Below are 57,671 nucleotides of genomic sequence, written 5' to 3'. Positions count from 1 at the left end.
GACAACAAGTACAAGGCCCGCATCAAGATCCTGGTCAAGGCCCTGGGCCCGGAAGAGTTCGGCCGCCGCGTGGAGCGGGAATGGGAGCAGATCAGGGACGGCGCCGACCGCCTGACGCCCGAGGCCCTCGACTGGGCGCGCGCATTCTTCGACGCCCCGGATTACGCCCGGTTTGATGCCGCCGCGACGGAGTCCGACCTGCAGGCGCAGGCGGATGGCGACAAGGCATTTGCACGCTGGCTGGAACGCAACACCTTCCCGCACCGGGTTCCCGGTTACCGGGCCGTGCGGCTGTCCACCAAGCCCACCGGCGTGCCGCCGGGTGACGTAACGGATTCCCAGCTGGAGGCCATTGCCGACCTGGCTGACCGGTTCAGCTTTGGTGAGGCACGGGTCACCCACGACCAGAACGTAGTGCTCGCAGACGTGCAGCAGGACGAGCTCCAGGCCCTGTGGCAGGCCGCCCGCAAGCATGGTTTTGCCACACCCAATATCGGTACCCTGACCGACATGATCTGCTGCCCCGGCGGCGATTTCTGCTCACTGGCCAACGCCAAGTCGATCCCTGTGGCAGAGGCGATCCAGCGCCGCTTCGACGATATGGATTACCTCTACGACCTGGGTGACCTGAACCTGAACATCTCCGGCTGTATGAATGCCTGTGGCCACCACCATGTGGGCCATATCGGCATCCTCGGCGTGGACAAGAAGGGAGAGGAGTTCTACCAGGTGCAGCTGGGGGGCAGCTCGTCGGAGAATGCCAGCCTGGGCAAAGTGCTGGGTCCCAGTTTCTCCCGGGCCGAGGTCCCCGACGTGATCGGCACAATCCTCAATATCTACGTGGAGCAGCGCCGCCCGGACGAGCTGTTCCTGGATACCTACCAGCGCATTGGCCTGCAGCCATTCAAGGAGAGAGTCTATGCCAAAGCCTAAAGCCGGACCGCAACCCCAGAACCCGGCCCAGCTGATCCGCGGTGGCGCTGTCGCCAGTAATGAATGGCGACTGCTGCCTGCCAGCGATGAGGCCCCGGAGATCACCGCCGATACGCTGGCTCCGGGCAAGGTCATATTGCCTTTCCCGGTCTGGCAACGACTGCGCGAGGACCTGTCCGACCGCAGCGGGGAGATCGGCGTATGGCTCGACAGCAACGAGACCGCCGACCTGCTCGGTGAGGCGGCCCGCGAGCTGCCCCTGGTTGCCGTGCATTTCCCGGCGTTCGCCGATGGCCGCGGCTTTACCACTGGCAGGCTCCTGCGCGAGCGCTTTGGCTTTACCGGCGAGCTGCGTGCTGTGGGCGCCTTTATCCGCGACCAGCTGACATACCTGCGCCGCTGCGGTTTTGACGCTTATGCCTACGAGGGCGAGGAGTCCCTGGAAGACCTGCTCCCGTCCCTGCATGACTTCAGCGACAGCTACCAGGCCGCCGTGGACGAATCCCGGCCCATCTTTCGCCGCCGCCCCCTGGCGGGATAACACCCTGCCCGTCGGCGACGACGGGCCCCTCCCTCCCCCTGGTCGTCCGCAGGGCGCGTCCCAGGTTCCACCACCCCCCTGGGACCCGCCCGGGGGCTGGATTTCCGCTCGCCAACAGTCCAATATGCCCGCCGTAATTGACCCGCGCGGTACTGTGCAAAATTCAGGCACCGCCGATGACTAGCCAATACAGAGCGAGAACAATGCAAGTCGAGTCTGTAGATACTCTTTTGAAATCCAGCGGTCGCGAGGGCGAACAGGCCCGGCTGCAGGGCTGGATCCGTACCCGCCGCGACTCCAAGGCCGGGCTGTCCTTCCTGGCGGTCCACGATGGCAGCTGCTTCGATCCCCTGCAGGTGGTGGTCGAGTCATCCATCAGCAACTACCAGTCCGAGGTTTTGCGCCTTACCACCGGCTGTGCCGTCGATATTGTCGGCACCATCAAGCCGTCCGAGGGCAAGGGCCAGGCAATCGAGCTGCTGGCGAGCGAAGTCCATGTGGTGGGCTGGGTCGAGGACCCGGACACCTATCCCATGTCCCCCAAGCGCCATACCATGGAGCACCTGCGCGAACACGCGCACCTGCGCCCGCGCACCAACGTGGGCGGCGCCGTGGCCCGCGTGCGCAACTGCATCGCCCAGGCGATCCACCGCTTCTTCCACGAGCAGGGATTCAACTGGATACACACCCCGATCATCACCGCATCCGACTGCGAGGGCGCCGGCGAGCTGTTCCGCGTCAGCACCCTGGACCTGGAGAACCTGCCGCGCACCGACAAGGGTGCGGTGGATTTCAATGAGGATTTCTTTGGCGAGGAGACTTTCCTCACCGTGTCCGGCCAGCTGAATGTGGAGAGCTACTGCCTGGCACTGTCGAAGGTTTACACCTTCGGCCCGACCTTCCGCGCGGAAAACTCCAACACCACCCGCCACCTGGCGGAATTCTGGATGGTGGAGCCCGAGATCGCCTTCGCCGAACTGGCTGATATCGCAGCGCTGTCAGAGAAGATGCTGAAATACGTGTGCAAGGCAGTACTGGAAGAGCGTGCCGATGACATGGCGTTCTTTGCCCAGCGCATCGACAAGGAAGCCATCAGCCGGCTGGAAAACATCGTCGAGAACGACTTTGCACGTATCAATTACTCCGAGGCCATCGAGATCCTGGAGAACTGCAAGGAGAAGTTCGAGTTCCCGGTTTCCTGGGGTATCGACCTGGCTTCCGAGCACGAACGCTACCTGGCCGAGAAGCATTTCAAAAAGCCCGTTGTGGTAATGAACTACCCCAAGGACATCAAGGCGTTTTACATGCGCATGAATGACGACGGCAAGACCGTCGCGGCGATGGATGTCCTCGCCCCGGGTATTGGTGAAATCATCGGTGGTTCACAGCGTGAGGAGCGACTGGACAAGCTTGACGCGCGCATGGACGAAATGGAAATCCCCAAAGAGCACCTGGACTGGTACCGGGACCTGCGTCGTTACGGCACCGTACCCCACGCGGGCTTCGGCCTGGGCTTCGACCGGATCGTGTCTTACGTCACCGGCATGGGCAATATCCGCGACGTGATCCCCTTCCCGCGCACACCGCGCAACGCAGCGTTCTGATCGCTATCAACTGACCGATAGCGCACCGCCAGAGCCCCGGCCCGAAGCCGGGGCTTTTTGTTTCTGGCGCGACCAGAAAACTGGTGACCGCCCTGACCTAGGGCCGGTCCCCGCATTGGGCGAACGCGCTGCGGTGCTGTTGCTGGCCTGCATACCAGCGACTGTCAACGCATCTCAGGGGGGCGTCCGCGCTGCCGGCAGGCTGCAACAGCAGCTCGCCATCGCCCAGCTCCAGGGTCAGGGATGCCCCCGCATAGCGCCTGCCCGGGACACCCCCGGGGGGCACCATAAAGATATCCCGGCCGCGGAACGCTGCTGTCAGTGAGGGGACGCTGGTATCGTAAAATCGCAGGGTCAGGGCTTCGCCACGACAGTCATACCGGGTTACCCGCGCGGGGCCAGCCAGCGCCAGCTCAACCTGCAATTCGGCGATGCGGCGACGATAGTGGCGCAATGCACAGGTGCGAGGGTTTTCCGCCTGCCAGCAGCCATTGCGCGATTCCAGCCAGTCGCGCTGGGAGGCCTGCAGGCGCTTGCGCGCCGCCCCACCGAGATCCCGCAAGGTCGCGACGCCGTCCATCACCTCCCGCAGCACGCGATCCAGGGCGCCCAGCTCCGCGTCCTGGCACACCAGGTTTTCTATTGCCAGGCCTGAAAGGTCTCCGCAACTGACCCGGCTCGCCGCCCCCTGGGCATCCATGGCCAGTAACGAAAGAACCCATAGCGCGAGGAAACAACCGACCAGGGGCATTGCCCTGCGCCGAAAACCTGAGACAGACATCACTTCTCACCGTCTTGGAATTCGTCTTTTACCAATCTAGCACTGGCGCAGGAATCTTTCCTGTTGACCCGGAAGTTCACCGACTGAAAGCCGCTATGGAAATACAGGAATTCAACACCGGCATGCAGCACTCGGCCAGATCTGGGCTGCTATGCTGCAAAAACCTGATGTTTATATACCTGCCCACGGGGAGTGACATGGCCAGGCAGTTTTTTGTTTTTGGGCTCGCGCCCCTGCACCGCGAGTACCTGAATGCGGTGCGCGGTGCAGAACAGTTCCACTGGCATAAACTCTTTACCGACGACGAGATCGTCTGGTTTCCCGAACGGCCCATGGCGCAACTGCTCGACGACGCCGAACAGCAGGTCAGCGCCTACAACGGCGAGCTCGCCGGCATCATCAACCACTGGGACTTCCCCTCCAGCACACTGCACCCCATCCTCTGCCGGCAACACGGCCTGCGCTCGGCAGACCTGCTGGCGGTGCTGAAATGCGAGCACAAGTACTGGAGCCGGCTGGAACAGCGTGCCGCCCTGCCCGACTGGATACCGGACTTCTGCCCGGTGAACCCGTTTGCGGACGATCCCCTGGGCCAACTCCAGTTCGGCTTCCCGTTCTGGCTCAAGCCAGTGGTCAGCCACTCCTCCCAGCTCGGCTTCCGGGTCGAGGACGAAGCGGGCTTCCACCGTGCAATCGGCATTATTCGCGGCGAGATCCGCCAGCTGGGGGAGCTGCTCAATTACGCCCTCGACCGGGTCGACATTCCCCCCGAGGTCGGTTCAGTGGATGGCAACTGGTGCCTGGCGGAAAAGCTCCTGAGCGGCAAGCAATGCGGTATCGAGGGCACCATGATCAATGGGCGCTACCGGGTTCACGGGATTGTCGATACCGTCAAGGACAGCCGCAACCAGAGTTTCACCCGCTACGAATACCCGTCGGTGTGGCCGGATTATGCGCAGGAAAAGATCTGTGCCGCCGGCGAGCGCCTGTTGCGCCAGATCGGCTTCGACAACTCCGCCTTCGGGATCGAGTTCTTCTGGGACCCGGCCACCGACAGTTTCCGGGTGCTGGAAATCAATACCCGGATTTCCCAGTCCCACAGTGACCAGTTCGTCAAGGTCCACGGCGTCTCGAACCACGAAGCGGCCCTGGACGTCGCGCTCGACCGCGTCACGGACTTTTCCATACTCCAGGGCCCGTTCAGGTGTGCCGCAAAATTCATGTTGCGCCGCTATCACGACACCGTCGTCACCCGCGTCCCCCCGGAGGCGGAAATACGGGCCCTGGAAGCGTCAATCCCCGGTTGCCGCATCCACCCGATCGTAGAAGAGGGCCAGCAACTGAGCGACCTGCCAGGCCAGGACAGCTACAGTTATGAGATAGCCGATATCTGCCTGGGCGCCCAGGACCAGGATGAACTCCTGGAAACCTACCGGAAACTGGCCGGCCAGCTGAGATTCGAATTTGCAGACGGGCGCAGTTTCGAGCCGTTCCAGTTCGAGAGCGTTCGCTTCTGAAATCAGCGTTCACGCAAGCCTTCGCCTGGGGAGTGTCGATGCGGGTAGTGACCGAATTCCCGTGCAAGATCACCGCGATCGAACATATCGAAATCCCGCTGGCGGACGGCGGCTGGCTGGCGGCGCGTATCTGGATGCCGGAGGATGCCCCCCAGCGGCCGGTACCGGCCATCATGGAATATATTCCCTACCGCAAGCGGGATAAAACGCGCCTGCGTGACTCCATCATGCACCCCTACTATGCCGGGCATGGTTACGCCTGTGTGCGCGTGGACCTCCGTGGCAGCGGCGAGTCCAGCGGCGTCATGATCGACCAGTATCGGGAGCAGGAGCTCAGCGACGCGGTGGAGGCCATTGACTGGATTGCGCGGCAACCCTGGTGTGACGGCAGTGTCGGCATGCAGGGTATTTCCTGGGGCGGGTTCAATGCCCTGCAGGTGGCCGCGCGGCGCCCCGGACCGCTCAGGGCCATCGTGTCCTGCTGCTCCACCGACGACCTTTACGTCGACAACATGCATTACATGGGCGGCTGCCTGCTCACCGACAACCTGTCGGAGGCCACCACCATGTTCTCCATCAATACCTGCCCACCGGACCCCGAACTGGTGGGCGACCGGTGGCGCGATATGTGGCTGGAGCGACTGCGCGGCAGTGGCCTGTGGCTGGATATCTGGCTGCGCCACCAGTACCGGGATGGCTACTGGGAACACGGTTCCGTCAGCGAGAACTACCACGCCATCCAGGTCCCGACGATGCTGGTGGGCGGCTGGGCCGATGGTTATACCAACGCCATCTTCCGACTGCTGCAGCACCTGCAGGGGCCCCGCATGGCCCTGATCGGCCCCTGGGGCCACAAGTATCCCCACCAGGGAATACCGGGCCCGGCCATCGACTTCCTCGGCGAGGCATTGCGCTGGTGGGACCAGTGGCTCAAGGGAGAAGAAACCGGTATTACCCGCGAACCCACCCTGCGGGCGTGGATGCAGGACAGTGTTCCCCCCACCACATACTACTGGCAGCGGCCGGGGCGCTGGGTCGGCGAGGACAGCTGGCCCTCGGACAATATCATCGAGCGTGTCTACGATCTCTCCGCCTACCGGATACTGTTCGGCAACGAGCCACCCTGTGTGATGGAGAATGTGCTCAGCGTACAGTCCCCCCTCAGCGTTGGCCTGTTCGCCGGTAAATGGTGCTCGTACACCGCCGCCCCCGACCTGCCCCACGACCAGCGCCAGGAGGATGGCGGAGCGCTGGTATTCCAGAGCGCACCCCTGCAGGACGATATCGAGATCCTTGGCGCACCGCGCATGGAGATTGAACTCTCCTCTTCGCAACCGATGGCGATGGTCGCGGTGCGGCTCTCGGATGTAAATCCCAACGGGGCCGCGACCCGGGTTACCTACGGCCTGTTCAACCTGGCCCACAGGCACGGGCACGACAAACCCGCAGAGCTGGTGCCGGGAATGAAATACCGCATCAACGTGGCAATGAACCATGTCGCCCAGGTATTCCCGAAGGGCCACCGACTGCGGGTGAGCGTATCGACTTCCTACTGGGCCCTGGCCTGGCCGCCACCACGGCCGGTCAGGCTGGATATTTACTGCTCCTCCAGCAACCTGGTGCTGCCATTGCGCAAGCCCCGCGCCAGCGATGCGGATATCCAGTTCGACGAACCGGTGGGAGCAAAGCCGGAACAATCTGAATATATCAAGTCCCCACACAATAACTGGCTGGTGCATTCAGACCTGGCCGAGGATATCTGGACCCTGGAGGTGATCAAGGATGACGGCCTGATCCGCATCGATGAGATCGACCTGGAGTTCGCCAGCCGCATCTGGAACTGGTACACGTTCCAGGAAAACGACTTCAACTCCCTGAAGGGCGAGACCCGTACCGAACGCACTTTTTCCCGTGGCGACTGGTCTGTGCGCACCACCACACGCACAGTGCTCACTGCGGATGCGGACTTTTTCTATATCCACGCACAACTGGATGCCTGGGAGGGCGATGGCCGGGTGTACGCGGAAAACTGGCAACGGAAGATCCCCCGGGATTTCCTCTGACCAGTTTACTGGCCGGTGCCTGCAGGCTGTTCCTTTCTGCTTTCTTCATTTCCCGATCCGGCAAGCAATGCTATGTTGTCTGCCCGGACGCCGGCGCGGGCAAACCCCGCCCGCAGCAAGTGGAAAATACAGGGATGGAATAACAGGGATGCCACAGGAGATTTCCGCCACAGAGCCCGACTGGACGCGCGAACAGCCCAGGGGCTTCTGGGACCCATCGCGCAAGCTGTTGAAAAGCATACGCGAGTACCAGTCTGCCGGCAGCGGCCCACTGGACAGGCTCCGCCGCAAGCTGGCGGTAGTGCGCCACCGCTTCTGGAGCATCGTTTCCGGGGCGGATATCCCCCTGAACTGTCGCATTGGCGGCGGCCTGCAGATGCCCCACCCCAACGGGGTTGTCATTCACCCCGGTGCCAGTGTGGGAGTCAACTGCCTGCTGTTGCAGCAGGTCACCCTGGTGAACGGGGTCACCCTGGGGGGCAATGTCGACATCGGGGCCGGGGCTAAAATTATCCGGCCTGTCACCATCGGTGACTATGCGCGTATTGGCGCCAACGCGGTGGTTCTGGAGAATATTCCCGCCGGTGCCGTCGCTGTCGGCATTCCCGCACAGGTCGCCAGGACCAGCACATTGAGCGATAGGCGGGAAAGTTCCGGGCCAATTCCAGGTGAGTCCCCAACGGACCGGGCTGCAACACTGGCGGAGTGAACACCGGCAGTACAACCCGGGGCAGCCTCTCTGCTCCCCCCGGGTCAGCCCCCGTAATCAGACAATTTTCTGCTTGCGCAACTCTTCGATCTCGCCGGCGCCCTTGCCCAGCAGGTCCCGCAGGATCTCCTCGGTATGCTGGCCGAGCACCGGCGGGGCCTGGTCGTATTGCAGCGGCGATGCAGAAAACAGCACCGGGTTGCGCACGGTACGCACAGTGCCCGCGGTCGGGTGCTCCTGCTCCACCACCATTTCCCGCGCCTGCACCTGGGGGTCCCCGAATACCTGCTGCAGGTTATTGATCGGCCCACAGGGTACGTGGGCTTCACTGAGTTTCTCCAGCCACCAGTCCGAATCCCGCTCCCGGGTCGCCTGCTCGATCAGCGGAACCAGCTTCTCCCGCGCCAGCACCCGCGCCGCGTTGGTAGCGTACGCGGGCTGCTCCGCCACTTCTGGCAGGCCGGCAATCTGGCAAAAGCGCTTGAACTGGTCATCGTTGCCCACCGCCAGCATAAAATAACCGTCCCGGGAGGGAACCGCCTGGTAAGGAACGATATTGGGATGGGCAGTGCCCTGGCGTTCGGGACTGCGACCGGAAGTAAGGAAATTCTGCGCCTGGTTGGCGAGCCAGGCCACCTGGGTGTCCAGCAGTGCCAGGTCGATATACTGGCCCTCGCCGGTCTGCTGCCGGTGGATCACCGCTGCCAGCACCGCCGACACCGCGTACATCCCGGTCATCAGGTCGGCAACCGCGACACCCACTTTCTGCGGGCCCGCGCCCGGCTGGCCCTCGGGCACCCCGGTAAGGCTCATCAGGCCTCCCATGCCCTGGATCATGGCGTCGTAGCCGGCGCGGTTGGCATAGGGGCCAGTCTGGCCGAAGCCGGTAATGGAGCAATAGATGATGCCGGGATTGATCTCGCGGATGGACGCGTAATCCAGCCCGTATTTCTCCAGGCCACCCACCTTGTAATTCTCCAGCAGCACGTCGCAGCGCGCCGCAAGGTCACGCACAATCTGCTGTCCCTGTTCCGTGGTGATATCCAGGGTCAGTGATTTCTTGCCCCGGTTGGCGCTCAGGTAGTAAGCCGCCTCACTGGTGTCGGCACCCTGGCCGTCTTTCAGGTAGGGAGGGCCCCAGTGGCGTGTGTCGTCGCCGCGCTCGGGGCGTTCAACCTTGATTACCTCGGCACCGAAATCGGCAAAGACCTGCCCCGCCCAGGGGCCGGCGAGAATCCGGCTCAGGTCGAGAACCTTCAGGTGGGAAAGCGGACCCGGCATAACTGTGTACTCCTTTATTCTTCACACCCGTGACCTACTGCAATGGTGGCACAGGCCCGGCGGGCTCAAATCCGGAACGCAGACTACCAGATTCTCCGGCGCGCTGTTGCCAGAAGCTTCGCCGGTGCCCGGGGAGAGGCCCCACCACAGGGAATGGCGCCGGGGTTTACCGCCGGCGACCGGCTTGGAGCCGGCCGCGTACGGGCGTACACTCTTGGCGAGAATAAAAATACCCACACTGCCCAGCACAGGAGGGCCCAGTGATGACGACAGAATCCCGGCAAGAGTCCCACACTTCAACACCTGGAGAGGAAGGCCAACCGGAAGCATTCCGCTCATTCGCCGACTTCTATCCCTATTACCTGGGTGAGCACGCCGATATCACCTGCCGGCGCCTGCATTTTGTCGGCACTTCACTGGTGATCGCGCTGCTGCTGCTCACGCTGGTTACCGGCAACCTGCTCTGGCTCCTGGCCATGCCATTGGCGGGATACGGGTTTGCCTGGGCCGGCCACTTCTTCTTTGAGCACAATCGCCCCGCCACGTTCAGGCACCCCCTCTACAGCCTGCTGGGCGACTTTGTGATGTTCCGGGATATGCTGCTGGGGCGGATCCAGCGCTGAACCGCGGACAACAGCCGAGGAGCCGCCCGGCCTCAGCGGGCCAGGCCGTGGCGGCGCAACTTGTTGGCTACTGACGTATGGGAAATCCCCAGCCTGCGGGCCATTTCGCGGGTCGACAGGCGCTGCTCCAGCAGCGCCTGCAGCAGCCCCAGCTCCACCTTGTCCATCACCTCGCGGTAACCCAGGCCCCGCGCCCAGTCAAGCGGCAGTCCATCTCCCGCCCGTGCCGGCTGTGGCAGGTCCCCAGCGCTGATCTCCGTTGCCCCTCGGGCGCGACAGCGGCGCACGGCCGCGGCGAGACAATCATGCAGGCCGGCAAAGTTACCGGGCCAGTCAAACCCATGCAGGCACTCCGCAGCCTGCTCGCCCAGGGCCAGCCCTTCCCGCTGACCCGCCGCCCCGGGTTTACCCAGCTCTCGCAATGTCGCACTGGCAAAACGGCCGATCGCGGGACGCATACTGCGCAGGGGTGGCAGCTCCAGTACCAGTTCAGAGAAAAACTGGGCCAGGGCCGGCTGCAGGAGCGCGGGTTGCTGGCTCGTGGCCACTGCCCGGACGGTTCGGGGCAGCGCCCGCAGCTGCCGCAGGAGTGACTGCTGCGCGGCCGGGGCCAGCCGCTCCGGCTCCTCGATCACCAGGGTTCCGGCATCCGGCCAGGCACCGGAAGGCAAGCCAGCCTCGAATCCCGGGGAAGGATCCAGGCGCATACAGTCCCCCCGGGAAGCCAGCGGCGACAGGTAATGAACCGCGCCGGCAAAGGTGCTCTTGCCGCTTCCAGCCTCTCCGGTTATCAAGAGCGGCGACGCCAACGCCGCCATTTCCTGCAGGTCCAGGCAGGCCTGCCGGCGAAGATCGAAATCCCACAACGCTACCGGTGATGGCAGTCGCGACAGGGCCGCTGTATCTGCGTCTGGCTGCAGGGTCAACACTGCGCCAGCGAGGGATTCCACCGCGCTGTCGTCCCCCAGTGCAATGGGTACCCACTCCAGCCGGAAATCCTGCCCGCGCACGGTAACCGGCACCCCATAGCGTGGCACGGCAAAATCCCGCAGTAACTCCGCCACCTGCAGCAGCGGCAGGAAGCGCTGCAGTTGCATGCCCGGCACCCGGTCCATACTGACGCCGAAGGCCCGTGCTGCGGCCAGGTTGGCCGCGACCACCCGCCCCTCGCGGTCGACCGAGAGTACCGGCTCCGAGACATGGCGCAGGAGTGTGTCCAGCTCGAAGTGGCGGCGTTCGGAGGGAATCAGGGAAATACGGCGTACCCGTTTCAGGCCGGGCACCTGCAACAGGGATTTCTCGATCGCGCTGAACTGGGTATTGAGCATCCCCGGCGCCGACAGGTAGACCTTGTCACCACTGTCGCCACCGAGCTCACCGGAAGTCACGTTAACGCGAAAATCGGCAAATATGGCCGTAATTTCCTGCAATATACCTACACGATTTTCACATGTTATTTCTATTCGCATAAGAATCTGTAAACAATTATTTACAGAAATCTTAGTCCCGGCGCACCCCAGGGCGCAACTATGGGCCCCGGGGACTGCCGTTCGGGCCTGCGCCTGTCTAAGAATGTACGGGTGATAACAACAAAGAGTTAACGCGCCCGCGGGACCCTGCGGCCATCGGCACGCAGGGACGTCAAAAGCGGAGCGACGGGAGAACAGAGCCATGAAGAAAGAATCACAAGCCAACGGCAAGAAACCGAGCAAGTATGTGGCCCGGGAGCCGGACGCGCAGGGCTATATCCACTACACCGATGTGGAGCACCAGACCTGGCAGCGCCTGATCGAACGCCAGCTGGAAGTGGTGCCCGGACGGGCCTGCGACGAATACCTGCGCGGCCTCGAGCTCCTGGACCTGCCCCGGGACCGCATCCCGCAACTGGAAGAAGTCAGCAGCGTCCTGCGTCGGGAGACCGGCTGGGAAGTTGCACGGGTGCCCGCCCTGATCGGCTTCGAGACCTTTTTCGGGCTGTTGGCGGACCGCAAATTCCCGGTCGCCACCTTTATCCGCACCCCGGAGGAGTTCGATTACCTGCAGGAACCGGATATTTTCCATGAGATTTTCGGTCACTGCGCCATGCTGACCAACCCGGCTTTTGCCAACTTCACACAGAAATACGGCCAGCTGGGCCTGGCGGCATCCCCCAAGGAGCGTGCGTACCTGGCCCGCCTGTACTGGTTTACGGTGGAATTTGGCCTGCTGCAGACCAGTGACGGCCTGCGCATCTACGGCGGCGGTATCCTGTCTTCTCCCAAGGAGACCCTGTATGCACTGGGCGATGAACCGGCCCGCTACGACTTTGACGTGCTCGATGCGCTGCGCACCCCCTACCGCATCGATATCGTACAGCCGATTTATTACGTGCTGAACGACCTGCAGCAATTGCAGGAGCTCACCGAAATAGACCTGATGAGCCATGTGCGCGAGGCCATCGACCGGGGCCTGTTCGAGCCCCGCTTCCCGCCCAAGAACGCAGCCTGACCCGGTACGCGCCACAGGCCCCCTGTGGCGCGCATTCGGCAATGCCCACCTCCCGCTTCCCCACTCCCCAGCCCCGGGGAGAAATCCGGGCTACCGACTCGCCTCACCGGAGATTAACGTTACCGGTGTGAGTGCAGTGAGAGGCCAACGATTCCCAATGTCGGATCCCCGCACTGCATACAAATTAGCCGGGGTATTTTGTTGCCATTGACGGCCCCCAGTTTACGGTTCAGGGATACACACCCCGCGTTATAGGGAGCCTTGTAGAACAATGTCCTCACTTGACGCGATTGACAGACAACTTCTTGCTATCCTGCAATCAGATGTTAGCCTCTCCATTGAAGAGCTGGCCGAGCGTGTGGGGCTGACCAAGACCCCATGCTGGCGGCGGATCCAGAAGTTGGAAAAAAGCGGCATCATCCGCCGCAAGGTGGCCCTCCTGAATGCGGAGGTGCTGGGGTTGCCGGTATCGGTTTTCGCCCAGGTGAAAACCGACCAGCACACAGCCGAGTGGGCCGAATCATTTGCGGCCCTGGTGACAAAACTGCCCGAGGTGGTCGACTGCTACCGCATGGCCGGTGAGTACGATTACCTGCTACGCATCGTAGTCAGTGATATCGCCGCGTATGACCGCTTCTACAAGGAACTGATCCGCCAAGTGGGCATCAGCGATATTGTCTCCAACTTTGCCATGGAGCAGATCAAGAGCACCACCGAACTGCCGATCCCCTCCGGAGAGTGACACCGGCCGCTCGAGTACCGTACCCGATAATTTTAACAACGATCGACGGCGGGCCACGCACCACCCCACGCAGCGGAAGCACTGCCGGCGTGGGGCCCGGGGCGCGTCCCGGGCCGTCAGGCAGTAGAGGTAGACATGCAAGACCTTGCCCCCCTTCTCGAGCGTATCCGTACCAGCGTCATCGGTGAGCGCCTGCCGCTCAGCACCCCCTTCGGCACCCGGCCACTGGTCTACGCCGACTACACCGCATCCGGTCGCGGCCTGACATTTATCGAGGATGCCATTCGTAACCAGGTCCTGCCCTGGTATGCCAACACCCATACCGAGACATCGGCGACGGGCCGCCAGACCACAGCTTTCCGGGAGCAGGCACGGGCGGCGGTGCGCAAATCCGTCAATGCCGGAGAAGAGCACGCGGTAATTTTCTGCGGTGCCGGTGCCACCGCCGCGGTCAACCGGCTGGTGGATTGCCTGGGACTGCGCGCCGACCATTACCAGCGCTTCGGCGCCGCCTCTGCGGAAATCCCCGCGGCACAACGGCCAGTGGTGTTTATCGGCCCCTATGAGCATCACTCCAACGACCTGCCCTGGCGCGAGTCAGTCGCGGAGGTGGTGACCATTCCACAGGGCGACAATGGCAGCGTGGACCTCGAGGCGCTGGAACAGGCACTGCGCCAGTACGCGGACCGCCCCCTACGCATCGGCAGCTTCTCCGCCGCCTCCAACGTCACCGGTATCCGCACTGACGTGGATGCCGTGACCGCACTGCTGCATCGCCACGGCGCCCTGTCGTTCTGGGATTACGCCGCCGCCGGGCCCTATGTCCAGATCGACATGCAGGGGGATGGCAACAGCACCTGCAAGGATGCGCTGTTCCTGTCACCGCACAAGTTCGTCGGTGGCCCCGGCACGCCGGGCCTGTTGGTGGTGCGCAAATCCCTGCTGCCGGCGGAACAGCCGGCGGTACCCGGAGGCGGCACCGTCTCCTGGGTGGGCCCCGAGAGCCACACCTACCTCCCCGCCGGTGAGCGTCGCGAGGAAGCCGGCACCCCGGCCATCGTGGAATCCGTGCGCGCCGGTATGGTCTTTGCACTGAAAGACCGGGTAGGCGCGGCTGAGATCGAGGCGCGGGAGGCCCAGTGGCTGGACCGCGCCTTCAGCCGCTGGGGACAGAACCCCAATATCGAGATCCTCGGTGGTACCGGGGCACCGCGGGTGAGCATCGTATCGATGCACATTCTTCGCGACGGCAAGCCCCTGCACCACGGGTTTGTGGTGGCCCTGCTGAACGACCTGTTTGGCATCCAGGTCCGCGGTGGCTGCTCCTGTGCCGGCCCCTACGGCCACCAGCTGCTGCACCTGACCCCGGAACAGAGCGCCGCGCTGGAACAACTGGTCAGTGAGGGCGAGAGTATCCTCAAGCCAGGCTGGGTGCGCCTCAACTTCAATTACTTCCTCGACCAGGAGACTGCCGATTACCTGATCGAGGCCATCGAGATCATCGCCGCAGAGGGCTACCGGCTTCTACCCTATTACCAGTATGACGCCGCCGGCGGGGTGTGGCGCTACCAGGGCGAGGCGGCCAAACCGCCACTGCAGCTGGAGATCGACAGTGCCGGCACCGACATCCCGGCCCCGGTGACCGGCGCACTGGACGGTTTCCTGGCGGAAGCACGGGAGATCCTGCGCGCACCACAGGGCAAGACCTGCGCCCAACCGATCCTGTCGGAGCGGGCCGAGAACCTGCGCTGGTTCAACCTCTGAATGTTCGCCCCTGCCGGGGCGACATTGCCTCGGTGGTTTCCGCTGCGCCGGCTTCCGTGGATAATGGATGCGGGGACCAGCCCCGGACGGGACAGCGACACAAGGAGCGACAGTGGCGGAAACCTCCCTCTTCCAGTCTTTTTTCCTGATCTTCAGCGGCGCCGCGCTGATTGCCACCCTGGCGCTGTATGGCCGGCAGCCTTTGCTGGTAGCGTATATCGCGCTGGGGGTGCTGCTGGGCCCGTCCGGCGTGGGCGTGGTCAACAATGTCCAGCTGCTGGCCGACATGTCCACCATCGGCATCATCTTCCTGCTGTTCCTGCTGGGACTGGACATGCAGCCCCGGGCACTGGTTTCGGTAATGCGCAAGGCCACGTTTGTGGGCCTGATCAGCTGTGCGCTGTTCCTGGGAATGGGCTATGCCATCGGCCAGCTGTTCGGTTTCACCAACGCCGAATCCTGGGTGATCGGCATGGCGATGATGTTTTCCAGCACCATCATCGGCATCAAGCTGCTGCCCACGACCGTACTGCACCACAAGCACCTGGGCGAGATCATGGTGGGACTGTTGCTGTTCCAGGATTTCGTCGCCATTGCCTGCCTGATGATCCTCCTGAGTGGCAGTACCGGCGAGGTCGATTTCGTCCGCCTGGGCATGTCGTTTGCCGCCCTGCCCCTGCTGGTGGTCGCCGCCTGGGCGGTGGTGAAATACGTCCTGCTGCCCCTGCTGACGCGCTTCGACCGGTTCCACGAATACGTCTTCCTGGTGGCACTGGGATGGTGTATGGGTATGGCGGAAGTGGCCGAGATAGCGGGCCTGTCGCGGGAAATCGGCGCCTTTATTGGTGGCATCACCCTCGCCACCAGTCCCATCTCCCAGTACATTGCCCTGAGCCTGAAACCGCTGCGGGACTTCTTCCTGATCCTGTTTTTCTTCAGCCTGGGGGCCCAGTTCAACCTGGCCATGGTGCCGGAGATCGCCCTGCCCGCACTGGTGACGGCGGCGGCTGTGCTGGCGGTAAAGCCGGTGGTGTTCCGTTACCTGCTGGGAAACCAGAGCGAGCAGAATGTGCTGTCCTGGGATGTGGGGTTTCGCCTCGGGCAGATCAGTGAATTCTCGCTGCTGATTGCCTTCCTCGCCGCAGGGCAGCAGTTGATCGGCAGTGCCGCTTCGCACCTGATCCAGGCCACCGCCATTATCACCTTCCTGGTGTCGTCCTATATTGTGGTGCTGAATTTCCCCAACCCGATCGCCATCAAGGATCACCTGCGTCGGGACTGAGCGGGGAACGCCGGCCGGTGCGCAGCAACCCGAACCGGGCCGGAATGTCCCGCGCAAACATCAGGTACAGGCAGGGCACCAGCAACAGGGAAATGGTGGTTGCGGCGAGGATGCCGTAGCCCAGCGAGATGGCCATGGGAATCATAAAGCGCGCCTGCACCGAGGTTTCGAAAATCATCGGCATCAGGCCGCAGAAAGTGGTGACAGTGGTGAGAATGATCGGTCGGAAGCGGCGCGCCGCGGCCCGCTTGATCGCCTCGGTGATCTCGACACCTTCTTCCCGCAAGCGGTTGCCGTACTCGATCATGACCAGGGTATCGTTGATCACCACCCCAGCCAGCGCCACCATCCCCAGCAGGCTGACCATACTGAGCCCGTAACCCATTACCAGGTGCCCGAGCACCGCGCCGATGACACCAAAGGGAATCGCCACCATCACCGTCAGCGGCTGGATATAACTCTTCAGCGGAATCGCCAGCAGCAGGTAGAGCGCCGCCATGGTCAGGGAAAAGGTGAGCCCCAGGGACGACAGCCCCTCGCGCTCCTCGGCCTGGCGCCCCTCATAGGAAATGCCCAGCCCTGCGTACTCTGCACGCAACTGTGGCACCACGGAGGCGTTCAGTTCGTTGATTACCAGGGTGGCCTGGTCCGAGGGTTCGACGTTGGCAGTCACCGTCATTACCCGGCGCCCCTCGCGCCGGTTGATACCGGCGTAGGCACGCCCCTTGTCCACCTCGACCAGGTCCGGCAGCGGCAACCAGAGGTTGTTGCCGGCACGGATCATGATACTGGACACGTCTTCAAGGGTGCCCCGCTGTGCTTCCGGCAGCCGCACCATCACCTTGACCTGGTCGCGCCCGCGCTGCTGGCGCATGGCCTCGGCGCCGTAGATCGATGAGCGCAACTGCCGGCCGATTTCCTCCGCGGTAAGCCCCAGGCTCTTCGCGGTTTCCGTCAGGGTGAGGTCCAGCTGCTGCTTGCCCAGCGAAATACCCGGATCGATATCGCTGACATTGGGGAAATCCTCCAGCGCCGACGCCAGCCGCAGCGCCACCTCTTCCAGGATCCGGGTATCCGTGTGGCGCAGCTCAACCGTCAGCGCCGGACCGGCACCGGGACCGCCGCGGTCCGCGGCAAAACGGGAACTCAGGGCCCCGGCCACCGGCCCCACCGCGCGCCGCCAGTCACGGACAAATTCCCCGGTGGTAAAAGTGCGCTGGTCGGAAGGCACAAAATAAACATCCACCTGCACCTCATTGCCCTGGATCAACCCCCGCATTCCCAGGAACACATCCTCCCGCCCCCTTTCATCCAGGACACGGTTTGCGGCGTCGATAATCTGGGCGCGGGCACGCTCGAGTTGCTGTTCCGCGGTGCCCGCCGGAAAAGTGATCTGCACCCGGCCCGAGTCCCGCTCAACCCTGGGCATCAGGGTGAACCCCATACGCCCGCTGGCGGCATAGCCGGTTACCACCATCAGTGTCGCCAGTGCCACCGCAATGGTCGTATATCGATGGCGGATGCACAGGTCCAGGAATGGCCTGAAGCGCTTTTCCACGAAGCGATCAAGACTGCGGGCAACGATTTTCTGGCGCGCGGCGAAACGTCGCGCCTGGTTGTTACGGTAACCGCGCCGGGAATATGCCAGGTGCGACGGCAGGATAAACAGCGCCTCCACCCAGGAGATTACGAATACCGAACCCACCACCAGCGGGATAATGCCGAAAATCTTGCCCATGAATCCCGGCAGGTGCATCAGCGGTATAAAGGCAACGATATTGGTGAGGATGGCAAATGTGAGAGGCACCGACACCTGCCGCGCACCGGCAATCGCCGCCTCCAGGTTGCTGTAACCCAGCCGCCGCCACTCGTAGATATTTTCCCCGGCGATGATCGCATCATCCACCACGATACCCAGCGCAATGATGAACGCGAACATGCTCACCATATTGATGGAGAGATCCATCGCCGGCAGGAACAGCAGTGCACCGAGGAAACTGGTGGGAATACCAAGCGTCACCCAGAAAGCCAGGCGCAACTCCAGGAAAGCCCCCAGGACCAGGAATACCAGCATCAGCCCGATAAACCCGTTTTTCAGCAGCAACGACAGGCGCTCGCGAAAAATCTTTGAGTCGTCATCGCGCACGCTGATCTGTACACCCTCCGGCAGGGTGCGACGCACTTCGGCCAACACCTCGTGCGTGGCCTCGCTGACACTCATGGGGGTCTGGGTACCGATACGGAACACGTCGATGCCCATTGCCGGCTCGCCGTTAAAGGTCATGTTGCGCGGCTCTTCCACCAGCGCGTCGCGCACCGTGGCGATATCCCTGAGCCGCACCGTGCCCCCACCGGTGCCCTGCACCACCACGATATCACCGAACTCCCGCGCCCAGTCGCGGCGCTCGGTAACCCGCACCAGCACCTCGCCGGCCCCGGTCTTGACGCCCCCGGCGGGCACATCCACCGCCGCATCGCGCACCAGTGCCGCCACATCTGGCAACGACAAGCCGTAGCGACGCAGGTCCTCACGCCGGACTTCCACCGCCACCTCGAAATCCCGCACACCATAGGTTTCCAGCGAGGTGATACCCGGGTGAGCTTCCAGCTCCTCGTAAATCTGCATGGTGATGGCGCGCAGCGCGCGCACGTCGATATCGCCGTGCACCACCAGGTCGAGTACATCCCGCTGGCGGTCGGCAAGACTCACCTGCGGGCGCTCGATATCACCGGGGAAGGTGGTTACACGGTCGATCGCCTGCTGGATATCCTGGTAGACCTTACTGCCGTCAGCGTCCTCGTCCAGCTCCAGGGTCAGCGAAGCACTGCCCTCGCCCGCACTGCCACGCATCTCGCGGATTCCGGGAATGCCCTGCACCGCCTGTTCGGCCGCCACCAGCACGCCGCGCTCCACTTCCTCGGGACTGGCGCCGGGATAGGAGATCTGCACCGTCACCATGTCCAGGCTGAAATCCGGGAATACTTCTTTCTTCACGATCATCGAAAATGCCAGCCCACCAACGATCAGCACCAGCATCAACAGGTTGGCAGTGACATGGTTGTGGGCCATCCAGGCAATGGCGCCACCGCGGGTCTCCACCACCGGGCGGCGTGCGGTTTTTTCCGCAGACGGGTCACTCATTTGTGCACTCCCCGGTCCTTCACTGGTGCGGCCGGATCATCGGCCGGCCTTTCCGCGGGACCAGCCTGCCCGGACCCGGGCGGACGACTAGTGGGGCGCCTGCCGGCGCGGTTCGGGTCCCCGGCGGGCCGCTCGCTGCCACGCATCGTGGCCGGGGCAGCGACGCTGACCTTCATTCCATCGATCACCGTATTCAGGCGCGTGGTAACCAGGATCTCACCACCGGTAAGGCCCTCATCCAGCAGCGCAAAATCGCCACTCAGGTAGGCCACCTCGACCGGTTGTATACGGATCCTGCCGTCTGCCACGACCCAGACCACATCGCCGTCCTGCACCGCCGACAACGGCACCCGCACGCGGTCCCGTGACGCCGGGCTGACAATACGGACCCGTGCCAGGTCATTCAGCAACAGCTGCGGCTCGCCGGGATTGGCGATCGCCAGCGGGTCCTCCAGCTCCACCAGTACCCGCGCGAGCCGGCCCTGCTCTTCCAGCACCGGGATCAGCCGCACGAAACGGCCCGCCCGAAAACGGTTGGCCGGCCACTGGCTCCCCTGCACATTCACCTCCACGCCCTTGCTACGCAGGCGCGCGAGCTGGTTTGCCGGCACCTCCACCTCGATATGGAAGCGATCAGCCCCGGCCAGTTCGTAGAGCACAGTACCGGGCCCCACCCTGTCCCCCACATCGACAGTGCGGCTGACCAGCAATGCCTTGAAAGGCGCGCGGATCTCAGTCAGGCGCAGGTCCCGTTGCGCCAGCCGCAGCTGGGCCTCGGCCGCATCTACCCGGGCACGAGCCGCCGCCAGCTGGGGCTCACGCAGTACCAGGGCGCGGTCGGCATCAGGCAGTGAGCTGCCCAGCAACTCGTACTCCTCCTGCGCCACCTGTCGCTGGCCCTGCTCCTGCTGTAACTCGGCACGTCGCTCGGCCAGGGTGCTGCGCGCGGTCTGCAGGGCCAGTTGATAGGGCTCGGTTTCGATACGGGCCAGCAGCTGGTCTTCCTCCAGTGTCGATCCCTGCCCCAGGTCGTAATCGAGCCAGTCCACCCGACCTTCCACCTGTGGCTGCAATTCCACCATTTCCCGGGCCTGCACCCGGCCCAGCGCCTCCACGGTCACCGGGAAGCGCCCTCGCTCAGCCACGGCGACATCCACGGTCGGAGCAGGCGGTGCCCGGTCGGCGCGGCTCATGGTGGGTCTCTCCCGCAGGAACCAACTGGCAAGCAACACGGCACCAACCAGCAACCCAATGGGCAATACGAAATTCCAGTTGAGGCGTCTCGCCATCAGGATTCCCCCGCCCGGTACAACTCCAGCTCCACCGGCAGCGCCGGGGGCAGGTCCTCTCCGGGTATCCCACCGGACAGCGCCCGGTAGAGGGTTACACGGTTCTCGATCAGCTCTCGCCTGGCGGTGAGTAGTTGCCGCTCCAGGCTCTGCTGGTCATTGGTGGCAGCCAGGACATTGAGAAAATCCACGGTGCCGCGGCTATAGGCGCGCCGCTGGCGCTCCACAATCAGGTCAGACAGCGCCGCCCGCTCTCGCAGGTGTTCCAGGCGCACGCGCACCGCCTGTTCCTGCACCAGCGCCTGCTCCACCTCAGACAGGGCCTCGAGTACCGTGGCCCGGTAGAGCTGCCACTGCTCCTGCTCCGCGGCTTGCTGCCGCTGTTGCTCTGACGACAGCTGCCCGCCGTCGAAAATCACTCCCTCGGCGGCGGCGGTCAGGGTCAGCAACCAGTCCCTGGCGATATCACTGATGGCCGGACCGCCCCCGCTATAGATCGCCGACAGGCTGATCACCGGCAACCGCTCGGCCCAGGCCTGTTTGGCCAGGTAGTGGCCCTGCAGCAGGTTCCGCTGCGCCTCGCGCACATCGGGACGGCGCAGCAGTAACCGGGAGGGGACCCCCGTGTCGGGCAGTGCCGGCAGCGCCGGGAGACCGGCCGCCGGTTGCACCATGGTTTCGAGCTCACCGGTATTCACGCCCACCAGGGTGGCGAGCTGTACTTTCAATATCTCGATATTGAACCCGGCCGCATCCAGCTCCTGCTGTGACTGCTCCACCAGCTGGCGCTGCTGCAGGACATCTGCGGCAGCGCTGGTACCGCCACCAAACCGCAGTTCCAGCACCCGCAATGTTTTGCGGTTGGTATCCAGCTGCCTGGCCAGCAGCTCCCGCTGGCCCCACTGCTCGCGCAGTTGCAGCCAGGTGGCTGCCACCTCCGCTGCCAGGCTGAGTGCGGCCGCCTGCAGGCTCTCTTCCTGCGCCAGCTTCGCTGCCTCCGCGGCGAGTGCACCGGAGCGCACCCGCCCCCACAGGTCCACCTCGTAACTGGCCGCCAGGCGGCCACTCCAGCTGCCGCCCTCGTTCTCACCACCGGAAAAGTCGAAATCACTGTTACTGGAGCGGCGCTGCTCGGTGTGGTCGAGGCCACCGGTCAGCCGTGGCCACAGGCCCGACCGGGCCCCGCGCGCTGTGGCCTCGGCCTGTTGCAGGCGCCACAGCGCCCCCCGCAGGTCCGGGCTGTCGGCGAGCGCTCGGGTGACCAGCAGGTCCATCTGCGGATCCCGGAAATTGTCCCACCAGCGCAATCCCGGCTCCGCCTCACCCGACAGGGAAAAGGCGTCCGGCAACCCCAGGGCCTGCTGCGGCAGTCCCGGTGGCAATGGCTGGGTGGCACAGGCCGTCAACAGGGGTAACAGCAGTGCCAGTATTCGCGAAATAGACAAAAAACGTCCGCCAGTTGTGTTATTCAATCGAAAGCCGGGAAATTATTGCGCAGCCAGGCGCCCGGACAAGCGTATTTACGCTTGTTTACCCTTCCGCTCTCGCTCCTCTCTACGTTCTTCGGGTGGTAATGGCCTTTCCATCCGGAACTGGGGAGTGCCCTCTGCCGCGGACTCCGGTATCATGGCCACCACTGGAAAGTGATCACAAATTCCAGCAAGGATGACCATAGCCATACTAGCGGCCGCCCAGTCAGGCGCCGGTCGCGGACCTACCCGTGGCAATTATGGTGCAACTGATTACCATGCAAGCAGCAATGCCCGGGGCCGGCCCCGGAAGCAACCGACAGCGAAGGTAGACGAGACAAATAATGAGCAAACAGCAACCACTCGCCCATTGGGACGATATCCTGCTCCTGGACCGCCAGCTCACCGACGAGGAGCGCATGGTGCGCGACACGGCGCGCGAATACTGCCAGACGCGGCTGATGCCGCGGGTGCTCGAGGCCAACCGCCACGAGGAGTTTGACCGCCAGATCATGAACGAGATGGGCGAGCTGGGCCTGCTGGGCTCCACCATCGAGGGCTATGGTTGCGCGGGACTCAACTACGTTTCCTACGGCCTGGTGGCGCGTGAGGTGGAGCGCGTGGATTCCGGCTACCGCTCCGCCATGAGCGTGCAGTCGAGCCTGGTGATGTACCCCATCTCCGCCTACGGCAGCGAGGCGCAGAAAGAGAAGTACCTGCCGAAGCTGGCCACCGGTGAGTGGGTCGGCTGTTTCGGCCTCACCGAGCCCGACGCCGGCTCCGACCCGGGTGGCATGAAGACCCGCGCCCGCAAGGTCGACGGCGGCTACCGCCTGAGCGGTTCCAAGATGTGGATTACCAACAGCCCCATCGCCGATGTATTCGTGGTCTGGGCCAAGGATGACGACGATGTAATCCGTGGCTTTGTACTGGACAAGGGCATGGAAGGGCTGAGCGCCCCCAAGATCGAGGGCAAGTTCTCCCTGCGCGCCTCCATCACCGGTGAAATCGTGATGGACAATGTGTTCGTGCCGGAAGAGAACAAATTCCCCGATATCGGCGGGCTGCGCGGCCCGTTCGGCTGCCTCAACCGGGCCCGCTACGGCATTTCCTGGGGCGCCATCGGTGCGGCGGAATTCTGCTGGCACGCGGCGCGCCAGTACGGCCTGGACCGCAAGCAGTTCAACCGCCCGCTGGCCCAGACCCAGCTGTTCCAGAAGAAGCTGGCCGACATGCAGACCGAAATCACCCTGGGCCTGCAGGCTTCCCTGCGGGTGGGTCGCCTTATGGATGAAGGCAAGGATTTCGACCCCACCATGATCTCGCTGGTCAAACGCAACAACTGCGGCAAGGCGCTGGATATTGCCCGCGTCTCCCGTGACATGCACGGTGGTAACGGTATCTCGGACGAGTTTCATGTGATCCGCCACGTCATGAACCTCGAGGCGGTCAACACCTACGAGGGTACCCACGATGTGCATGCCCTGATCCTGGGCCGGGCACAGACCGGGCTGCAAGCCTTCTTCTGATGCCTGTATGATGCGCCTGTAGCCGCCCCCGGGCGGCCTGCAGGCGCACTCTCAACACGGGCACCTCCCAATGGAACAACTGCTGTACTGGTTCGATCTTATCGGCATTGTGGTCTTTGCCTTTACCGGTGTCCTCGCCGCCGGCCACAAGCAGATGGACCTGTTCGGCGCAGTGGTGCTCGCCTGTGTCACCGCTACCGGCGGTGGCACCACCCGCGACATGATCCTCAATATCCCGGTCTTCTGGCTGCAGGAGAGCCACTACCTGTGGCTGGCGGCGGGTACGGGAGTGGTCAGCTTTTACCTGATCCGCTACCTGCAGGTGCCGATGCGGCTGCTGAAAATTGCCGACGCCATGGGCCTGGCAGTGTTTGTGGTGATCGGCACCCAGAAGGGCCTGGACCTTGGCCATAGCCCCGCCATCGCCATTGTCATGGGCGTCATGACCGGCACCTTTGGCGGACTGATCCGGGACATCCTGGCAGGTGACATCCCCCTGCTGTTGCGCCGTGAAATCTATGCCACCGCTGCGCTCTCCGGTGCCGCAACACTGGTGTTACTCGACGCCAGCGGTAAACTTCCCGGTGAGGCGGTGGTGGCCATCGCAGTACTGGTTACCCTGGGTATCCGCCTGGCCGCCCTGCGCTGGAACCTGAGCGCGCCTATTGCGCGGTTCGGCAACCATTGAAAGCAACCGGCCGAAATCCCCGGTCCGTAGATTACAGGTGACTACGCTTGACTGAACTCCGTATTGCCAGGGCAGCCCTGGCGCTGCTGATGTGCGCTACGCTCTGGGCCTGCGAACGCGACCCACGCACGGCCGCCGTGGGCGAAGAGCCCACTCGACTGGTCCCCAAGCCCTGCTGGTTCGAGACCGATGGCGACTGGCCCCTGGCACAGTGCTTCATGATGGAAGTACCGGAGGACTACGCTGAGCCGGCCGGTCGACGGATCCAGTTCCCGGTGGTGCGGTTTGTCGCTTTCGAGCCGGATCCCGACAAGGTTCCACTACTCCACCTCGGCGCGGGGGGCCCCGGTGCGGCACTGGGGCTGGAACCTGAAAACGCCTCCGAGTGGTTGTGGATCAACTATGCCGAGATGACGGTCGACGATGGCCGCGACCTGATCGTGATGGACCCCCGCGGCACGGGCATGGCCCGGCCCCGGCTGACCTGTGACGAGTTTATCCGGGATGCGGAGACCGCTTTCCAGCGCCACCTGTCGCGGGATGAGGAGGCCCGGGTCTTCACCTTCAGCATGGAGCGCTGCTACAGCCGGCTCAGCGAGCAGGCTGACCTGGCCCAGTACCACAGCGCCAATGTGGCCCGCGATGTGGATGCCCTGCGCCAACAGCTGGATCTCGACAAGCTCAACCTGTACGGGGTCTCCTACGCCTCCCGCTACGCCCTTACCGTGGCCCGGGACTTCCCCCAGTCGGTGCGTGCGCTGGTGCTGAACAGCGCCGTATTCCCGGAAATCAAGTACACCCAGCAGTTGCCTGCAGACACCCTGGAAGCGTACCAGCGGGGCCTGGATTTCTGCCGCGAGGACAAGCAGTGCAACAGCCGCTATCCGGACCTGCAACGCCGCCTGGAAAGCCTGGTGCAGACCCTGGACGAGAATCCACGCAAGATTGATATCCGGCATCTCTACTCCGAGGAGGAATACCCGTTCGTACTGACCGGCCAGCGGCTGCTGCGGGTCCTGTTCCAGGCCCTGTACGACGAGAGCTTCTACCCGGAACTGCCGCGAGTGATCGAGGGGCTGGAAAACGGCAACAATGCCCCGGTAAAAGAGGCGATCGGCAAATTCATGAACATCCTGCTGGACCCCTATTTCGGGGATGCCGCCGGGGTGAGCCATTTCTGCCACGAGGAGGCGCCGTTCGTTAATTTCGACCGGGCACGGACAGAAGCGGCAGAATCGGGCATCCTCGGTGGCGCTGTGCGCGCCGATGTCGACCTCCTGCAGGTACAGTGCCGGATCTGGGCCATTCCCTCGGCACCACTGGACGAGTCCAGGCCGATCCGCACACCGTTACCGGCCCTGGTACTGCACGGCGCCCTGGACCCGGTGCTGGATGCCGCGGATGCGGACGAGGCCCGGCAGGAACTGCCCAATCACCAGTGGCTGCTGTTCCCGAAACTCGCCCATGATGTGATCTCCGCCAGTAACTGCGCCGAGAGCGCCGCCGCCCGCTTCCTCGACAACCCAGGCAACGACGCCACAGAGGGGGTTGCCCAGTGCCGCCAGGAGGAACTCGCAGCGGAAAAGGCTCCCGTGCAACCCGAGGAGCACCCGGGCGACAACGGGGAAAATCCGCTCGCAGAGCCGCCGGAACAGGCAACCGGCCAGGCTGCCGACGGGACCTCTCCGGCGGATCCCGGCAGCCGTAGCGACGCGGTGTCGCAGGAAACACCTGCTGCGCAGTAATTGTCCCGGGGCGGCGCACCAGAGGTGTCGCCGCTATCTTTCCGCCCCTACCTTTCCCCGTTCTTTCCCTTCGCCCCCACGGGGAAACGATATCGAAGTTGTCGGCCCCTGCCACGCCCATGCGCCCCAGCCTTCTAGACTAAACGGGGTTTCCTGTCAGGACTCTCTGCCCGGTTACCGTTACCAGTCGCCTCGACGAGCATTGGAGAATTTCATATGGCGCGCGTTTCAAGTGGCAACCTTGGCACCTTCCTCCGGACAATCCACAGGCAGGGACCGGCTCCCTGTGTAGCCCTCTGTCTCGCGACACTGCTCGCCAGTGGAGCCACAGGGCAGGACAATAGTGTTCCCGAAGATGCCCTCTTCCACGATTCCCATTTCCACCTGACCAACTACGTTCAGGAAGGCACCGATATTGACGATTACCTGGACATAATGGGTGACACTGTCGGGCGCTCTACGCTGTTCGGGATTCCGCTGCAGCAAACCTGGTCTTACGAGAATACCGGCGAGACAGCACCAACCTATTACCTCGAGTCGGACTCACCCCTGTATTACTACTCCTTCACCGACGCCCACATTGCCGAGGCCTATAACAGCCTCTCGGACGAGCAGAAGGCCCGGCTCGACCCCATGATCACCGGCTTCAACCCGGCTGACATGTACGCTGCCGACCACATCCGCCGCGTGCTGGAAACCTACCCGGGCGTATTTTCCGGGATCGGGGAATTCACCATCCACAAGGAGTTTGTATCGTCCAAGGTCGCGGGCGATACCGCCAGCCTCACGGACCCCGCGCTCGACAAAATTTTCGACTTTGCCGGGGAGACCGGCCTAGTGGTCATCCTCCACAACGATATCAATACGCCATTTCCCAAGCCGGGCAAGGAACCCTTTGCCCTGAAGCAGTTAAAGGCCCTTTTTGAGCGCCACCCGGAGACAACCATTATCTGGGCCCATATGGGACTGGGGCGTGTGGTGAGGCCAATCAAGGACCAGCTTGCGATCGCGGAAAAGATTGTTACCAATCCCAAGATGAAGCACGTGAATATCGATATTTCCTGGGATGAAGTGGCCAAGTACGCCACGGAGACTCCAGAGGCTGTACAGAAAACAGCAGACCTTCTCAACAAGTATCCCGACCGGTTCCTGTTCGGTTCCGATGTGGTTGCCCCCGACTCCATCGAAGCGCAGAAAGCGGTCTATGAAAAGTACAATCCGGTCTGGGACAAGCTTACACCGGAAGCGAAAGAGAAGATTACCAAGGGCAACTACGAGCGTATTTTCAATGAAGGCCGGCGCAAGGTGCGCGCCTGGGAAGAGAAAAACGTAAAGCAGTGAAACGCCCTGTTACCTGCGTACGCACCTGCAACTGCTGACTGTCCCGCTTCCGGGGCAGCTTCCACCCGACAGGGGCCGGGAATGGCCCCGGTCCACACCCGGCAATGATCACGGAAGATTCATGAGAGCTTTACAACCTGACGCTGCCTTCCCCCGGCAAGGACTGCGACTGCGGCCGGCAATATTCCTGGCACTTGCATGGTTAACAGCACCGGTCTCTGCCGCACAGGACGGCGGTGAGCTGTTCGGCAAGCCACACCTCAACCTCTACACCACTATCCAGCTGGATATGGGATACGAAAAGAACCAGACAGCAGACGACTGGTTTGATGTCATGCGGCCTACCAAATTGCCAGCGTTCGAGGATGAATTCCCACCGGATGGAAATTTCTATGCCAGCGTGCGGCAGACACGCATGGGCTTCAAGGGAAACTGGCAAACCCGTTGTGGCGAGGTAAAGACCTGGTTTGAATACGAACTTTTTGGTTCCGGCAGCAATGTCGGGGAGACCACCTTCCGTTTTCGCCATGGCTGGGCGGAATTCTGCCAGGTGGGCGCAGGCCAGACCTGGACCCTGTTCATGGACTCCTCGATATTCCCCAATGTGGTAGAGAAGTGGGGCCCCAACGGCATTCCTTTCTTCCGCAATGTCCAGCTTCGCTGGACTCCCTGGAGGGACGGTGATTCGCATTTTGCAGTGGCGCTGGAACGCCCCGGGGCAACCCGGGACGAGAGCGACTACGACGAATTTATCCAGCTAGAGGGCGTTGTGGGGCATTTCCGCCTTCCGGACGTTACCGCCCAGTACCGACAATCGACCCACTGGGGCCACTTCCAGATGGCCGCCCTCGCCCGCCGGATCGAATGGCAGAATTCACCGAATAGTGAGTTTGACCTGGACGGCGATGTGACCGGCTGGGGCATCAACTTCTCCGGCAGTATCAAGATGGATTATACCGAGCTAAACCTGAGTGCAACTTACGGGGAAGGCATACAGAGCTATATGAATGATGCGCCCGCGGACATCGGCGTGGTGGAAAACTTCAACAACCCGGTAACCCCTCTCACCGGTGAGCCACTGCCGATGCTGGGACTCATGGCATACCTGGACATTGACTGGAACGACAACTGGACGACTAGCGTCGGCTGGTCGGGTCTCGACATCAACAATACCGATGGCCAGCTGGAACGGGCCTATGAACAGGGTGAGTATGCGTCCATCAACCTGCTGTACCACCCGGTGAAGAGTGTAATCCTGGGCCCGGAACTGATCTGGGCCGACCGCGAGGCCCGGGACGATTTTCGCTCGGAGGACTGGCGCCTGCAGTTTTCCTTCAAGTACAAATTCAATATGGACCTCGTTGGAGACTGACTTGCCCCGCGAGCACCAGCCAGGACCCGGCGCAGCCCGGCTGCCTCGCGGGATGCCCCCCGCATCACCCAGCTGGCTCCATTCCGCGGCAACTGGAGCCGCTTGGCTCAGCGCCGTCTTTACCCCGCCAACTGTCATCCGCTAGAGGCTGGACACGGCCACCGTTTGTCCGTAATTTCTACCTCATAACAATACAAAGACGTTACGGAAGATGAATACCCAGGCCGTTATCGAAGTTGCCGAACTGTCGGATCTCCTCAAGGATCCCGAACTCGTTATCCTTGACTGCCGTTACGACCTCGCCCAACCGGATGCCGGCCAGGGCTGGTTTGCGCAGTCCCATATCCCGCGGGCCCAGTATGCGAGCCTGCACGGGGACCTCTCCGGGCCGCACGAGCGCTATGGTGGCCGTCACCCCCTGCCCTCGGTAGAGCAATTTGCCGAGGTTGCGCGCCGGCTCGGGATCAGTGCCGATTCCCGTGTGGTGGTCTACGACGACCAGCGCCTGGCTTTTGCCGCGCGCGCCTGGTGGCTGTTGCGCTTTTTCGGGCTGGGGCGGGTATCTGTGCTGAATGGCGGTTTCTCGGCCTGGCGCGATGCCGGCCTGCCGGTGGAAAGCGGCGAGGCGCAACCGGTGCCCCATGGCACCTTTGCCCCCAGCCCGGATCCCGCCGCGGTCGCCGACCACTGGGAGATCTACTCGGGCCTGGCCAACCCCGCCTGGCAACTGGTGGATGCCCGGGACCCGGCGCGCTTCGACGGCACTGACGAGCCCATGGACCCGGTGGCGGGCCATATCCCCTCCGCCATCAACAAACCCTGGCAGGAAAACACCGGGGAGGACGGCAGACTGAAATCGCCACGGGCGCTCAGGGAGCATTGGCAGGACGTCCGTTCCGATGAGCCACTGATCTGCTACTGCGGCTCCGGCGTCACCGCCTGCGTCAACCTGCTGTCCCTGCATCTCATCGGTCGGGACGATGCACGCCTGTACCCGGGCAGCTGGAGCGACTGGTGCGCCCACATACTGCATCCCACTTCCCATGAGGCCGGCTGACGCCGGGTAGCGGCCCGCCCAGCCCCAAAACAGAAGCGGCCGGCACCCTGCTGGTCGCATCGGGGCCGGCCGCGTCGGCCACTCATCAGACTATGGAAAAACCTTAGCGAATCAGGCAGGCGCCGGTACCCGCCAGGCCGCAGTAACCCTCGGGGTTCTTCGCCAGGTATTGCTGGTGCTCCTCCTCGGCGTAATAGAATTCCGGCGCCATGGCGATTTCCGTGGTGATTTCGTCATACCCCTTGTCTTGCAGGGCCGCCTGGAACTTCTCTTTCGACTTCTTCGCCTGTTCCAGCTGGGTTTCGTCGAAACAGAAAATACAGGAGCGGTACTGGGTACCCAGGTCATTGCCCTGGCGCATACCCTGGGTGGGGTCATGCTCTTCCCAGAAGCGCTTCAGCAGGTGCGCGTAGCTCACCTTGTCCGGGTCAAACACTACCAGTACCACCTCGGCATGGCCGGTGCGGCCGCTGCAGACTTCCTTGTAATTCGGGTTCTCGGTACAGCCGTCCGCATATCCGGCAGCTGTGACGTACACTCCGTCGATTTCCCAGAACAGGCGCTCGGCCCCCCAGAAACACCCCATGCCAAAAATGGCCTGTTGCATTCCCTCGGGAAATGGTCCCTTCATGGGTTTGTCGTTGACGAAATGAATCCCGGTGATGTCCATGGGCTCTTTGCGGCCCGGCAGTATCTGGTCCGCGCAGGGCATCTTGAACTTGTCGTATTGCATCGTCTCTCCACCTCTCCGGGCCGGCTGGCCCTGGTAAATCTTAACTCCCGGCTTCACCGGCAACCATGATGCAGCCGCTGGCCTTCATCGGCCTGCTGACCTGCCATTCCCGGTAATCCGCCCCCAGCTTGTCCTGTGCGCGCTCCGCCAGTCGCCGGAACGGTGAGCGGCCGGGATCCACCAGGACCACCCTCTCTACGCCGGCCCGCAATGCCCGGCGCGTCAGGTTGAAGAGTGGCGCCTCCAGCTTGTCCCAGAAACAGATGTCCGTCCCGATGATCGCGTCAAAGGCGGCAAGGTCCTTTTCAGTGACTTTCTCGTAACGGCAGCGCCAGGTTTTGACATCGACCCCATTCAACTCTGCATGATAGTCGACAAAGGGGAATACGCTGGGATCCGCATCCAGACCAGTCACATCAGCAGAAAACTGCTTTGCACAGAAGATTCCACCCAGCCCCCAGCCACATCCCAGGTCCAGCACACGTGCGCCCTTCCTGAGGGGATGGCGCTTGAGGTAGTCCATGGTGAGGCAGGAACTCTTCCAGAACTTGTTGCCGTGCAGGGTGGGGTCACCGGCTTCACGCCGCAGGCGGCGCATATCCGGATGGGCGTTCTTGCGTACGGTCAGCCCGAACAGGCGACGGGTATCGTTTTGCGTGCCAGTCACGTTTTTTTCAGCTCCCGGGTTCAGTTCGCTCAACCAAAACAAGGCAGTAGCCGTCAGTTGGGCGCCAGTTTAACTATTTAGGACTGTGGTTTCAGCTTACTGGGCTATTTTTCAATGACCAATCGCAGTGCAATGCACTGTGAATCACCACATGGATATCGTGGACTTAGGATGTACAAGCATATAGCAACCGGTATCGCCGGTGTCACCCTGCTCGGCGCAAGCCTGGCGAACGCAGTCCCGGTTTACGAATCGGATGAGGTCACGCTGTTTATTTCCGGGTATTTCAGCGCAAACCAGATCAATACCGATGGCAACACCTTTCTGGATGATGGCTTCAACCGCATTCGCCTGGGCCTCAATACCTCTGCCTACAAGGACTGGAATGTCGGTTTCAATGCAGAGTGGGGGGTCAATGCGATCTCGGCGGGGCAACCGCTGATCATCGCCGGTGACCAACAGGCGGGCCTGGGCGATCGCGGTCGGTCGCTGTTTATCCGCCAGGGCCATGTATTCGCCAAGCACGAACACTGGGGTGACTTCGTCGCCGGCAAGCAATGGGCCGTCTATTACGATGTCGCTGGCTATACCGACTGGTATGAGATTTCCGGTGGCCTTGCCAGCGGTGCCTTCTCGCTGGGCAGCGATGGCGGCATCCTCGGCACCGGTCGCGCCGACAGCGCCATCACCTGGCACAAGAGCTGGGCCGGCCTGGGCGGCGAAATGAAGATTGGCCTGCAATACCAGGCCCACACCGCCCCGATTGATGTCAGAGTAGAGAACGTGGTCGGCGAAGACCTGCTGCTGGAGTGCCCGGAGGGAGACTGTGAATTCGGGCTGGGACACTCGATTTCACTCCAGTATACGGCCGATGTCGGCGACGGCCTCACACTCGGCGCGGCCTATAACCGCGTGAAGATTGACCTGGAAACCACGCGCGGGCGCGTGTTCGATATTACCGACCCCCTCAATCCGATCCTGATAAGGACCGACTTCAGTATCGGTGCCAGCAGTAACTCCTGGGCCCTGATCGCCGGATTTCAATACGGCAAAGGGCCCTACCAGGAAGGCCTCTACGCCGGGGTTGTGGCCCAGCGCTCGCAGAACAATGAGCTGGCCCCGGAGGGCTCCACCGAGGGCATTACCAACTTCTTCGATGCCGAAGGCAGTGAGTCCATCTTTACCTACACCTGGGGCCTCAAGGACTGCTACTCGTTCTATTTCGGCCACAATATCCTACGCTCCGATGATCCCGGTTTCGAGGAGGCGCTGATCGACGAGGACCTGTTCGAGCTTAAAAAGTATTTCATCGGCTTCCAGTATCGCTGGAGCGACCGTGTCAAGCTGTATACGGAAAACACCATCGATGACAGTAACTCGCTGGGTGCGGCGTTCGCCGGTGATGTGATTGCGGTCGGCATGCGCGTCGACATCTGATAACCTCACGGCCCCGGGTTATTTAACAAGGAACACCCAGTGGCCAGAATCATCCTGCTGATTGCGCTCGGCATCTTTGCCTGGATTGCGTGGCAGAAATTTACCGCCAGCCCCCCGCGCCAACGCCGCAAATTGTTACTGCAGTGGACGCTGCTGGCCGTGGCAATGGTGGCGGTATTACTGGCTGTCACGGGCCGCCTGCACTGGGTCGGTGCCGCCGTGGCGCTGGTACTGCCGGTACTGGGCCGCATCCTGGGCTGGCTGGGCCGGCACCTGCCCTGGCTGGCCCCACTGATTGCCCGCCACGCGCAGGCGCGGCAACAGGAGTCAGGACAGGATACACAGGGGCAATCCACGCAGGGCACGGGCGAGAGCCCACTTACCGTGGCAGAGGCTCGCCGGATTCTCGATGTACCCGAGGGTGCGACCCGGGAAGAAATACTCGCCGCCCATCGCCGCCTGATCCAGAGGATGCACCCGGACCGGGGCGGCAACGACTACCTGGCTTCCCGCATCAATGCCGCCAAGGAATTACTCCTGAAGCAGCTCTAGCCAATTAATGACCTGGCCAGCTTTCCAACAGGCCGCCCCCGCTGCAAGCCCTACCAGCCCGCCCTGAAAATCACCCTACCCCGCATCAGAGGGGCCTCCGGCACAGCAGGTGCACATAACGCGCCAGCTGCCGGTAGGGATCCCGCCGTGAAAACTCCAGCTCCTTTCCCACTACTGCACTGGCAGGCAGCTTGTCGCGGATCGAGGGCGTCATAAAATCGTTGAAACAGCGAATACCGCTGTGTGCCGTTACCGTCAGTCCTGCCTGCAGCACCCAGTCCTGCACCCATTCCGGGCACAGCGGGTTATCCGGGGTCAGGCTGCCAGGGTGGCCGCCCCAGTAGCCACTGTCGATATTGCGATCCAGCTGGCGGAAACTGCCCCGCTGCAGCAGGCGAAACTCCAGCGCGCGCCGGTTGTAGAACGTCAGGGACAAATGCCCCCCCGGGCGCAGCATCTGCACGAGCTGCTGTACGGCCTCATGTGGCTTCTCCAGCCACTCCAACACCGCATGACACAGTACCAGGTCGTTGCCCTGGTGCTTTTCCTCCCGCCCCAGCGCCTGCAGGGGCCCCTGCACGAACGCAACCCGCTCCTGCAGGTGGCGCTCGGCCGCCAGCTCCCGCGCCTGCGCCAGCATCCTGGCGGAGATATCGGCGATAGTGACCTGGTGACCCGCCTCCGCCAGGTCGAGCGCGAACTGTCCCTGGCCGCCACCGGCATCCAGCACCCGCAGCCTGGTGCCGGTGTCCAGCACCGGCTGCAAGTCCCGGTTCAGTACCGCCAGCCGGATATCGCCCTTGAGCCCGCCGTAGATACGCTTGCGGAAACGCTCTGCCAGGTCATCGAAGTTCCTGTCCGCCATTGCGCTTCAGTCACCCCGGCCCGTTTCGGCGGGCAAGAAGCGCCGCCGGTTCTCTGTGATCTTGCCGGCAACGGCCGCTTCCAGGTCGACCCCCATCACCGACGACAGCTTGAGCAGGTACATCTGGATATCCGCCAGCTCCGATGCCATGGCCGCCCTTGCTTCGCTTTCCGGCTCCGCCAGCAGCTGCTCGATATCGCCATCGGTGCGCCACTGCAGGTGGCGGCCGAGCTCGGCCACCTCCACCGCAAGCGCCATGGCCAGGTTCTTGGGGGAATGCAGTGACTGCCAGTCGCGCGCCCGCGCAATGGCATCGAATTCCCGCAGGATTTGCCCGGTATCCATAGTCACTCCCCCTCTCTAGCTTTCCCCGGCACGCTCGAGGACCTTGCCCTCGGCCGCCAGGATTGCCCGCAGGGTGCGCGAGCGGAATTCCCGCAGGAACAATACCAGCGCCACCACCAGGTAGCCGGCAACAAACAGCAACGGGTGAACAAACCAGCCCATTACCGCCATCGCGAAATAGTATGAGCGCAGTCCGTAGTTGTAGCTGTGACCCGCCTGGTCGATCACCTTGGCGGTGCTGATGGCGAAGCGGCGCCGCTCCTCGTCGGACGTATCATCCGCGTCGGGCAGCGGGGCCGCACCGATCAGGACGTTGGCGAAGGAATACTGCCGCAGCGACCAGGTGAAGTTGAAGAAGGCGAAGATAAAAATCAGGATCAGCAGCAGGATCTTGAGTTCGAACTGCTGCACCGTGGTCTCTTCGGCAAACGGCAGGGTACTCAGGACCTTGATCGCCGCCTGATTGGCACTCAGCGCGGTCACCAGGCCCGCCAGGATCAGGATGCTGGTAGAGGCGAAGAAGCCGATCACCCGCTCCAGGTTACCGATGATCGCCGCATCCGGCATACGCATGTCGCGATCGAGCATCCGCAGCATCCACTCCACCCGGTACCACTGCATGGATGAAGCGAGGCACCACGACACCTTCGCTTTCTTGCGGGCGAACAGCGTATACCCGCCCCAGGTAACAAGAAATCCAGCCACGCTGGCAATGTCCAACCAGGTCAACGTCTGTCTCCGTATTCGTCTACATTTATCCTGCCGGAATCCCGGCTATAGTGCCGGGACGCCAGAGCCTGGAACAGCTGTCCGCAGTCTTTGGCCTGCTGGCACCCTTGTCAACACTGTTTTTCCCGGACGGCGAGGCGGTAGAATAACGGCCAAATCCTGCCGGGCCCGCCCGGAGCAGCCGGCATCACCGGCCCGCAAGCTAACTCATGGAGCTGTCTTTTGAGTAATTCACATCCCGCTTTCGAACAGGTCACCAGCGCTGAGATTGAGTCCCTCGGCGTCAGGGTGGAGGAATACCGCCACAAGGTGACAGGCGCGCAGCACCTGCATATCGCTGCGGACAACCCGGAGAACGTCTTCCTGGTGGCCCTCCGCACCGTGCCCCAGGATTCTACCGGGGTGGCCCACATCCTCGAGCATACGGCGCTCTGTGGCAGTGACAAGTACCCGGTACGCGACCCGTTTTTCATGATGATACGGCGTTCCCTCAACACCTTTATGAACGCCTTCACCAGTTCCGACTGGACTGCCTACCCGTTCGCCAGCCAGAACCGCAAGGACTTCAACAACCTGCTCGATGTCTACCTGGACGCAGTTTTCTTCGCCAAGCTGGACCCGCTGGATTTCGCCCAGGAGGGGCACCGGCTGGAATTCAGTGAGGCGGGTAACGCCGACAGCGAGCTGGTGTACAAGGGCGTGGTGTACAACGAGATGAAAGGTGCCATGAGCTCTGTCACCTCCCAGCTATGGCAGTCGCTCAGTCGCTACCTGTTCCCCACCACCACCTACCACTGGAATTCCGGCGGGGAGCCCGCAGACATTCCCAAGCTCACCTATGAACAACTGCAGTCGTTTTACCGCACCCATTACCACCCCAGTAATGCCACCTTTATGACATTCGGGGACATCCCCGCCGCCGAGCACCAGGCAGCCTTTGAGGAAAAGGCCCTGGGCAGGTTTGAGAAACTGGACAAGGTCATCGAGGTCGGCCGCGAAGACCGCTACCTGGCGCCGGTGTCGGTCGAGGAGTTCTACCCCCTCAGCGAAACCGAGAGCGAAGAAGGCGACAGCGGGAACGTAGGCAGCAAGACCCATATCGTGCTGGCCTGGCTGCTGGGCGATGTCACCGATCTCGAGTCCGTGCTGACCGCCCACCTGCTGGCAGGCGTCCTGCTGGACAACAGTGCCTCGCCACTGATGAAGCTGCTGGAAACCACCGACCTGGGTACCTCGCCCTCCCCGCTCCTGGGCCTCGACGATACCCAGCGGGAGATGGCATTTGTCTGCGGCATTGAGGGCAGCGAGCGCGACCGTGCCGATGAACTGGAGCAGCAGGTCATGGATGTGCTGCGGGACGTGGCCGAAAACGGTATCCCCTACGAGCAACTTGCCGCCAGCCTGCACCAGCTGGAGCTGCAGCAACGGGAGATCGGCGGCGATGGTTTCCCCTACGGCCTGCAATTGATCATGACCGCCCTCACCGGCGCCACCCACCGCGGCGATGCCATTGGCCTTTTGAATATCGACGCCACCCTGGAAAAGCTGCGCGAACAGATCAAGGACCCCCGCTTCATCGCCGATGTGGCCCGCGAACTGCTGGTGGACAACCAGCACCGGGTCCGCCTGGTGCTGCGCCCCGACACCGAGCTGGCCGGGCGCCGCGACCAGGCCGAGAAAGCGCGCCTGGCGGAGATCCGGGCGGCCCTGAGCGAGGGCGAGAAACAGCAGATTATCCAGACCGCCAGCGCCCTGCAGGAGCGACAGGAACGCGAGGACGACGCCTCAATCCTGCCGCGGGTCGGGGTGGAGGACATTCCGCCGGAGATGCCCCGGGTCGAGGGCGAGGAAGTGGAAGTCGGGCGGCAGAAACTGACCCGCTATAGCGCCGGCACCAACGGCCTGGTTTACCAGCAGGTGGTCTGCGCCCTGCCGGAATTCACCGAAGAGGAAAAGCAGCTCCTGCCCTACTACTGCCAGGTGCTGAGTGAAGTCGGCCTGGGCGATAAGGACTACCTGGAAGTCCAGCAGTGGCAGGCCCGCGTCTGCGGTGCGCTGCACAGCTTTACCAGCAGCCGCACCGCCATCGACGACCTGCAGCAACTGCGCGGGCATTTCGTCCTGTCCGGCAAGGCACTGGCGCCAAACCAGGAAGCGCTCACGGAACTGATGGACGCCACCCTGGAGCAGGTGCGGTTCGACGAACTGCCGCGTATCCGCGAGCTGATGTTGCAGACGCTGGCGCGTCGGGAACAGGGCGTGGTGGGCAACGGCCATGCACTGGCAATGGCCGCCGCCAGTGCCGGTTTCAACCGTGCCGCCTTTGAGAGCCACGCTACCGGGGGACTACTGGGCCTGCGCCACCTTAAGGGCCTGGTGCGCAGCTTCGATGACAGTGGACTGGACGTCCTCCAGGAGAAACTGCAGGCGATCCATCGCAAGATCCTGTCAGCAGAGCGACAGTTCCTGCTGGTGGGGGAAGAGGAAAAACTGCCGGAGTTTACCCGCGCCATGGCCAGCCTGGGCAACGAAGCCAGCGGTGCCGGCGCGACCGAGAACGGCTCATTCAACCCCCACCAGGTGGGGGAGCTGTGGCTGGCTAACAGCCAGGTCAACTTCTGCTCCAAAGCCTATGCGACCGTCCCCATGAGCCACCCCGACTCTGCCCCGCTGGCAGTGCTGGGCGGCTTCCTGCGCAATGGCTTCCTGCACCGCACCATCCGCGAACAGGGTGGTGCGTACGGCGGCGGTGCCGGCCATGACAACAACCTGGGGGTCTTCCGCTTCTTCTCCTATCGCGACCCGCGCATGGCGGAGACCCTGCAGGATTTCGATGCCTCCCTGGAGTGGCTCGCCAATGGGCAGCACCAGGATTCGCAGGTGGAAGAGGCCATCCTCGGGGTGGTCGGCGGGCTGGATAAGCCCGGTTCTCCTTCCGGCGAGGCCAAGAAGGCATTCCACTCCGCGCTCTACGGCCGTACCCACGAGGTAAGGGAAGAGTTCCGCCGCCGTGTTACCGAGGTAAAACTCGGCGACCTGCAACGCGTGGCAGCCACTTACCTGAGCCCGGAAAAGGCCGGTACTGCGGTAGTCACGGGCAACCAGGGTCGCGAGGCGGGACTGGCTCTCGGGCTGGAGGAAGAAAAGCTCTAAGCGGAAATGGGCACACTGGCCGCCGGGTGCAGTGCACCGACGGCCACCAGCCTATTCCACGCAATCGCTTTGCAGAAATTCATGAGCAAGAAAGACAGCATTTACGCCAATCCCCTGGGCGACGTGGCGGGCTTCCGCTTCGACCAGTCCGTGGTGGATGTTTTCCCGGACATGATCCAGCGTTCAGTGCCGGGCTATACCACCATCGTCGCCATGATCGGCACCCTGGCCGAGCGCTATGCCCAGTCGGGTAGCCGTTGCTATGACCTCGGCAGCTCCCTTTGCGCTGCCACGCTGGCCATGCGCCACCGCATCCCGGCAGCGGACTGCGAGATCGTAGCGATCGATAATTCACCCGCGATGGTTGAGAGGGCCCGCACTGTCCTGGCGGCAGACAGCGGCCAACTCCCGGTCCAGCTAATCTGTGATGACCTGCAAAATGTAGCCATCGAAAACGCTTCCGTGGTGGTTCTCAACTTCACCCTGCAATTCATTCCCGTTGCCGAGCGGGAAAGTATCCTGCGGAGAATATTCGAGGGGCTGAGACCGGGCGGAGTCCTGATCCTGTCGGAAAAGGTCGCCTTCGAGGATCGCGACCACCAGGAGCTGATGATCGACCTGCACCACTCGTTCAAGCGCGCCAATGGCTACAGCGAACTCGAAGTGGCACAGAAGCGCTCCGCCCTGGAGAACGTCCTCATCCCGGAGACCCTGGCAGCACATCGGGACCGCCTCAAGGGAGTCGGGTTCGGCAGTGTCGACGTATGGTTCCAGTGCTTTAATTTTGCCTCGATGATCGCCATCAAGGCACCGCACTGAGGTCGGGAACAAGCAATGATCGACTACACCCAGCTCTATCAAGGCCTCCAGCATACCCCTGCCCTGCGCGGCTGGCTGGCCACGCTGCCCCAGCAGGTAGCTGCCGGCCTGAGCGAGCATCGCTGGGGCGACCTGCCCGACTGGCGCGCGGCATTGAGCAACCTGCCCGCAATCACCTGCGACTCCACCGAGTTTGTCGATGGCGTAGTGATCGGCCAGGCCGGTGACGCCACACCGGGACAACTGGAAAGCCTGGAGCGCGAGCTGCGCCGCCTGCACCCCTGGCGCAAGGGGCCCTGGGAAATATTTGGCCTGCATATCGATACTGAGTGGCGCTCGGACTGGAAGTGGGAGCGTGTCCTGCCGCACCTGGAGTCGATGGAGAATCGTCTGGTACTGGACGTCGGCTGCGGCAATGGCTACCACTGCTGGCGCCAGTATGGCGCGGGTGCGCGCCGCGTGATCGGCATTGACCCTTCGGCCAAGTTCGTCGCCCAGTTTTATGCGCTTAAAAAGTACATGGGAGACGAACTGCCGGTGGATGTCCTGCCCATCGGCATCGAGTCAGTCCCGCCGCAATTGCGCGCCTTTGATACCACTTTCTCCATGGGGGTGCTGTACCACCGCCGCTCACCCATGGCCCACCTGCGCGAATTGCGCGAAACCCTGCGGCCCGGTGGCCAGCTGGTGCTGGAAACCCTGGTGATCGACGGGGAGCTGGGCCAGTGCCTGGTGCCCGAGGGGCGCTATGCCAAAATGCGCAATGTCTGGTTCCTGCCCAGCTGTGCGACCCTGGAAAGCTGGCTGCGCAAAAGTGGATTTACCAACCCGCGCACGGTGGATGTTGCCCCCACCAGCCTGGGTGAGCAGCGCCGGACCGACTGGATGCATTTTGAGTCCCTGGCCGACTTCCTCGACCCGGAATTCCCGGACCGCACCATCGAGGGTCACCCCGCGCCCAAAAGGGCCATCCTGGTCGCAAATACACCGTAGCTTGTGCCACAAAGACGCAATTTAGGCACTTAAACTCGGTCAAAGACTGTAGTGGAAGGATATTCTGTGGAATGCCGCCGTGTGCCTTGAATGTCTGCCACGTTGCGGCAAAGTGACCACACCACAATTTTCGGACCAGTCAGTCCAGGAGCGCCAGCGTCAATGAGTATCAGCGTTTTCGAACTGTTCAAGATCGGTATCGGCCCCTCCAGTTCGCATACCGTGGGGCCCATGGTCGCCGCACGGCAGTTTGTATCGGATCTCGGGCAGCGCGGTGAACTCAGGCAGACCGACCGCGTCCAGGTGCACCTCTACGGCTCCCTGGCCCTGACCGGCATCGGCCACGGCACCGATATGGCGGTACTGATGGGGCTACTGGGGGAATCCCCCGACACCATCGACGTCGACAGCATCGACAGCAAGCTGGCGCGCATCGAGCGCGGTGAGCAACTGTGCCTGCATGGGGACCACGACATTCGCTTCGTTCGCGAACATGACCTGGTTTTCCATGAGGACGAATTCCTGCCACAGCATGCCAACGGCATGACCTGCCAGGCCTATGCCGACGGCGAGCTGCTGTTCGAGCGCAGTTATTTCTCCATCGGCGGCGGCTTCGTACTCTCCGAAGAGGACTTTGCCCACAAGGACCAGATCGCCACCCTGCTCCCCTATGATTTCAGCAATGCCGCCGAGCTGATGACAATCTGCGAAAAACACGGCTGGACCATTGCCGAACTGGCAATGGAAAACGAAAAGGCCTTCCGCCCGGAGCAGGCGGTGAAAGATGGCCTGTGGGAAATCTGGCAGGTGATGGACGCCTCTATCCAGCGCGGCTGTCACCAGTATGGCCTGCTACCGGGTGGGCTGAAGGTCCGTCGCCGGGCCGCGGAAATGTACCAGGAATTGAGCAAGCAGAGCCGTGAGGAGCGTGAGGATGGCCTGGCTATCCTGGACTGGGTCAGCCTCTATGCGCTGGCGGTAAACGAGGAAAATGCAGCCCGGGGCCGTATCGTGACCTCTCCCACCAATGGTGCAGCCGGGGTAATCCCCGCAGCCATCGCCTACTACGTAAATTTTGTGCACAAGCCGGAAAAACACGGTGACCTGAAAGACCAGGTGGTGAAATTCCTGCTCACTGCCGGCGCCATCGGCATGCTGTTCAAAAAGAATGCATCGATCTCCGCAGCGGAAGTTGGCTGCCAGGGCGAAATCGGGGTGGCCTGCTCCATGGCTTCCGCCGGACTCGCGGCGGTCCAGGGCGGCAGCAACCAGCAGATCGAAAACGCGGCCGAAATCGGCATGGAACACAACCTGGGCCTTACCTGTGACCCCATCGGCGGACTGGTGCAGGTTCCCTGTATCGAGCGCAACACCATGGGGGCAGTCAAGGCCATCAATGCCGCCCGGCTGTCGCTGCGCGGTGATGGCGCCCACATCGTACCCCTGGACAGCGTGATCGAAACAATGCGCCAGACCGGTATCGACATGCAGAGCAAATACAAGGAAACATCCCAGGGCGGCCTGGCTGTGAATGCCGTCAACTGCTGAAGATCGAGCCCGCCATCCCCGTGCCCGCGCGTCAGCCGGGCACTCCGTGCCTGGTATAAAGGTCAAAACGCCCGGACTTCCCTTCCAGCGACAATGACGGCTTTCGCCCTGCCAGCCAGGGCGCCAGACGCGGACGCTTGACCACGGTGCGGTAGTAGCAGGCGGCGAGGGCCGGCTCGAGCAACGCATCCGCATCCAGGTCCTCGCCAACCAGCTGGTGGAAAGCGGCCATTTCCTTTTTCACTTTCGCACTCTTGCCGCGTGCCGGGAACATCGGGTCCAGGTATACCACCGGGATCGACTCGGCCGGCTGCGCCTGCAGCCAGCTCACCGAATCCTCGACAGCATCGGACAGCTGTAGGCGGGCCGCAACTCCCGCAAGTTCAGGATCCAGCTCGGCAGCCGCGCGCAGGCGCGACAGGCCATCGGCGAGCAGCGCCCGGACAACAGGATTACGCTCTAGCAGCACTACCTCACTACCCAGTGATGCCAGTACAAACGCATCGCGCCCCAGGCCGCCGGTAGCGTCCACCACCCGCGGCCTGAACCCCGCACGGATACCCACGGCCTTGGCGATCTGCTGGCCCTTGCCCCCGCCGTATTTACGTCGATGGGCCGCGGCACCGCTGACAAAGTCCACCGTTACGGGACCGGGCGCCTTGCGACCGGTAGCGCACAGCTGCAACATCTCGCCACGCCGCAAAACATAGGGGTATTGTGAAATTTGGGTGGGGTCGATTTCCTGCAGCAGTTCGAGGCCAAGCTGCACCGCCAGTTCACGTGCAGCCGGCAGCCACTCTGGTGCTGCGGCGATCACTGCCAGGGTATGGGTCACGCGGGTTCCGATCCAGTTACTGCAGAAACGCGGATACTAACCGGGCTCGGCCAGCCATTCCAGTGCGCGCTGCCGTTCTTCGCCGGGAAACGGACGCACATCCGCACTGACAAAATGGTCCACCAGCCGCGGCATATACCCGAGCAGGGGCTGATCGGAAACCACCGCAATCTTGTGCACATTGCGGTGATGATCGCGTACAAACGTGAAGTGCGAAACAAGCCCGGAGAAGTCCTCCCAGCCCGGGAAGCTGGCGGCATTGATGAGGACCCCGGCGAGGCTGCCATGCTCCTCGATTACCGGATCAACCTGCTGTGCCAACGCCTCAAAGTCTTCCCTCTGCAGCGGTGCCCTGGGCACAACCTCCAGCACGGAGTGATTGCGATGCCAGTGATGCTCGATCATAGCCAACACATAAAATCGGCGCCGCGGGAAAGCGGCGCCGATTGCCGGTAACCGGGGATACTGTTACTGATTCTGAGGTTCATCAGTGCTCTTGGTTTCCTTATCCTCGTCGCCGCTAATCCTGTCCATTGTGTCCTCGGCCGCTTTCTTGGTGGCCTCGCCGGCATCTTCAATCGCCTCGCCGGCCTTTTCAGCCGCACCCTCAATCACTTCACCGGTTTCCTCGGCCGCCTCCTTGGTGGCTTTCATTGCCTCCTCCGCCTCTCTCTCGAGGGCACTCTCCTCGCCCGGCGGCACGGTATCGGGCTCATCACTTTCCCGCGGAGTATCAGTATCGGGGGTGCCGGTATCGGGCGCGGTGTCCGGTGATTCCATGGTACCCATGCCGTCCGGCGGAGTCTGGGACTCATCGGGGGTCGTGGTGTCCGGCGTACCCTGGTCCATGGTCTCGCTGTCAGGCGTCTCGAGCGAATCGTAAGCATCGCCGGCCGTATCATCGCCGCCCCGCGACATGAAGTACCCGATAATCAGCAGCAGAATAATCAGCGGAAGCAGTAACTTTTTCATAAACCCACCTTTGAGCCCTGGCTGTAACACGAATTCAAGACATCGCCGCGGAAAGCCCGGGGCCCGCTCCGGGACGGCCGCAATCAAGGTCGGTTCCCGAAGGGCCGGGAAAATGTTTTCCCGCTGCCTGTCCATGACGCCGGGCGAGGTATCGCCTGTTGACTCAACTTGGAAGATGTTGGCGCCAATATTGATAAGAATAACTCGCCAATCGGGTTATTCAAGGAACATTGTTCCTATACCTCAGGCAGTCTTGCTGTAGCCGGCGCTGTGGTAATAACGAATAGTTTTAAAAAGATGTCGATCAGGCGACCCTGACGGGGATTAACGGCGAGACACCCGGGGCATCAAGCGACATCCGCGACAAACCAGGGAACGCCGGCAGCGGATATCACTCGCTGTTCGCAGTGTGGTGGCGGGCAGTACCCCAGACAAGCCTGGAGCCCAACCAGAGCGCCCCTACCCCTGCAGCCCGGACTCCTTCATGCGTGCCAACAGGGGCGCCGCCTCGGACTCCGGCACAGCAGCCTCGCAGCTGTGCAACTGCAACCTGCCGTAAATATCGGGGCTGGCAAAAATCAGGTAGCGTGCACCTTTCTGGAGTTTTTTCTCACACGCATCCAGCCCGCGCCGGAAAGCCACCAGCCGGTTGGACTCGCCTTTCCAGACCTGCTCTGATACGGCCGAGTAAACGTAGCCCTTGATCGCCACCATGCCGGGCTCCGACAGGGCCTGGTCCACGTCGCGGTGAATCCCGGCAATTTTCACCTCTGCGACAAATGCCGCCTCCTGATAGCGTGTGGCGATGGCATTGCCGACACTCCCCACAGTTGTTACCGCAGAGCCACTATCGGTTAGGGTGGATTCCTGATCTGGCCCGGAGGAAACTCCAGACGCCTCGCCGGGGTTGCTGGCTGCACTCGAGGGACCGGCGAGCGGCAGCATGGCGAGCAGTGCAGCTGAACATATTGACCGGCAAAAGGATCGGGGTATTCGGCAGGTAAGGCCCTGCAGGGTTTTATCGCAAGTAATATCCTGGCCCAGCAAGAAGTTCTTCACCGTTCTCACTCCCTTGTGTCTGGTATCCCTTTTATCTCACTACCCTGTTCGGGGCTGTCAGGCCTCTGTCGGTCTCAGCTACCCGGCGCTTGCCGCCAACATTACGACAGGAAGCTTCCAATACTCCTGTGTACTTTACTCCTGTGTACTTTACTCCTGTGTACTTTCACCGATGGCAGAAATGGTGCCGGACATTCCCCCGAGGCAGGGAAAGTGACGACATCCGGTATGTGCCGTGCACAAAAAAGGGCACCGAAGTGCCCTCTTTTGTCTCACATTATTTGATCGGCAGCAACTCGAGCTCGACGCGGCGGTTCGCCTGCTTACCGGACGCGGTGTCATTTGCGGCAATGGGGTAACGCTCACCGTAACCCACAGCCTGGACACGACCGCTGGCAATTCCGCCATTGGTAAAGAAACTGGCGACAGAGTTGGCGCGACGCTCACTCAGGGTCTGGTTGTAGACGTCAGAACCGGTGCTGTCAGTGTGCCCGCTGACACGGATGGCAGTCTTGTCGAACTCCTTGAGAACGAGTACTACGGAATCCAGGGTGTCATAGAAGTCACGGCGGATATCAGCACGATCAGTGGCGAAAGTGATATTGCCCGGCATAATCAGGCGAATATTGTCACCTTCACGCTGGACACGCACACCGGTGCCTTCCAGGCGCTCACGCAGTGCCATTTCCTGGCGATCCATGTAGTAGCCCACGCCACCACCGATTGCGGCACCACCCAGGGCACCAGTGATCGCACCTTTCTTGCGGTCATCCTTGCTGGCAGTCGCGGCGCCGATGATAGCCCCCGCCACGGCACCGGCACCGGCACCTTTCGCGGCGTTGCTGGTTTTGCTCTCGCCGGTGTACGGATCCAGCGTGGTACAGCCAACCAGTGAGCCCAGTGCGAGAATTGCGACCCATTTTTTCATGTAAGGTTCTCCTAACGCTTTTAGTGAACGGGAATTACGTCGCGGCGTGGCAGAGGCGCCCGCCGCATTAGTGGAAATGTTGCCGCGGAACAGCTGACTCGCAGCTGAACCGCCCCCCTTCCTCAGGTTGCGAAGACTAGGCGGAATTTGCGCCGAGGTCCATAAAGCAATGCGCATTTATGGACAACAGAAGTCGGTATTTTCTGCATGCACGTTGAAATCCACATGACCGGGCAGCAAATGCTGCACCGCCACAACCCGGGTATCGCCGGCATATCTTCCACAACTTCTGTGGATAACTCTGTTAATGAATGGGTAAAAGGCTACGCCAAGCGGCGACTTCACTTGCTCCCAGCGTTTTGCGCACTTTTTAATCTTCGGATTTTATCCTTAAAAAACAATATGTTACGACTACATCAAAAGTTATCGTACCAACTAGGGAAAGTTGACCAAGCATTCACAAGGGCCCCTTCGCCATGTGGAAAAAGTTTTGTCAACACTTGACGAGGGCAAACCCGGAATTTTTTTGCAAAATAATCGTCATCGAGGACTTCACCAGTCGAACATGGCGCTGAACCAAGACGATCGTGTTATACAAGCATGAAGAAGCGGTAACTATGTCCCTGGCGGCAATAGTTCCAGGCTGTTTTCCGAGCCCGCTGCACGGCAACCAGCCCAGATGAAGGTCGATCATATTTTGACCGGCAAGCTACACCCAAAATCCCGGATCCACTGGCAGCCAGGTCTACAGGTCCCCGCCTTCAGTTCCGGGCGGGCATGAACGAGCCATTAGTAATGCGGGGGCTTCTCGTTGGCATCCGCGCCACCGCGCCCACCACCGTGCAACTCATCGCTTAGGTCCCGGTAACGCTCTCCCATTTCCCGCAGCCGTGCCACCAGGGTCCTGATATTTGCATCCTGTTCGGCAATCACATCATTCAGCTGCACCAGGGTATCCTCCTGGAAAGCCAGGCGAGTCTCGAGCTCCTCGACACGGCTGCGCAGGTCTGCCAGTTCTTCACTCATCGGGCCACCCGGTGTTGTTTCACAGAAAGGTATACAGAAGGTCAACCAGCGCCACAGCGCGCCGGTCCATAAACAGGCTTTGCCCCAGTCGCGAGGTCACGTAACCGACCCCGATGCCGGTTTCGGGATCGGCAAAGCCAACGCTGCCACCAGCTCCCGGGTGGCCGAAACCGCGCTCACTGCCAAACCGCAGGTCAGCCGCAGAGCCACTCCGAATGTAACCGCAACCGAAGCTGATCTCCGCCTGCAACACCGTATCCCGCTCGCAGCTCTGCTGTCGCACCGCCTCTGAGAGCACTTCCCGGGGCAGCATCGCCGGCTCCTCTCCCGCCAGGTCACCGTAAATGGTTGCCAGGTCGAGCGCACTGAAGTGCCCGTTTGCAGCCGGAATCAGCGCCCCGCGCCACTGCTCGCTGTTGCTGCTCATCATCAGGCTCATAGGGTTTGTGAAGGCCCTGGCAACCGGCCCTTCACGATCCGATTTCATTGCCCGGCCCACTGCGTTCTGCCGCAGCTCCGGCAGGGGCTGCTTCAACGGAACGACGTCCGCCAGCCGGTCGGAAAGATGGTTCACACCGCCAAAGCCACCGTGCAACTCCAGCGGCTCGGCCAGGGACTGGCGGTACAGCGTCCGCAGGGACTCACCGCAGGCACGCTCCAGCAAACCGCCCAGGGCCCAGCCATACAGGAACGGGGAATAACCCTGGCGACTACCGGGCGACCACCAGGGTTCGGTCGAAGCCACCGCCGCACAGGAACGCTCCCAGTCATAGATGACCGCGTCCTCCATCCGCTCCCGGAAAGCCACCACACCGGAACGGTGGCACAGCAGCTGGCGCGGCGTCACCGCCTGCTTGCCCGCGGCCGCGAACTCCGGCCAATAGTCTGCAACCGGGCGATCCAGCTCAATGCGGCCCGCCGCCACCTGCTGCAGGGTCAGCAGTGCAAGCACGCCCTTGGAGCAGGAGAATACATTGGCCAGTGTATCCTCTGTATAGGGCACCTCTCCGGCCCGGTCGGCGAACCCGGCCCATAGGGACACAATTGTCTCGCCGTCCTGGCGGACCGCAAAGGCCGCTCCCGTATCACCATGGTGGCGAAAGTTGTCGGCAAAGCAGTCGTACAGTGCTTCGAACCCGGGGGCGCAGTGTCCGTAAATCTCCATCGATACCTGTCCAGCAACAAAAACGAGGCGCAAGGGTAGTTTCTTCCCCTTCCCCGCGCAAATGGTTAGCATTGCCAGCTATTGTAATGACGGCTTCCAGGGGGACCCATGCCAGCAGAAACCGCAATCCAGGACCAGATCCCGCATAACCACTGCTTCGGTTGCGGCCCCGAGAACAGCGCGGGCCTGCAGATCAAAAGCTACTGGACCGGGCCCGACAGCAGTCACTGCGAGTTCATACCGGCAACCCACCACTGTGCCGGGCCCACCCACTACCTCAATGGCGGCATCATTGCCACGGTAATCGACTGCCATACCATCTGTACTGCGATTGCCGACGGATACCGCCAGGCCGGCCGTGAGGTGGGGACAGGGGATAAAATCTGGTATGCGACCGGTAAACTGGATGTGCAGTACAAGGCCCCGGCCGCAATCGACAAGCCGGTGGTACTCGATGCAAAGATTACCGAACGGTCAGAGCGCAAGACGGTCCTGGCCTGCACCCTGTCCAGCGATGGCCGGGTCTGTGCCACTGCTGACGTGGTAGCGGTCAGGGTGCCCGACAACTGGTAACGCACCAGGTGATGGCGGTAGCGGACAGGCCCAGCCTACCCGCTGTCGTCCCCACCAGATTCGGGTTTGCCGGTCTGCCGCCGGCTCTCCTCCTCGGCATAGGACCGCACCTTCCTGTGAGCCTTTCTTTCAGCTTTCTTTTCCGCTTTCCGCTCTTGCTTCTTCTCCGCTTCGCGCTCCACGTCCTCCAGCTTGTAACCGCAATGCTTGCAGTATTCCGCATCGCGGTCGTGACCTGCCCGGCTACAATTGTCGCAGCGAATCGACAGGCGTTCCCGCCCCAGCTCAGAGGCCAGCTCCGCGGTCACAATGCCAGTGGGCACCGCGATAATGGAGTAACCGATCAGCATGGTCAGTGATGCAATCCCCTGGCCCAGTGGCGACTGCGGTGTGATATCGCCAAAACCTACTGTGGTCAGGGTGACAATGGTCCAGTAAATACTCTTGGGAATGCTGGTAAACCCGTGTGCAGGTCCCTCAACCACAAACATCAGCGAGCCGAAAATAATGCATACCACCAGCACACCGGCATAAAACACCAGGATCCTGCGTCGCGCCTGCCACAGGGAGCGCAGCAGCAGGTTGGCATCGCGCAGGTAGCGCACCAGCTTGAGAATCCGGAAAATCCTCAGTACACGCAGCAGGCGGATAACCAGCAGGTAACTTGCCCCGGTAAAGAGTAGTGCGAGATAACTGGGCAGGATCGCCAGCAGGTCGACAACCCCGTAGAAACTGAAAATATAACTGCGCCGGTCGACCGCACAGTAAATCCGCGCCAGGTACTCGACCGTGAACAGCGCGGTAAAAACCCACTCGAGGATAAAGAACAACTCGCCATAGCGGCCGGCGATACTCTCCACCGATACCAGCAGCACCAGCAACACGCTGATCAGGATGGCCCAGATCAGGAAGACGTCGAACCCTTTCCCCAGTGGCGTGTCAGTGCCGAAGATGACTTCGTTGAGCCACTTTCTCTTTCCGGTTAATGCCATATCCCCTCCACAATAGCCATGACTATAGCGCCACAGCCGTCCCCCTGCCAGAGTGCAGGGGGACCGGACAATGTCTTCAGATGGCACCGGCGGACCTTTGCCTGTAATCTTGCCGCCGGGGAGCCTCGGCATGAAGTACAACTGGCCGGGACCGCCAATTCAGCGGCCCCGGGCCGGTACCGGGCTTCCCGCAGTTGGAGAACGAGCGGAAGGCAGCGATTATGGCTAAAGATACCCGCCGGGTATATTCCACCGATGTAGGGCGGATCAAAGAACAACCGGAACAGCAACGGCGCCATGAGGGCGACGGAGTAGTGCGCATCCAGCGGGAGACCAAGGGGCGCAAGGGAAAGGGGGTGACCTGCGTGCGCGGCGTACCGGGCACCGACAGTGAGCTCAAGTTACTGCTGGCCGAGCTGAAGAAGCGCTGTGGTTGCGGCGGCGCCCTCAAAGACGGGGTCATCGAGATCCAGGGCGACAAGCGCGCAGAAATCAAGGCGCTGCTGGAGGCGCGCGATTTCAAGGTCAAGCTCGCCGGAGGCTGAAACCGGCGCGCAACTGCGCCGGCAAAGGGTAGCCCTGCCTAGCTCAGCTCCCCCACCAGCCGCAACGGCTTCACCTGCAGGGCTTTTTCCAACTCGAGACACTGCCTGAGCAGCCGCGCGATGTGCCGGTGGTAATGCTCGTTGACCGTGGCACTGACGGTTTTGCAACGGAGCTCCATTTCCTGCAGGGCGTCAACCAGCGCCTGGCGCTCCCCGGGCAACTCCTCCATACCGACACGTCCCGCACCCGCCAGCCGCTGCTCCAGCGCTGCGCCCAGGCCAAGGCTGGTGAGCGTCTCGCTGTTTTCCACCCGGTGCTGGACGATCTGCAGGCCGCGCCGGGCCAGGCCATGGAATTTCTGCAGGGTCTCGCGCTGGCCCGAGTCCAGTGACAGCCGGTCAATCCCGAGGCCCAGAATCCGCGCCAGTTCATCGAGCCGGTCCAGGTGAGGTGCCAGGCCGCCGAATGCCTCAAGTTCGCGCCGGGCAGAATCCGCCCAGCTGCGGTCATCGCTTTTCATGGACCCAATCGCGCGCTTCAGGCGCAATGCGAATACTCCCTGGATCTGCAGGTACTGCACCTGCGCGCCATCGCGCTGCTGCCGGAACTCCCTCAGGGTCGCCTCTGCCGCAGCTGCGCCCGAACCCTCGAGATAGAAGTCAGAAGGCTGTATTTTTACGGAATGCCGCAATAACTCGATACCCAGTTCCGCCGCGGGTGTGCGCACGGCCAGCTCATCGAGGCGACCTGTAAGCTCGCGCAATTCCACCAACCTGGTGCGCAGCCAGTCGATACACTCCTGCAGCCCCATGGCCGCCAGGCTCTCCTCAGTCGGCGGCTCCAGGAGCAGGAAGCGGCGAGGCGGGATACGATTGAAATATTCACCGATAACCCGGAGGGCCTGCTCGGCGTCCTCACTGGAAGTGAGCAGCTGCTGGTTGTCGACTGGCCGCGTGTCCGGAGCAGCAATATCGGCACTGACATCCACTGCCAGGCCAGGCAGGTCGTCGATCAGGCGCTGCACGGAGAACTCTGTGCGTATCGCCGCAGGCAGGCCCAGCTCCTCGGCCGCCGCTATCCGGTCGTTATCCGCCGGTGCGGCGGTATCCCAGCAATCAGATTGCTGGCCCATCGCCAGCTCCAGGTTGGAAAGGGTCTCCCGGTCCAGGTTTCGCATGGTCCACTGAATAGCGCGCGGGTAGTTCTCCAGGCGCTGGCCCGCGATGGAGGCCTCGCGGTTGACCTCGGCCACCACCAGGTCCGCATGCACCATGTGATGCCACTTTTCTGCAAATGGCGCCATCGCGTCACTGCCGATCAGGCAGGCGGCACAGCGGTCACCCTCCCGCTCCAGCATGCGCGCGGCAGGGCCCGCCACTACCTGGTGGAATGCCTCGAGCCGGTCCAGGATCGGGATCACACCGCGACCGCACAGGGTCAGCAAGTGGTGCAATGGTCGCATTGCCGCGCCCGTATTACCGGCCGGCGCGATAACGCTGCGGTCATTTTCCATCGCCCATTGCATCCACTGCAGGCGCCGCGGTGTTTCCAGGGCCAACCATGCGACTGTCGCCCGCAGGCGACCACGGTAAATTCCACGCTGTCGCGCCACCAGCGCCAGCAGCTCATTACCGGTCAGGCAATAGGCCGTGCCCAGACCCACCTGGAGCGGCAGGTTCTGCCTGAAGGCCTCCGACAGCTTCGTTGCCTCTACCCGAATATCACTGCCTGCGGTAACTGTCACCGCAGGTGTGCGGGGCAGGCCTGTCTTTTCAGCCAGCACATCCAGTAACAGGTAGAGTCCGCGGGCGTCACTGCGCTTGAGCGGACGCGCCTCTGGCAACAGGTCCCGCGCAAGCCGCGGCGCACCAAAAAATGGCCATGCCAGTAGCGCGGCCACCAACCCACTCAAAAGAAGTGACAGGAGCAGGCCGGCGACCGATCCCGGGCCCGCCTCACCGGCCACCAGCGCCAGGCCGAACTCCCACAGGGCGCTGCCGGCACTGTAAATGCAAATCGCCAGCAATAGAGAGAACGCCGCTGGAACGAGTACGGCTCCGGGCAAACCAGCCAATAGAGCACTCCGGGATGAAAGGGGATCAGCAATAGTGGCATCGCTGCCATCGAACAACGATTCAAGTTGCCGCTGCGCCCTGGAACCGCGCGCTCCCTGCGTCCCCTTCACCGGCTGCTTCTCACTACGCCCTGCCGGGGTGGCATGAGCCGGTGGAGGGGCGACTGCAGCATCCCCCGGCGATGACTTCGCCACCGGCTCTTCCGGGCGGCGTCTCTTTCGCGCGTGCTCCAGCCGGGCTATGAGTGCCCGGTTGTCGTATTGGCCCGCCGGGAAAACCTCGACCCGAAGCCCGATACGCTGCAGGCGTGAACGGTATTCAAGTACTTGCTGGGAAGAGAGGCGGTCCCTGATCACCCACCCCTTCAACAGCAGCTTGCGCGCCTTTGCCTCGGGGATGGAAAAGGCCTTTGCGGCCGCCTGCAAGACTTCTCCCGGGGGCTTACCACGCAGGGTTTTCCCGGCAGATACAACTTGAAATAGCTCGGCAGACATCGCGCGCTCCGGTGACACTTGTTCCTGTTATTTTCCCGGGGTGTCGGGCAGTGTGCACGAAGACTAATTTATTATTATTGGCCAGGGTGGGCACTGGTTCTCACAGCCCCTGGCCCATAAGGGTCATTCCGGGAAAAAAGCGTGGTCGCACACACACCGAGTGATAACCGCGTCTCAGCAGCAAGCATGCATACTGCTCAGGCAGCGCCCTGGCGGGCGAACAGGGAGAGGACCTGCCCGGCCAGCTCATCCAGCGACAAGCCCTGCCTTTTCGGCCGGTACCAGTTGTAACTGTGGGACAGTGCGCCCTGCAGCAGTCGCCGGGCCAGCGCCGGATCATCCATCCGGCCGGCATCTGCCAGCACCTCCCGCCACAGCTGCTCATAGCCCTCCCGCAGGCGCAGGACCTGCTTCTGGCTCTCCGGGCTCAGGCTCCGCCATTCCGATACCAGGATGGTAAAGCCGGGCACGGCCCTGCCGTGGATGGCTTCCAGCTCGCAGAGTATGCAGGCCCTCAGCCTGCCCCGAGGTGAGCGCTCCCGGGTAACCGCCTGCTCCATGCGCGCCCGCGCGAAGGTCGTGACTTCCCGCATCACCTGGCAGAGTATGGCCTCCTTGCTGCGGAAATGGTGGAAAATACTGCCGGACAGTATCCCCACTTCAGCGGCAATATCCCGCACTGTGGTGCGCGCAAAACCTTTTTCCACAAATAGCCGAGCCGCCGCGTTGAGCAGTCGCCCCCGCGGCGAATCCGGGTCAGTCAGCTCCCCGCCCGCCACCAGCGCCTGCACCAGTTCCGCGGATCCAGCCCCCGACTTCGCACCACTCTTCGCCACCGCATTACTGGCCGACACAGACTCACCCCCGAATCAAAACTATTGATAACCAAGCGCTTGCTTGGTAGCGTTGACCATCATGCTCAATGTGCCCGTCCCGTGCAAGATGCTGCCAGCAAAATTCGCGCAACTGCCGGGTCCCGGGTAACCGCACAAACAATAACAACCCCAGGGTCACACGGTAGACAGGAGAGCTCCATGCCCTACCAGAGCCAATTGCGACCGGGCAGCTTTGCCGACCAGGTCCATATTGTCACCGGCGGCGGCAGTGGTATCGGTCGCTGCATAGCTCATGAACTGGCCAGCCTCGGTGCCCACGTGGTGCTGGTCGGCCGTACTGAAGAGAAGTTACAACGCGTAAGCGGTGAGATAAGGGAGGATGGCGGCGACAGCAGCTACCACTGCCTCGATATCCGCGACGAGGACGGTGTGCGCGCGACCGTGGGCACCATCCTCAGGGACCACCACCGTATCCATGGCCTGGTCAACAATGCCGGCGGCCAGTTTCCCTCGCAGCTCGAGCAGATTTCAGCCCGGGGGTTCGAGGCAGTGGTTCGCAGCAACCTGCTGGGTGGCTTCCTGATGGCGCGGGAGGTTTACACCCAGTCGATGAAGGGCGACGGTGGCGCCATTGTCAATATCACCGCCGACAATGCGGGCGGCATGCCCCTCATGGGGCACTCCGGTGCTGCCCGCGCCGGTATGGACAACCTGACGGAAACCGCCGCGGTGGAATGGGCAGCCAGCGGCGTGCGCGTGAACGCGGTCGCCCCCGGTTACGTTCTCTCCAGCGGTTTCGATACCTATGACCCGGATTTCCTGCGCCAGCTGCTTCCAGGGTTTCGCGACAGCATTCCCCTTTACCGGCTGGGTGAGGAGGCCGAGATCAGCGCGGCGGTATGCTTCCTGCTATCCGAAGCCGCCGGCTACATTACCGGACAGACCCTGCGCATCGATGGTGGCTCCAGTCTCAAGCACCACTCCCCGTTGTGGCAACCGGCCCCGGCCAGGAACCGCAAGCGCTTCGAGGGATTCCATCGCAGCGTAAAACCGGCTGTGGTCACCGAACTCGAGGCGGAGGGCAAACTCTGATGCAGCCAATCGAGTCACAGGTGGAAACAGGGTCGGCGGAGTTCGCCGAAAACCGCGAAGCCATGCTCCAGGCCATCGCGCGCTTCCGCGAGGCCGAACAACGCCCGGTGGCAGTGGCGGCGGACAAAGGCGATCGCTATCGCCAGCGCGGCTGGCTCCTGCCCCGGGAGAGGCTCAACCGCCTGTTGGATCCCGGCGCCCCATTTATTGAACTCTGTTCCCTGGCGGGCTACCGGCTCTACGACGATAACGACGGCAGCGGTGCCGGTGGCGGCGCCATCTGCGGCATCGGCAGGATCAGCGGCCGACGCTGCATGGTGCGCGTCGACAATTATGCAGTAAAGGGGGGCACCATCTCGCCGGCGGGAATGGACAAGGCACTGCGCATGCAGCAGATCGCACGGGAAAACCACTTGCCTGTGGTTACCCTGGCCCAGAGTGGCGGCGCCAACCTGATGTTCGCCAACGAGACGTTTGCGCCCGGCGGTCGCGGGTTTGCCAACCAGGCCCGCATGTCCGCTGCCGGCATCCCCCAGGTCACCGTGGTGCATGGGGGGGCCACAGCCGGTGGGGCCTACCAACCGGGCCTGTCCGACTATGTGGTAATGGTCCGGGGACAGACCGGAATGTACCTGGCAGGCCCCCCACTCCTGAAAGCCGCCACCGGTGAAATCGCCGACGAGGAAACCCTGGGCGGTGCCGAAATGCACTGCCGGCAATCCGGCAGCGGCGACTACCTGGCCGAAGACGATGCCGATGGTATCCGCATGGCCCGCGAGATAATCGCCGCCCTGCCCGCTGGAACACCAGCAACGGCTACGGAAGACTGGCGCCCTCCCCGTTACCCCGAGGAAGAGCTACTGGGGCTGATTCCTGCCGACAGCAGGCGCCCCTATGATGTGCGCGAAGTGCTGGCGCGCCTGGTCGACGACTCCGCCATCCTCGATTTCAAGCCGGAGTTTGACCGGCAGACGGTGTGCTGCCATGCCCGGATCGAGGGCCGCGTGATCGGGATAATTGGCAACAATGGCCCTATCACTCCCCCCGGGGCGAACAAGGCGGCGCAGTTCATCCAGCTGTGCGAGCAGGGCAACACTCCCCTGCTCTTCCTGCACAATACCACCGGCTTTATGGTCGGCACGGAAGTCGAGCGCAACGGCATCATCAAGCACGGCTCCAAGATGATCCAGGCGGTGGCCAATGCCAGTGTGCCCAAGATCAGCATCGTGATCGGTGGCTCTTACGGCGCCGGCAATTACGCCATGTGCGGCCGCGGGTTCGACCCGCGCTTCATTTTTGCCTGGCCAAACTCGCGCACCGCGGTGATGGGTGCAGCGCAGGCGGGCAAGGTGCTGCGGATAGTGACCGAGCAGAAAATGCAGCGTGCCGGCGCTGTCGACGAGGCATCACTGGACAAACTGGAGCAGGACACCGCCGCCTTCATGGAGGCCGGCTCGGACGCCCTCTCCTGCAGTGCGCGGCTGTGGGACGACGGTATCATCGATCCGCGCGATACCCGCAGGCTGCTGGGTATGCTGCTGGAAATATGCCGGGAAGCAGAACTGGCGCCGCAGCGGAAAAATACTTTCGGTGTGGCGAGGTTCTAGCCGCGCCGGACTGGTAACCAGGTTCAAGGAATCAGGGACAACGCCATGATACTGACTGACGAGCATCGCGAGCTTCAGCGCACCGTGCGCAATTTTGTCGAGCGCGAAATCAATCCCCATGTTACCGAATGGGAGGAAGCGGGCGAATTCCCCACCCGGGAGCTGTTCGGAAAACTGGGGGAACTGGGTTTGCTGGGCATCAGCAAGCCCACCGAGTACGGCGGCCTGGGCCTCGATTTCAGCTACGAGGCGGTCTTCCTCGAGGAGCTTGGCGCGGCCCACTGTGGCGGTGTGCCGCTGGCAATTGCGGTACAGACCGCCATGGCGACACCGGCGCTGGCCAATTTCGCCAGCGACGCACTCAGGGAAGAGTTTCTCCTCCCGGCGATTAGCGGACAAATGATCGGCGCCATCGCCGTGTCCGAACCGGGTGCCGGCTCCGATGTGGCCGGTGTCAAAACCACGGCCATTCCGGACGGTGATGACTACCTTGTTAATGGCAGCAAGATGTGGATCACCAATGCCCCCCGGGCCGACTTTTTCTGCACCCTGGTGAACACCGGCGAGGGCAAGCCCCACCGGAACAAGTCCCTGCTGGTTATTCCCGCCGACGCGCCCGGCGTCCGGGTCGGGGACCGGTTGAAAAAAATGGGCATGCGCTCCTCGGAAACCGCACCGGTATTTTTCGACAATGTCCGGGTCCCACAGGGTAATCGTATCGGCAACGAGGGCGACGGCTTCCTGCTGCAGATGCTGCAGTTCCAGGAGGAACGCCTGGCCGGTGCCCTGCTGACTATTCGCGGCCTGGAAAACTGTGTCTCGTCCACCATCGACTACACCCGTGAACGCGACGTTTTTGGCGGCCCCCTGCTGGATAACCAGACGGTGCATTTCAACCTTGCAGAGATGCAGACCGAGGTGGAATGCCTGCGGGCGCTCACCTGGCGCGCCACAGAAGCTTACGTGGCGGGCGAGGACGTCACCACGCTCGCATCCATGGCCAAACTGAAATCCGGGCGCCTGGCCCGCTCCATTCCCGACCAGTGCCTGCAGTTCTGGGGGGGCATGGGCTACATGGAAGAGACGCCCATCAACCGCGCCTACCGGGACTCGCGGCTCACTGCCATCGGCGGGGGGGCAGACGAGGTAATGCTGGGCATCATCTGCAAACTGATGGGGATTCTGCCCCGGGCGAGAAAACCCGAAGCGACGGGCTCAAATGCCGGCAAAGCGGAGGCAACCCAGCGTGCACACTGACACAACAGTAAGCGGTGAACTGCTGGCCCGCCACGAGGGGCATGCAGTTTTCCTGACCCTGAACCGCCCGGACCAGCGCAATGCCCTCAGCCTGCAGATGGTGGGTGGGCTACTGGCGCAACTGGAGCAGGCCGAACAGGACCCGGCAATCCGCGCACTGGTATTGCGCGGTTCCGGGGAGAATTTCTCCGCCGGCGCAGATGTCACTGACCTGCTCGCCGCACAGCAGCGGGTCGAGGCCGGCGATAGCGATGCATTCGCAACCATGAATCGCCGTTTCGGCGAACTGCTGCAACGCTTCGAATGCTCACCGCTGGTAACCATCGCTGCGCTCGAGGGGGCCATTATGGGTGGCGGCCTGGGCCTGGCCTGCGTCGCCGACATCGCCATTGCCAGCGAGACCGCCCGCTTCTC

The 57,671-nt window shown here is 62.5% G+C and carries 49 protein-coding genes and 1 pseudogene (2 of these 50 running past the window's edge); 29 read left to right on the top strand and 21 right to left on the bottom strand.

Annotated elements, in window-relative coordinates; all coding sequences use genetic code 11:
* From ACH6CX_RS00765 to asnS, 3 genes are all read left to right on the top strand, one after another.
* Positions 1 to 933, top strand: partial view of a nitrite/sulfite reductase gene (locus ACH6CX_RS00765; protein ID WP_237061388.1) — the 3' portion only. 726 nt of this gene lie to the left of the window's left edge; only the last 933 of its 1,659 coding nucleotides appear in the window; its start codon lies off the left edge, out of view; it ends in the stop codon at positions 931 to 933.
* The gene (locus ACH6CX_RS00760; RefSeq protein ID WP_232942273.1) at positions 920 to 1,474 is read left to right on the top strand and encodes a DUF934 domain-containing protein; all 555 of its coding nucleotides are present in this window, start codon (positions 920 to 922) and stop codon (positions 1,472 to 1,474) included. Before ACH6CX_RS00765 ends, ACH6CX_RS00760 begins: the two co-directional genes overlap by 14 nt.
* Before the next feature lie 203 nt (positions 1,475 to 1,677).
* Positions 1,678 to 3,078, top strand: a complete 1,401-nt coding sequence (asnS, locus tag ACH6CX_RS00755) for an asparagine--tRNA ligase (RefSeq protein ID WP_232942271.1) — start codon at positions 1,678 to 1,680, stop codon at positions 3,076 to 3,078.
* Between the two features lie 97 nt (positions 3,079 to 3,175).
* Here the strand turns inward: asnS and ACH6CX_RS00750 are convergent, their stop codons facing one another.
* The gene (locus ACH6CX_RS00750; protein WP_396674313.1) at positions 3,176 to 3,829 is read right to left on the bottom strand and encodes a lysozyme inhibitor LprI family protein; all 654 of its coding nucleotides are present in this window, start codon (positions 3,827 to 3,829) and stop codon (positions 3,176 to 3,178) included.
* Positions 3,830 to 4,056: 227 nt separating this feature from the next.
* Between ACH6CX_RS00750 and ACH6CX_RS00745 the strand changes: the two genes are divergently transcribed.
* From ACH6CX_RS00745 to ACH6CX_RS00735, 3 genes are all read left to right on the top strand, one after another.
* Entirely contained in the window at positions 4,057 to 5,376 is a 1,320-nt protein-coding gene (locus ACH6CX_RS00745; protein WP_396674311.1) for an acetyl-CoA carboxylase biotin carboxylase subunit family protein, read from the top strand.
* Positions 5,377 to 5,414: 38 nt separating this feature from the next.
* Entirely contained in the window at positions 5,415 to 7,439 is a 2,025-nt protein-coding gene (locus ACH6CX_RS00740; protein WP_232942265.1) for a CocE/NonD family hydrolase, read from the top strand.
* A gap of 148 nt (positions 7,440 to 7,587) precedes the next feature.
* Complete coding sequence (locus ACH6CX_RS00735; protein ID WP_232942263.1) at positions 7,588 to 8,148, top strand: serine O-acetyltransferase; 561 nt, start codon at positions 7,588 to 7,590, stop codon at positions 8,146 to 8,148.
* 57 nt (positions 8,149 to 8,205) lie between these two features.
* On the opposite strand, the gene ACH6CX_RS00730 is transcribed toward ACH6CX_RS00735, so the two are convergent.
* The gene (locus ACH6CX_RS00730; RefSeq protein WP_232942261.1) at positions 8,206 to 9,429 is read right to left on the bottom strand and encodes a CaiB/BaiF CoA-transferase family protein; all 1,224 of its coding nucleotides are present in this window, start codon (positions 9,427 to 9,429) and stop codon (positions 8,206 to 8,208) included.
* Positions 9,430 to 9,692: 263 nt separating this feature from the next.
* Between ACH6CX_RS00730 and ACH6CX_RS00725 the strand changes: the two genes are divergently transcribed.
* Entirely contained in the window at positions 9,693 to 10,052 is a 360-nt protein-coding gene (locus ACH6CX_RS00725) for a DUF962 domain-containing protein (RefSeq protein ID WP_232942259.1), read from the top strand.
* A 32-nt stretch (positions 10,053 to 10,084) separates the two neighbouring features.
* Here the strand turns inward: ACH6CX_RS00725 and ACH6CX_RS00720 are convergent, their stop codons facing one another.
* Positions 10,085 to 11,521 carry a TyrR/PhhR family helix-turn-helix DNA-binding protein gene (locus ACH6CX_RS00720; protein WP_396674308.1) on the bottom strand — a complete coding sequence of 479 codons (1,437 nt, stop codon included), beginning with the start codon at positions 11,519 to 11,521 and terminating at the stop codon, positions 10,085 to 10,087.
* A gap of 169 nt (positions 11,522 to 11,690) precedes the next feature.
* On the opposite strand from ACH6CX_RS00720, the pseudogene phhA reads away from it, so the two are divergent.
* The 4 genes and pseudogenes from phhA to ACH6CX_RS00700 form a co-directional block, all read left to right on the top strand.
* Positions 11,691 to 12,539: pseudogene (gene phhA / locus ACH6CX_RS00715) on the top strand (phenylalanine 4-monooxygenase); the annotation flags it as partial.
* A gap of 271 nt (positions 12,540 to 12,810) precedes the next feature.
* Positions 12,811 to 13,281 (top strand): Lrp/AsnC family transcriptional regulator, encoded by a 471-nt coding sequence (locus ACH6CX_RS00710; protein ID WP_396674306.1) that lies wholly within the window; start codon positions 12,811 to 12,813, stop codon positions 13,279 to 13,281.
* 135 nt (positions 13,282 to 13,416) lie between these two features.
* Complete coding sequence (locus tag ACH6CX_RS00705) at positions 13,417 to 15,045, top strand: aminotransferase class V-fold PLP-dependent enzyme (RefSeq protein WP_237061373.1); 1,629 nt, start codon at positions 13,417 to 13,419, stop codon at positions 15,043 to 15,045.
* A gap of 112 nt (positions 15,046 to 15,157) precedes the next feature.
* Positions 15,158 to 16,327 carry a cation:proton antiporter gene (locus ACH6CX_RS00700; protein WP_232942249.1) on the top strand — a complete coding sequence of 390 codons (1,170 nt, stop codon included), beginning with the start codon at positions 15,158 to 15,160 and terminating at the stop codon, positions 16,325 to 16,327.
* Here ACH6CX_RS00700 and ACH6CX_RS00695 read toward each other — a convergent pair.
* Genes ACH6CX_RS00695 through ACH6CX_RS00685 form a run of 3 tightly spaced genes read right to left on the bottom strand, consistent with a single transcriptional unit; the run spans position 16,302 to position 22,203 of the window.
* The gene (locus tag ACH6CX_RS00695; protein WP_396674303.1) at positions 16,302 to 19,469 is read right to left on the bottom strand and encodes an efflux RND transporter permease subunit; all 3,168 of its coding nucleotides are present in this window, start codon (positions 19,467 to 19,469) and stop codon (positions 16,302 to 16,304) included. The genes ACH6CX_RS00700 and ACH6CX_RS00695 overlap by 26 nt on opposite strands.
* On the bottom strand, positions 19,466 to 20,758 hold the full coding sequence (locus ACH6CX_RS00690) for an efflux RND transporter periplasmic adaptor subunit (RefSeq protein ID WP_396674301.1): 1,293 nt from the start codon (positions 20,756 to 20,758) through the stop codon (positions 19,466 to 19,468). Before ACH6CX_RS00690 ends, ACH6CX_RS00695 begins: the two co-directional genes overlap by 4 nt.
* Entirely contained in the window at positions 20,758 to 22,203 is a 1,446-nt protein-coding gene (locus tag ACH6CX_RS00685) for an efflux transporter outer membrane subunit (protein ID WP_334078921.1), read from the bottom strand. Before ACH6CX_RS00685 ends, ACH6CX_RS00690 begins: the two co-directional genes overlap by 1 nt.
* Before the next feature lie 368 nt (positions 22,204 to 22,571).
* Here ACH6CX_RS00685 and ACH6CX_RS00680 point away from each other — a divergent pair, with 368 nt between their 5' ends.
* From ACH6CX_RS00680 to ACH6CX_RS00655, 6 genes are all read left to right on the top strand, one after another.
* Positions 22,572 to 23,756, top strand: a complete 1,185-nt coding sequence (locus ACH6CX_RS00680; RefSeq protein ID WP_232942241.1) for an acyl-CoA dehydrogenase — start codon at positions 22,572 to 22,574, stop codon at positions 23,754 to 23,756.
* A gap of 70 nt (positions 23,757 to 23,826) precedes the next feature.
* Positions 23,827 to 24,444, top strand: coding sequence for a trimeric intracellular cation channel family protein (locus ACH6CX_RS00675; protein WP_232942239.1), 618 nt, complete (start codon positions 23,827 to 23,829; stop codon positions 24,442 to 24,444).
* Between the two features lie 47 nt (positions 24,445 to 24,491).
* Entirely contained in the window at positions 24,492 to 26,189 is a 1,698-nt protein-coding gene (locus tag ACH6CX_RS00670; RefSeq protein WP_396674298.1) for an alpha/beta fold hydrolase, read from the top strand.
* Between the two features lie 216 nt (positions 26,190 to 26,405).
* Positions 26,406 to 27,530, top strand: coding sequence for an amidohydrolase family protein (locus ACH6CX_RS00665; protein WP_232942235.1), 1,125 nt, complete (start codon positions 26,406 to 26,408; stop codon positions 27,528 to 27,530).
* A 121-nt stretch (positions 27,531 to 27,651) separates the two neighbouring features.
* A complete protein-coding gene (locus ACH6CX_RS00660; RefSeq protein ID WP_232942233.1) occupies positions 27,652 to 28,902 on the top strand; it encodes a DcaP family trimeric outer membrane transporter in 1,251 nt (416 codons plus the stop codon).
* 211 nt (positions 28,903 to 29,113) lie between these two features.
* Entirely contained in the window at positions 29,114 to 29,959 is an 846-nt protein-coding gene (locus ACH6CX_RS00655) for a sulfurtransferase (RefSeq protein WP_232942231.1), read from the top strand.
* Positions 29,960 to 30,062: 103 nt separating this feature from the next.
* Here ACH6CX_RS00655 and msrA read toward each other — a convergent pair whose 3' ends face one another.
* Both msrA and ACH6CX_RS00645 read right to left on the bottom strand, forming a co-directional pair.
* Positions 30,063 to 30,692, bottom strand: a complete 630-nt coding sequence (gene msrA / locus ACH6CX_RS00650; protein ID WP_232942229.1) for a peptide-methionine (S)-S-oxide reductase MsrA — start codon at positions 30,690 to 30,692, stop codon at positions 30,063 to 30,065.
* Positions 30,693 to 30,732: 40 nt separating this feature from the next.
* Positions 30,733 to 31,359 carry a methyltransferase gene (locus tag ACH6CX_RS00645; RefSeq protein ID WP_232942227.1) on the bottom strand — a complete coding sequence of 209 codons (627 nt, stop codon included), beginning with the start codon at positions 31,357 to 31,359 and terminating at the stop codon, positions 30,733 to 30,735.
* A 171-nt stretch (positions 31,360 to 31,530) separates the two neighbouring features.
* On the opposite strand from ACH6CX_RS00645, the gene ACH6CX_RS00640 reads away from it, so the two are divergent.
* Complete coding sequence (locus tag ACH6CX_RS00640) at positions 31,531 to 32,796, top strand: porin (RefSeq protein ID WP_232942225.1); 1,266 nt, start codon at positions 31,531 to 31,533, stop codon at positions 32,794 to 32,796.
* Between the two features lie 39 nt (positions 32,797 to 32,835).
* Positions 32,836 to 33,348, top strand: coding sequence for a molecular chaperone DnaJ (locus ACH6CX_RS00635; RefSeq protein WP_232942223.1), 513 nt, complete (start codon positions 32,836 to 32,838; stop codon positions 33,346 to 33,348).
* Positions 33,349 to 33,433: 85 nt separating this feature from the next.
* On the opposite strand, the gene ACH6CX_RS00630 is transcribed toward ACH6CX_RS00635, so the two are convergent.
* Genes ACH6CX_RS00630 through ACH6CX_RS00620 form a run of 3 tightly spaced genes read right to left on the bottom strand, consistent with a single transcriptional unit; the run spans position 33,434 to position 35,287 of the window.
* On the bottom strand, positions 33,434 to 34,213 hold the full coding sequence (locus ACH6CX_RS00630) for a methyltransferase domain-containing protein (protein WP_334078924.1): 780 nt from the start codon (positions 34,211 to 34,213) through the stop codon (positions 33,434 to 33,436).
* A 6-nt stretch (positions 34,214 to 34,219) separates the two neighbouring features.
* The gene (locus ACH6CX_RS00625; protein ID WP_232942219.1) at positions 34,220 to 34,558 is read right to left on the bottom strand and encodes a nucleotide pyrophosphohydrolase; all 339 of its coding nucleotides are present in this window, start codon (positions 34,556 to 34,558) and stop codon (positions 34,220 to 34,222) included.
* 15 nt (positions 34,559 to 34,573) lie between these two features.
* A complete protein-coding gene (locus ACH6CX_RS00620; protein ID WP_232942217.1) occupies positions 34,574 to 35,287 on the bottom strand; it encodes a DUF599 domain-containing protein in 714 nt (237 codons plus the stop codon).
* Between the two features lie 222 nt (positions 35,288 to 35,509).
* Here ACH6CX_RS00620 and ACH6CX_RS00615 point away from each other — a divergent pair, with 222 nt between their 5' ends.
* From ACH6CX_RS00615 to ACH6CX_RS00600, 4 genes are all read left to right on the top strand, one after another.
* Positions 35,510 to 38,440 carry an insulinase family protein gene (locus tag ACH6CX_RS00615; RefSeq protein ID WP_237061359.1) on the top strand — a complete coding sequence of 977 codons (2,931 nt, stop codon included), beginning with the start codon at positions 35,510 to 35,512 and terminating at the stop codon, positions 38,438 to 38,440.
* Positions 38,441 to 38,521: 81 nt separating this feature from the next.
* Entirely contained in the window at positions 38,522 to 39,259 is a 738-nt protein-coding gene (gene cmoA, locus ACH6CX_RS00610; protein ID WP_232942213.1) for a carboxy-S-adenosyl-L-methionine synthase CmoA, read from the top strand.
* A gap of 15 nt (positions 39,260 to 39,274) precedes the next feature.
* The gene (gene cmoB / locus ACH6CX_RS00605; protein WP_232942211.1) at positions 39,275 to 40,252 is read left to right on the top strand and encodes a tRNA 5-methoxyuridine(34)/uridine 5-oxyacetic acid(34) synthase CmoB; all 978 of its coding nucleotides are present in this window, start codon (positions 39,275 to 39,277) and stop codon (positions 40,250 to 40,252) included.
* Between the two features lie 162 nt (positions 40,253 to 40,414).
* Entirely contained in the window at positions 40,415 to 41,800 is a 1,386-nt protein-coding gene (locus ACH6CX_RS00600; RefSeq protein WP_232942209.1) for an L-serine ammonia-lyase, read from the top strand.
* Between the two features lie 31 nt (positions 41,801 to 41,831).
* On the opposite strand, the gene ACH6CX_RS00595 is transcribed toward ACH6CX_RS00600, so the two are convergent.
* The 7 genes from ACH6CX_RS00595 to ACH6CX_RS00565 form a co-directional block, all read right to left on the bottom strand.
* A complete protein-coding gene (locus tag ACH6CX_RS00595) occupies positions 41,832 to 42,635 on the bottom strand; it encodes a class I SAM-dependent methyltransferase (RefSeq protein ID WP_396674292.1) in 804 nt (267 codons plus the stop codon).
* A gap of 36 nt (positions 42,636 to 42,671) precedes the next feature.
* On the bottom strand, positions 42,672 to 43,040 hold the full coding sequence (locus tag ACH6CX_RS00590; protein WP_237061337.1) for an STAS/SEC14 domain-containing protein: 369 nt from the start codon (positions 43,038 to 43,040) through the stop codon (positions 42,672 to 42,674).
* Positions 43,041 to 43,103: 63 nt separating this feature from the next.
* Positions 43,104 to 43,607, bottom strand: coding sequence for a hypothetical protein (locus tag ACH6CX_RS00585; protein WP_232942203.1), 504 nt, complete (start codon positions 43,605 to 43,607; stop codon positions 43,104 to 43,106).
* Between the two features lie 459 nt (positions 43,608 to 44,066).
* Positions 44,067 to 44,435, bottom strand: coding sequence for a hypothetical protein (locus ACH6CX_RS00580; protein ID WP_232942201.1), 369 nt, complete (start codon positions 44,433 to 44,435; stop codon positions 44,067 to 44,069).
* Between the two features lie 508 nt (positions 44,436 to 44,943).
* Positions 44,944 to 45,594, bottom strand: a complete 651-nt coding sequence (locus ACH6CX_RS00575; RefSeq protein WP_232942199.1) for an OmpA family protein — start codon at positions 45,592 to 45,594, stop codon at positions 44,944 to 44,946.
* A gap of 789 nt (positions 45,595 to 46,383) precedes the next feature.
* Positions 46,384 to 46,620 carry a SlyX family protein gene (locus tag ACH6CX_RS00570; RefSeq protein WP_232942197.1) on the bottom strand — a complete coding sequence of 79 codons (237 nt, stop codon included), beginning with the start codon at positions 46,618 to 46,620 and terminating at the stop codon, positions 46,384 to 46,386.
* Positions 46,621 to 46,639: 19 nt separating this feature from the next.
* The gene (locus ACH6CX_RS00565) at positions 46,640 to 47,818 is read right to left on the bottom strand and encodes a serine hydrolase domain-containing protein (RefSeq protein ID WP_396674289.1); all 1,179 of its coding nucleotides are present in this window, start codon (positions 47,816 to 47,818) and stop codon (positions 46,640 to 46,642) included.
* A 75-nt stretch (positions 47,819 to 47,893) separates the two neighbouring features.
* On the opposite strand from ACH6CX_RS00565, the gene ACH6CX_RS00560 reads away from it, so the two are divergent.
* Positions 47,894 to 48,358, top strand: coding sequence for a PaaI family thioesterase (locus ACH6CX_RS00560; protein ID WP_237061333.1), 465 nt, complete (start codon positions 47,894 to 47,896; stop codon positions 48,356 to 48,358).
* 35 nt (positions 48,359 to 48,393) lie between these two features.
* Here the strand turns inward: ACH6CX_RS00560 and ACH6CX_RS00555 are convergent, their stop codons facing one another.
* A complete protein-coding gene (locus tag ACH6CX_RS00555) occupies positions 48,394 to 49,350 on the bottom strand; it encodes an ion transporter (RefSeq protein WP_334078925.1) in 957 nt (318 codons plus the stop codon).
* A gap of 221 nt (positions 49,351 to 49,571) precedes the next feature.
* On the opposite strand from ACH6CX_RS00555, the gene yciH reads away from it, so the two are divergent.
* On the top strand, positions 49,572 to 49,895 hold the full coding sequence (gene yciH / locus ACH6CX_RS00550; protein ID WP_255774483.1) for a stress response translation initiation inhibitor YciH: 324 nt from the start codon (positions 49,572 to 49,574) through the stop codon (positions 49,893 to 49,895).
* Positions 49,896 to 49,933: 38 nt separating this feature from the next.
* On the opposite strand, the gene ACH6CX_RS00545 is transcribed toward yciH, so the two are convergent.
* Positions 49,934 to 52,396 (bottom strand): hypothetical protein, encoded by a 2,463-nt coding sequence (locus tag ACH6CX_RS00545; protein ID WP_396674286.1) that lies wholly within the window; start codon positions 52,394 to 52,396, stop codon positions 49,934 to 49,936.
* Positions 52,397 to 52,662: 266 nt separating this feature from the next.
* Complete coding sequence (locus tag ACH6CX_RS00540; protein ID WP_396674284.1) at positions 52,663 to 53,319, bottom strand: TetR/AcrR family transcriptional regulator; 657 nt, start codon at positions 53,317 to 53,319, stop codon at positions 52,663 to 52,665.
* A gap of 180 nt (positions 53,320 to 53,499) precedes the next feature.
* Between ACH6CX_RS00540 and ACH6CX_RS00535 the strand changes: the two genes are divergently transcribed.
* The 4 genes in view from ACH6CX_RS00535 to ACH6CX_RS00520 are tightly spaced (at most 45 nt apart) and all read left to right on the top strand, a layout consistent with a single transcriptional unit that may run on beyond the window.
* Positions 53,500 to 54,393, top strand: a complete 894-nt coding sequence (locus ACH6CX_RS00535; RefSeq protein ID WP_396674282.1) for an SDR family oxidoreductase — start codon at positions 53,500 to 53,502, stop codon at positions 54,391 to 54,393.
* Positions 54,393 to 56,000 carry an acyl-CoA carboxylase subunit beta gene (locus ACH6CX_RS00530; protein ID WP_396674280.1) on the top strand — a complete coding sequence of 536 codons (1,608 nt, stop codon included), beginning with the start codon at positions 54,393 to 54,395 and terminating at the stop codon, positions 55,998 to 56,000. The genes ACH6CX_RS00535 and ACH6CX_RS00530 overlap by 1 nt, the downstream gene beginning before the upstream one ends.
* A 45-nt stretch (positions 56,001 to 56,045) precedes the next feature.
* Positions 56,046 to 57,257 carry an acyl-CoA dehydrogenase family protein gene (locus ACH6CX_RS00525; protein ID WP_237061323.1) on the top strand — a complete coding sequence of 404 codons (1,212 nt, stop codon included), beginning with the start codon at positions 56,046 to 56,048 and terminating at the stop codon, positions 57,255 to 57,257.
* Positions 57,247 to 57,671, top strand: partial view of an enoyl-CoA hydratase/isomerase family protein gene (locus ACH6CX_RS00520; RefSeq protein WP_232942182.1) — the 5' portion only. Its footprint extends 403 nt past the window's final position; 425 of the gene's 828 nt are visible here — the first part of the coding sequence; the start codon lies at positions 57,247 to 57,249; the stop codon falls past the right edge of the window. Before ACH6CX_RS00525 ends, ACH6CX_RS00520 begins: the two co-directional genes overlap by 11 nt.

Source organism: Microbulbifer sp. JSM ZJ756 (assembly GCF_044383805.1).
GTDB lineage: Bacteria > Pseudomonadota > Gammaproteobacteria > Pseudomonadales > Cellvibrionaceae > Microbulbifer > Microbulbifer zhoushanensis.
The sequence above is the reverse complement of the archived record's forward strand: the minus strand, read 5'-3'. Positions and strand labels throughout refer to the sequence as shown.

Coding starts and splice junctions, on each gene's coding strand:
- ACH6CX_RS00555 (WP_334078925.1), bottom strand. CDS start 49,350: ATGGCATTAACCGGAAAGAGAAAGTGGCTCAACGAAGTCATCTTCGGC.
- ACH6CX_RS00720 (WP_396674308.1), bottom strand. CDS start 11,521: ATGCGAATAGAAATAACATGTGAAAATCGTGTAGGTATATTGCAGGAA.
- ACH6CX_RS00665 (WP_232942235.1), top strand. CDS start 26,406: ATGGCGCGCGTTTCAAGTGGCAACCTTGGCACCTTCCTCCGGACAATC.
- ACH6CX_RS00655 (WP_232942231.1), top strand. CDS start 29,114: ATGAATACCCAGGCCGTTATCGAAGTTGCCGAACTGTCGGATCTCCTC.
- ACH6CX_RS00690 (WP_396674301.1), bottom strand. CDS start 20,758: ATGGCGAGACGCCTCAACTGGAATTTCGTATTGCCCATTGGGTTGCTG.
- ACH6CX_RS00590 (WP_237061337.1), bottom strand. CDS start 43,040: ATGATCGAGCATCACTGGCATCGCAATCACTCCGTGCTGGAGGTTGTG.
- ACH6CX_RS00705 (WP_237061373.1), top strand. CDS start 13,417: ATGCAAGACCTTGCCCCCCTTCTCGAGCGTATCCGTACCAGCGTCATC.
- ACH6CX_RS00560 (WP_237061333.1), top strand. CDS start 47,894: ATGCCAGCAGAAACCGCAATCCAGGACCAGATCCCGCATAACCACTGC.
- ACH6CX_RS00745 (WP_396674311.1), top strand. CDS start 4,057: ATGGCCAGGCAGTTTTTTGTTTTTGGGCTCGCGCCCCTGCACCGCGAG.
- ACH6CX_RS00730 (WP_232942261.1), bottom strand. CDS start 9,429: ATGCCGGGTCCGCTTTCCCACCTGAAGGTTCTCGACCTGAGCCGGATT.
- ACH6CX_RS00750 (WP_396674313.1), bottom strand. CDS start 3,829: ATGCCCCTGGTCGGTTGTTTCCTCGCGCTATGGGTTCTTTCGTTACTG.
- ACH6CX_RS00660 (WP_232942233.1), top strand. CDS start 27,652: ATGAGAGCTTTACAACCTGACGCTGCCTTCCCCCGGCAAGGACTGCGA.
- ACH6CX_RS00640 (WP_232942225.1), top strand. CDS start 31,531: ATGTACAAGCATATAGCAACCGGTATCGCCGGTGTCACCCTGCTCGGC.
- ACH6CX_RS00675 (WP_232942239.1), top strand. CDS start 23,827: ATGGAACAACTGCTGTACTGGTTCGATCTTATCGGCATTGTGGTCTTT.
- ACH6CX_RS00630 (WP_334078924.1), bottom strand. CDS start 34,213: ATGGCGGACAGGAACTTCGATGACCTGGCAGAGCGTTTCCGCAAGCGT.
- ACH6CX_RS00525 (WP_237061323.1), top strand. CDS start 56,046: ATGATACTGACTGACGAGCATCGCGAGCTTCAGCGCACCGTGCGCAAT.
- ACH6CX_RS00735 (WP_232942263.1), top strand. CDS start 7,588: ATGCCACAGGAGATTTCCGCCACAGAGCCCGACTGGACGCGCGAACAG.
- ACH6CX_RS00530 (WP_396674280.1), top strand. CDS start 54,393: ATGCAGCCAATCGAGTCACAGGTGGAAACAGGGTCGGCGGAGTTCGCC.
- ACH6CX_RS00625 (WP_232942219.1), bottom strand. CDS start 34,558: ATGGATACCGGGCAAATCCTGCGGGAATTCGATGCCATTGCGCGGGCG.
- ACH6CX_RS00535 (WP_396674282.1), top strand. CDS start 53,500: ATGCCCTACCAGAGCCAATTGCGACCGGGCAGCTTTGCCGACCAGGTC.
- cmoB (WP_232942211.1), top strand. CDS start 39,275: ATGATCGACTACACCCAGCTCTATCAAGGCCTCCAGCATACCCCTGCC.
- cmoA (WP_232942213.1), top strand. CDS start 38,522: ATGAGCAAGAAAGACAGCATTTACGCCAATCCCCTGGGCGACGTGGCG.
- ACH6CX_RS00760 (WP_232942273.1), top strand. CDS start 920: ATGCCAAAGCCTAAAGCCGGACCGCAACCCCAGAACCCGGCCCAGCTG.
- ACH6CX_RS00695 (WP_396674303.1), bottom strand. CDS start 19,469: ATGAGTGACCCGTCTGCGGAAAAAACCGCACGCCGCCCGGTGGTGGAG.
- ACH6CX_RS00570 (WP_232942197.1), bottom strand. CDS start 46,620: ATGAGTGAAGAACTGGCAGACCTGCGCAGCCGTGTCGAGGAGCTCGAG.
- msrA (WP_232942229.1), bottom strand. CDS start 30,692: ATGCAATACGACAAGTTCAAGATGCCCTGCGCGGACCAGATACTGCCG.
- ACH6CX_RS00585 (WP_232942203.1), bottom strand. CDS start 43,607: ATGAAAAAGTTACTGCTTCCGCTGATTATTCTGCTGCTGATTATCGGG.
- ACH6CX_RS00725 (WP_232942259.1), top strand. CDS start 9,693: ATGACGACAGAATCCCGGCAAGAGTCCCACACTTCAACACCTGGAGAG.
- ACH6CX_RS00740 (WP_232942265.1), top strand. CDS start 5,415: ATGCGGGTAGTGACCGAATTCCCGTGCAAGATCACCGCGATCGAACAT.
- ACH6CX_RS00710 (WP_396674306.1), top strand. CDS start 12,811: ATGTCCTCACTTGACGCGATTGACAGACAACTTCTTGCTATCCTGCAA.
- yciH (WP_255774483.1), top strand. CDS start 49,572: ATGGCTAAAGATACCCGCCGGGTATATTCCACCGATGTAGGGCGGATC.
- ACH6CX_RS00680 (WP_232942241.1), top strand. CDS start 22,572: ATGAGCAAACAGCAACCACTCGCCCATTGGGACGATATCCTGCTCCTG.
- ACH6CX_RS00600 (WP_232942209.1), top strand. CDS start 40,415: ATGAGTATCAGCGTTTTCGAACTGTTCAAGATCGGTATCGGCCCCTCC.
- asnS (WP_232942271.1), top strand. CDS start 1,678: ATGCAAGTCGAGTCTGTAGATACTCTTTTGAAATCCAGCGGTCGCGAG.
- ACH6CX_RS00575 (WP_232942199.1), bottom strand. CDS start 45,594: ATGAAAAAATGGGTCGCAATTCTCGCACTGGGCTCACTGGTTGGCTGT.